This window comes from Pseudomonas sp. GW823-FHT02F05, assembly GCF_058797315.1.
This window is the reverse complement of the sequence record NZ_JBXAJM010000011.1, coordinates 57672-114683: the sequence shown is the minus strand read 5'-3', so window position 1 is coordinate 114683 and position 57012 is coordinate 57672. Positions and strand designations below refer to the sequence as shown.

The 57012-nt window shown below is 55.5% G+C and carries 53 protein-coding genes, 1 other RNA gene and 3 pseudogenes (2 of these 57 running past the window's edge); 23 read left to right on the top strand and 34 right to left on the bottom strand.

Features of this window, described 5'->3' with window-relative positions; translation table 11 throughout:
• From AC1RAC_RS14930 to AC1RAC_RS14890, 9 genes and pseudogenes are all read right to left on the bottom strand, one after another.
• On the bottom strand, window positions 1–368 hold the 5' portion of the coding sequence (locus AC1RAC_RS14930; RefSeq protein WP_492616718.1) for a DNA cytosine methyltransferase. 1312 nt of this gene lie to the left of the window's left edge; only the first 368 of its 1680 coding nucleotides appear in the window; the start codon lies at window positions 366–368; its stop codon lies off the left edge, out of view.
• An 805-nt stretch (window positions 369–1173) separates the two neighbouring features.
• Window positions 1174–2795: pseudogene (locus AC1RAC_RS14925) on the bottom strand (type I restriction-modification system subunit M).
• A complete protein-coding gene (locus tag AC1RAC_RS14920) occupies window positions 2792–3985 on the bottom strand; it encodes an AAA family ATPase (protein WP_492616717.1) in 1194 nt (397 codons plus the stop codon). The pseudogene AC1RAC_RS14925 and the gene AC1RAC_RS14920 overlap by 4 nt, the downstream one beginning before the upstream one ends.
• A gap of 37 nt (window positions 3986–4022) precedes the next feature.
• On the bottom strand, window positions 4023–4241 hold the full coding sequence (locus AC1RAC_RS14915; RefSeq protein ID WP_492616716.1) for a hypothetical protein: 219 nt from the start codon (window positions 4239–4241) through the stop codon (window positions 4023–4025).
• A 108-nt stretch (window positions 4242–4349) separates the two neighbouring features.
• Window positions 4350–5174, bottom strand: coding sequence for an IS3 family transposase (locus AC1RAC_RS14910; protein ID WP_032901718.1), 825 nt, complete (start codon window positions 5172–5174; stop codon window positions 4350–4352).
• An 8-nt stretch (window positions 5175–5182) separates the two neighbouring features.
• A complete protein-coding gene (locus AC1RAC_RS14905; protein ID WP_014717988.1) occupies window positions 5183–5485 on the bottom strand; it encodes a transposase in 303 nt (100 codons plus the stop codon).
• A gap of 68 nt (window positions 5486–5553) precedes the next feature.
• On the bottom strand, window positions 5554–6498 hold the full coding sequence (locus AC1RAC_RS14900) for a restriction endonuclease subunit S (RefSeq protein WP_492616715.1): 945 nt from the start codon (window positions 6496–6498) through the stop codon (window positions 5554–5556).
• A pseudogene (locus AC1RAC_RS14895) lies at window positions 6488–9497 on the bottom strand (type I restriction endonuclease subunit R). Before AC1RAC_RS14895 ends, AC1RAC_RS14900 begins: the two are co-directional and overlap by 11 nt.
• 324 nt (window positions 9498–9821) lie before the next feature.
• Complete coding sequence (locus tag AC1RAC_RS14890; protein WP_492616714.1) at window positions 9822–10151, bottom strand: hypothetical protein; 330 nt, start codon at window positions 10149–10151, stop codon at window positions 9822–9824.
• A 536-nt stretch (window positions 10152–10687) separates the two neighbouring features.
• Here AC1RAC_RS14890 and AC1RAC_RS14885 point away from each other — a divergent pair.
• From AC1RAC_RS14885 to AC1RAC_RS14865, 5 genes are all read left to right on the top strand, one after another.
• A complete protein-coding gene (locus AC1RAC_RS14885) occupies window positions 10688–11224 on the top strand; it encodes a LasR-specific antiactivator QslA (protein ID WP_492616713.1) in 537 nt (178 codons plus the stop codon).
• A gap of 1072 nt (window positions 11225–12296) precedes the next feature.
• Entirely contained in the window at window positions 12297–13697 is a 1401-nt protein-coding gene (locus tag AC1RAC_RS14880) for a YfjI family protein (RefSeq protein WP_492616712.1), read from the top strand.
• On the top strand, window positions 13690–14043 hold the full coding sequence (locus AC1RAC_RS14875) for a hypothetical protein (protein ID WP_492616711.1): 354 nt from the start codon (window positions 13690–13692) through the stop codon (window positions 14041–14043). Before AC1RAC_RS14880 ends, AC1RAC_RS14875 begins: the two co-directional genes overlap by 8 nt.
• The gene (locus tag AC1RAC_RS14870) at window positions 14027–15007 is read left to right on the top strand and encodes an integrase domain-containing protein (protein ID WP_492616710.1); all 981 of its coding nucleotides are present in this window, start codon (window positions 14027–14029) and stop codon (window positions 15005–15007) included. The genes AC1RAC_RS14875 and AC1RAC_RS14870 overlap by 17 nt, the downstream gene beginning before the upstream one ends.
• Window positions 15004–15273, top strand: coding sequence for a hypothetical protein (locus tag AC1RAC_RS14865; RefSeq protein ID WP_492616709.1), 270 nt, complete (start codon window positions 15004–15006; stop codon window positions 15271–15273). Before AC1RAC_RS14870 ends, AC1RAC_RS14865 begins: the two co-directional genes overlap by 4 nt.
• Before the next feature lie 271 nt (window positions 15274–15544).
• Here AC1RAC_RS14865 and AC1RAC_RS14860 read toward each other — a convergent pair whose 3' ends face one another.
• The 9 genes and pseudogenes from AC1RAC_RS14860 to AC1RAC_RS14820 form a co-directional block, all read right to left on the bottom strand.
• Window positions 15545–16159 carry a LysE family translocator gene (locus tag AC1RAC_RS14860; RefSeq protein ID WP_492616708.1) on the bottom strand — a complete coding sequence of 205 codons (615 nt, stop codon included), beginning with the start codon at window positions 16157–16159 and terminating at the stop codon, window positions 15545–15547.
• Between the two features lie 21 nt (window positions 16160–16180).
• Window positions 16181–17311 (bottom strand): acyl-CoA dehydrogenase family protein, encoded by a 1131-nt coding sequence (locus AC1RAC_RS14855; RefSeq protein WP_492616707.1) that lies wholly within the window; start codon window positions 17309–17311, stop codon window positions 16181–16183.
• Window positions 17312–17324: 13 nt separating this feature from the next.
• Window positions 17325–17795 (bottom strand): YbaK/EbsC family protein, encoded by a 471-nt coding sequence (locus AC1RAC_RS14850; RefSeq protein WP_492616706.1) that lies wholly within the window; start codon window positions 17793–17795, stop codon window positions 17325–17327.
• Window positions 17782–19377 carry an amino acid adenylation domain-containing protein gene (locus AC1RAC_RS14845; protein ID WP_492616705.1) on the bottom strand — a complete coding sequence of 532 codons (1596 nt, stop codon included), beginning with the start codon at window positions 19375–19377 and terminating at the stop codon, window positions 17782–17784. The genes AC1RAC_RS14850 and AC1RAC_RS14845 overlap by 14 nt, the downstream gene beginning before the upstream one ends.
• Window positions 19364–20131, bottom strand: a complete 768-nt coding sequence (locus tag AC1RAC_RS14840; protein ID WP_492616704.1) for a thioesterase II family protein — start codon at window positions 20129–20131, stop codon at window positions 19364–19366. The genes AC1RAC_RS14845 and AC1RAC_RS14840 overlap by 14 nt, the downstream gene beginning before the upstream one ends.
• A 4-nt stretch (window positions 20132–20135) precedes the next feature.
• Window positions 20136–20405, bottom strand: coding sequence for a phosphopantetheine-binding protein (locus AC1RAC_RS14835; protein WP_179029042.1), 270 nt, complete (start codon window positions 20403–20405; stop codon window positions 20136–20138).
• A gap of 25 nt (window positions 20406–20430) precedes the next feature.
• Window positions 20431–21390 (bottom strand): chlorinating enzyme, encoded by a 960-nt coding sequence (locus tag AC1RAC_RS14830; RefSeq protein ID WP_492616703.1) that lies wholly within the window; start codon window positions 21388–21390, stop codon window positions 20431–20433.
• 30 nt (window positions 21391–21420) lie between these two features.
• Window positions 21421–22110 carry a GntR family transcriptional regulator gene (locus AC1RAC_RS14825; RefSeq protein WP_330208588.1) on the bottom strand — a complete coding sequence of 230 codons (690 nt, stop codon included), beginning with the start codon at window positions 22108–22110 and terminating at the stop codon, window positions 21421–21423.
• A 493-nt stretch (window positions 22111–22603) separates the two neighbouring features.
• A pseudogene (locus AC1RAC_RS14820) lies at window positions 22604–22786 on the bottom strand (integrase); the annotation flags it as partial.
• A gap of 605 nt (window positions 22787–23391) precedes the next feature.
• On the opposite strand from AC1RAC_RS14820, the gene AC1RAC_RS14815 reads away from it, so the two are divergent.
• From AC1RAC_RS14815 to AC1RAC_RS14785, 7 genes are all read left to right on the top strand, one after another.
• Window positions 23392–23874: a MaoC family dehydratase gene (locus AC1RAC_RS14815; protein ID WP_229999557.1), complete on the top strand. Its 483-nt coding sequence runs from the start codon at window positions 23392–23394 to the stop codon at window positions 23872–23874.
• A gap of 114 nt (window positions 23875–23988) precedes the next feature.
• Window positions 23989–24300 carry a hypothetical protein gene (locus AC1RAC_RS14810; RefSeq protein ID WP_229999556.1) on the top strand — a complete coding sequence of 104 codons (312 nt, stop codon included), beginning with the start codon at window positions 23989–23991 and terminating at the stop codon, window positions 24298–24300.
• Between the two features lie 10 nt (window positions 24301–24310).
• On the top strand, window positions 24311–25009 hold the full coding sequence (locus AC1RAC_RS14805) for an SDR family NAD(P)-dependent oxidoreductase (protein WP_290369867.1): 699 nt from the start codon (window positions 24311–24313) through the stop codon (window positions 25007–25009).
• Window positions 25006–26361 (top strand): class I adenylate-forming enzyme family protein, encoded by a 1356-nt coding sequence (locus AC1RAC_RS14800; protein ID WP_492616702.1) that lies wholly within the window; start codon window positions 25006–25008, stop codon window positions 26359–26361. Before AC1RAC_RS14805 ends, AC1RAC_RS14800 begins: the two co-directional genes overlap by 4 nt.
• A 23-nt stretch (window positions 26362–26384) precedes the next feature.
• Window positions 26385–28100 carry a chloramphenicol-biosynthetic FADH2-dependent halogenase CmlS gene (gene cmlS, locus AC1RAC_RS14795; RefSeq protein WP_492616701.1) on the top strand — a complete coding sequence of 572 codons (1716 nt, stop codon included), beginning with the start codon at window positions 26385–26387 and terminating at the stop codon, window positions 28098–28100.
• 98 nt (window positions 28101–28198) lie between these two features.
• Window positions 28199–29029: a class I SAM-dependent methyltransferase gene (locus tag AC1RAC_RS14790; protein WP_492616700.1), complete on the top strand. Its 831-nt coding sequence runs from the start codon at window positions 28199–28201 to the stop codon at window positions 29027–29029.
• Window positions 29030–29037: 8 nt separating this feature from the next.
• Window positions 29038–29496 carry a MaoC/PaaZ C-terminal domain-containing protein gene (locus AC1RAC_RS14785; RefSeq protein ID WP_492616699.1) on the top strand — a complete coding sequence of 153 codons (459 nt, stop codon included), beginning with the start codon at window positions 29038–29040 and terminating at the stop codon, window positions 29494–29496.
• Window positions 29497–30067: 571 nt separating this feature from the next.
• Here AC1RAC_RS14785 and AC1RAC_RS14780 read toward each other — a convergent pair.
• The 8 genes from AC1RAC_RS14780 to AC1RAC_RS14745 form a co-directional block, all read right to left on the bottom strand.
• Window positions 30068–30373, bottom strand: a complete 306-nt coding sequence (locus AC1RAC_RS14780) for a hypothetical protein (protein WP_492616698.1) — start codon at window positions 30371–30373, stop codon at window positions 30068–30070.
• A gap of 202 nt (window positions 30374–30575) precedes the next feature.
• Window positions 30576–31661 (bottom strand): LLM class flavin-dependent oxidoreductase, encoded by a 1086-nt coding sequence (locus tag AC1RAC_RS14775; RefSeq protein WP_492616697.1) that lies wholly within the window; start codon window positions 31659–31661, stop codon window positions 30576–30578.
• Complete coding sequence (locus AC1RAC_RS14770; protein WP_492616696.1) at window positions 31634–32161, bottom strand: LLM class flavin-dependent oxidoreductase; 528 nt, start codon at window positions 32159–32161, stop codon at window positions 31634–31636. The genes AC1RAC_RS14775 and AC1RAC_RS14770 overlap by 28 nt, the downstream gene beginning before the upstream one ends.
• 28 nt (window positions 32162–32189) lie before the next feature.
• Window positions 32190–32531, bottom strand: coding sequence for a TonB-dependent receptor (locus AC1RAC_RS14765; protein ID WP_253074163.1), 342 nt, complete (start codon window positions 32529–32531; stop codon window positions 32190–32192).
• A 34-nt stretch (window positions 32532–32565) separates the two neighbouring features.
• Window positions 32566–34710 (bottom strand): TonB-dependent receptor, encoded by a 2145-nt coding sequence (locus tag AC1RAC_RS14760; RefSeq protein WP_492616695.1) that lies wholly within the window; start codon window positions 34708–34710, stop codon window positions 32566–32568.
• 84 nt (window positions 34711–34794) lie between these two features.
• Entirely contained in the window at window positions 34795–35217 is a 423-nt protein-coding gene (locus tag AC1RAC_RS14755) for a FecR family protein (protein ID WP_229999822.1), read from the bottom strand.
• A 14-nt stretch (window positions 35218–35231) separates the two neighbouring features.
• Window positions 35232–35738, bottom strand: a complete 507-nt coding sequence (locus tag AC1RAC_RS14750) for a DUF4880 domain-containing protein (RefSeq protein WP_492616694.1) — start codon at window positions 35736–35738, stop codon at window positions 35232–35234.
• Window positions 35735–36232: a sigma-70 family RNA polymerase sigma factor gene (locus tag AC1RAC_RS14745; protein ID WP_492616693.1), complete on the bottom strand. Its 498-nt coding sequence runs from the start codon at window positions 36230–36232 to the stop codon at window positions 35735–35737. Before AC1RAC_RS14745 ends, AC1RAC_RS14750 begins: the two co-directional genes overlap by 4 nt.
• Window positions 36233–36248: 16 nt before the next feature.
• Here AC1RAC_RS14745 and AC1RAC_RS14740 point away from each other — a divergent pair, with 16 nt between their 5' ends.
• On the top strand, window positions 36249–37265 hold the full coding sequence (locus tag AC1RAC_RS14740; protein WP_492616692.1) for an MFS transporter: 1017 nt from the start codon (window positions 36249–36251) through the stop codon (window positions 37263–37265).
• A gap of 209 nt (window positions 37266–37474) precedes the next feature.
• Here the strand turns inward: AC1RAC_RS14740 and AC1RAC_RS14735 are convergent, their stop codons facing one another.
• The 5 genes from AC1RAC_RS14735 to AC1RAC_RS14715 all read right to left on the bottom strand — a co-directional run bounded on the left by AC1RAC_RS14735 (window position 37475) and on the right by AC1RAC_RS14715 (window position 44401).
• Entirely contained in the window at window positions 37475–38731 is a 1257-nt protein-coding gene (locus tag AC1RAC_RS14735) for an integrase domain-containing protein (protein ID WP_229999830.1), read from the bottom strand.
• A 188-nt stretch (window positions 38732–38919) separates the two neighbouring features.
• Window positions 38920–39316: a transfer-messenger RNA gene (gene ssrA / locus AC1RAC_RS14730) on the bottom strand.
• 94 nt (window positions 39317–39410) lie between these two features.
• Window positions 39411–39689: a PA2433 domain-containing protein gene (locus AC1RAC_RS14725; protein ID WP_020301768.1), complete on the bottom strand. Its 279-nt coding sequence runs from the start codon at window positions 39687–39689 to the stop codon at window positions 39411–39413.
• A gap of 136 nt (window positions 39690–39825) precedes the next feature.
• Window positions 39826–42636 carry an FAD-binding and (Fe-S)-binding domain-containing protein gene (locus AC1RAC_RS14720; RefSeq protein WP_492616691.1) on the bottom strand — a complete coding sequence of 937 codons (2811 nt, stop codon included), beginning with the start codon at window positions 42634–42636 and terminating at the stop codon, window positions 39826–39828.
• Window positions 42637–42706: 70 nt separating this feature from the next.
• Complete coding sequence (locus AC1RAC_RS14715; protein WP_492616690.1) at window positions 42707–44401, bottom strand: lactate permease LctP family transporter; 1695 nt, start codon at window positions 44399–44401, stop codon at window positions 42707–42709.
• Window positions 44402–44652: 251 nt separating this feature from the next.
• On the opposite strand from AC1RAC_RS14715, the gene AC1RAC_RS14710 reads away from it, so the two are divergent.
• Entirely contained in the window at window positions 44653–45420 is a 768-nt protein-coding gene (locus AC1RAC_RS14710) for an FCD domain-containing protein (protein ID WP_014719963.1), read from the top strand.
• Window positions 45421–45447: 27 nt separating this feature from the next.
• On the opposite strand, the gene smpB is transcribed toward AC1RAC_RS14710, so the two are convergent.
• On the bottom strand, window positions 45448–45930 hold the full coding sequence (smpB, locus tag AC1RAC_RS14705) for an SsrA-binding protein SmpB (RefSeq protein WP_003176160.1): 483 nt from the start codon (window positions 45928–45930) through the stop codon (window positions 45448–45450).
• Between the two features lie 167 nt (window positions 45931–46097).
• Between smpB and AC1RAC_RS14700 the strand changes: the two genes are divergently transcribed.
• Entirely contained in the window at window positions 46098–46532 is a 435-nt protein-coding gene (locus AC1RAC_RS14700; protein WP_003194226.1) for a type II toxin-antitoxin system RatA family toxin, read from the top strand.
• Complete coding sequence (locus tag AC1RAC_RS14695) at window positions 46525–46827, top strand: RnfH family protein (protein WP_486083545.1); 303 nt, start codon at window positions 46525–46527, stop codon at window positions 46825–46827. Before AC1RAC_RS14700 ends, AC1RAC_RS14695 begins: the two co-directional genes overlap by 8 nt.
• A gap of 305 nt (window positions 46828–47132) precedes the next feature.
• Here AC1RAC_RS14695 and AC1RAC_RS14690 read toward each other — a convergent pair whose 3' ends face one another.
• The gene (locus AC1RAC_RS14690) at window positions 47133–47660 is read right to left on the bottom strand and encodes an outer membrane protein assembly factor BamE (protein WP_492616689.1); all 528 of its coding nucleotides are present in this window, start codon (window positions 47658–47660) and stop codon (window positions 47133–47135) included.
• Between the two features lie 98 nt (window positions 47661–47758).
• On the opposite strand from AC1RAC_RS14690, the gene fur reads away from it, so the two are divergent.
• Complete coding sequence (gene fur, locus AC1RAC_RS14685; RefSeq protein WP_003194220.1) at window positions 47759–48163, top strand: ferric iron uptake transcriptional regulator; 405 nt, start codon at window positions 47759–47761, stop codon at window positions 48161–48163.
• Between the two features lie 85 nt (window positions 48164–48248).
• Here the strand turns inward: fur and recN are convergent, their stop codons facing one another.
• Entirely contained in the window at window positions 48249–49922 is a 1674-nt protein-coding gene (gene recN / locus AC1RAC_RS14680; RefSeq protein ID WP_003194217.1) for a DNA repair protein RecN, read from the bottom strand.
• A gap of 254 nt (window positions 49923–50176) precedes the next feature.
• Here recN and grpE point away from each other — a divergent pair, with 254 nt between their 5' ends.
• The 6 genes from grpE to carB all read left to right on the top strand — a co-directional run.
• Window positions 50177–50737 (top strand): nucleotide exchange factor GrpE, encoded by a 561-nt coding sequence (gene grpE / locus AC1RAC_RS14675; RefSeq protein WP_034126999.1) that lies wholly within the window; start codon window positions 50177–50179, stop codon window positions 50735–50737.
• 102 nt (window positions 50738–50839) lie between these two features.
• Window positions 50840–52756, top strand: a complete 1917-nt coding sequence (dnaK, locus tag AC1RAC_RS14670) for a molecular chaperone DnaK (protein ID WP_014719959.1) — start codon at window positions 50840–50842, stop codon at window positions 52754–52756.
• A gap of 316 nt (window positions 52757–53072) precedes the next feature.
• Complete coding sequence (gene dnaJ / locus AC1RAC_RS14665) at window positions 53073–54197, top strand: molecular chaperone DnaJ (protein ID WP_054896114.1); 1125 nt, start codon at window positions 53073–53075, stop codon at window positions 54195–54197.
• A 10-nt stretch (window positions 54198–54207) separates the two neighbouring features.
• Window positions 54208–55014 carry a 4-hydroxy-tetrahydrodipicolinate reductase gene (dapB, locus tag AC1RAC_RS14660; protein ID WP_014719957.1) on the top strand — a complete coding sequence of 269 codons (807 nt, stop codon included), beginning with the start codon at window positions 54208–54210 and terminating at the stop codon, window positions 55012–55014.
• Between the two features lie 259 nt (window positions 55015–55273).
• Window positions 55274–56410 carry a glutamine-hydrolyzing carbamoyl-phosphate synthase small subunit gene (carA, locus tag AC1RAC_RS14655; protein ID WP_003194208.1) on the top strand — a complete coding sequence of 379 codons (1137 nt, stop codon included), beginning with the start codon at window positions 55274–55276 and terminating at the stop codon, window positions 56408–56410.
• A gap of 105 nt (window positions 56411–56515) precedes the next feature.
• Window positions 56516–57012, top strand: the start of a protein-coding gene (carB, locus tag AC1RAC_RS14650; protein ID WP_054898018.1) for a carbamoyl-phosphate synthase large subunit. Its footprint extends 2725 nt past the window's final position; 497 of the gene's 3222 nt are visible here — the first part of the coding sequence; it begins with the start codon at window positions 56516–56518; its stop codon lies off the right edge, out of view.

Here is a 57012-nt window from a genome sequence, read left to right as displayed (position 1 = left end):
GCGAACATCAAAGGTTGCGCGTGGGCGGGTAGTGAGGAGAGGGTTTCGAAATTTTTCATGGGCTCCTGCCCGGATACGGTCGTTGTCAGGGTAGGGAGCGTCTCGCGAAGCCCTATGCTTGCGCGTATATAGGCAGCATGAAGGTGATCTTTTTGGGGCACCACTGCTTGATGCTTACTCGGCATGCAGCCTAGAGGCAGCTCGGTAGGCGCCGAGGGGGCAATAGTGATGGAAAATGGGTTGCCCCGCAAGCAATCACAATGGGTTGGGCCTCCTGACGGCTGGATTGGTTTGAGATTACAGGTGTCAGATGTGTCGTTGAGCTCATCTAGAAATATTGCATCGGATTCGCTAGGTGGTACCCACATGGTTGAGCTCCTTCAGCCGCGTTGAAACCCGGGGGATCTCTCTTAAGCACAGCCCTATGCTGTTCTCTTCAGACGCTACCGAGCGATAGTATTGAAGAGTGAGGAGGCAGATCCAGGTGTTTCGGATATATGATTTTATCCTGTGATTATATACAGTATTTGCCCGCTGTTTCAGCCTAAGGTACTGATCAATCTGAATGAAAGACCACGCTGCTACTTTGAGTTAAAGAGGCGAACCGTATGTGCGTACATTGGCATTCCAGAGTGGGTTGGCATTCCGAAAAATCGCCCTATTGGGCTTGGAATGCCATTTGGAACGCCATAGAGCGTCGCTGTTCTTGGATGCCCGCGGACACCGCAGGCGCTGAAATCCCTGTATTTGCTGGATTTGAGGCACAAAAAAAGACGCTCGCAGGCGTCTTTAGTTGATCAAGTGGTGGGCCGGGGTAATCTGAAACGGAGTCTTATCTTGTTGATTAATTTCGTTAATATTGGTTGTGTGTTTTGGTGGGAATACCAAATGGAATACCTTGCGAGATAGCACTCCATTGATCCCAGCCTATATTCGATCTGAAAACCTTGCTTTGCATCCATGATAAGCAGTGATCTTCTTAAAGCACTCGAGGCAACGGGTAGCAATCGATCCTAGTCGGGAGGTGGCGACAGGCAGAAACCTTTCAACAGCGGCCGATCTACCCTACAAATGAATCGCCAACTTTTTCTTTTAGTAATTCATAGACGCATAACAAGGTATTGCTGTCCGTGCAGTGCCTCGTTATACGGTCTCATTAAATCGCTTTGCGGTTCACACTAAGGGTGGCAGTCCCAGCTCTTTCAGGGAGGCATTGTGTTTGTCCCGTGCCGCCTGAATGTTTTTTTCCAGTGTGACCAGTTCGGTATTCACGGTTTGTAAATCAATCTCTGCCTCTGCGCTTGCCGTGCTGATGTAGCGAGAAATATTCAGGTTGTAGCCGTTCTTCTCGATCTCCTTCATCTCTACCCGGCGGGCATAACGAGGCTCCTCTTTGCGGAACTGGTAAGTGTCGATGATCTTGGCGATGTTCTCATCGGTCAGTTGGTTCTGGCGTTTACCTTTGATGAAGTGTTCAGTCGCATTGATGAACAACACGTCGTCCGGTTGCTTGCACTTTTTGAGCACGAGAATGCACACCGGAATACCTGTTGAATAAAACAGGTTGGAGGGCAAGCCGATCACCGTGTCGATGTGGCCGTCCTTTAGCAGCTTAGTGCGGATGCGCTCCTCTGCACCGCCTCGAAACAGCACGCCGTGGGGCAGGATGATGGCCATCACGCCCTCTTCTTTCAAAAAGTGAAAGCCGTGCAGCAGAAAGGCAAAGTCGGCAGCCGATTTCGGGGCCAAACCGTGGTTTTTGAAACGCACGTCATCGGCTATGGCCTCTGCCGGGTCCCAGCGGTAGCTGAAGGGCGGGTTGGCGACGATGGCATCGAACGTGGGTTTTTTAGCGGGGTTCAGCTCGCGCAGAATGTCCCAGTCGTTGCTCAAGGTGTCGCCGTGGTAAATCTCGAACTCGGTGTCCTTCACCCCGTGCAGCAGCATGTTCATGCGGGCCAAGTTGTAGGTGGTGATGTTCTTTTCCTGGCCAAAAATCTTGCCAATACCATGTGGCCCCATGCGCTTGCGCACGTTAAGAAGCAGCGAGCCAGAGCCGCAGGCGAAGTCCAGCACACGTTCTAAACGCTTTTTGGGGCCGGTCTTTGGGTCTTGGCTGTCGAGGGTGACGATGGCAGAAAGGATGTCGGAAATTTGTTGTGGCGTGTAGAACTCACCCGCCTTCTTGCCTGAACCGGCGGCAAACTGGCCGATCAGGTATTCGTAAGCATCGCCTAGTGCATCGATATCTGCGGAGAAGTCTGATAGGCCCTCAGCGATCTTCTGGATGATGGTGCAGAGCTTTGCGTTGCGGGCGGGATAGGTTCTGCCCAGCTTGGGGGAACTCAGATCGATTTCAGAGAAAAGGCCTTGGAAGGTGCTCTCAAAAGACTCGGTTTCGATGTATTTAAAGCCCGCTTGCAGCGTAGCGAGCAGTTCACCGTTCTGGGTGCGTGCCATATTGGCGATGCTGTTCCACAGGTGCGCCGGCTGAATGACGTAATGCACCTTGCGACGCATTTGCTTCTCGAAGGCTGGGATGTCCGCTTTGTTCTCCTCATACCAGACCTGCAGAGGAGTCGATGCCCCGTTTTTAGCAAAACGTCGATGGGCAACTCTGGATAGTCTTTTCCAAGTTCCTTCTTGGCCGCTGTCTCATAGTTGCCCGAGAGGTAGCGCAGGAAAAGGAAGGACAGCATGTAGTCGCGGAAATCATCTGCATCCATAGCTCCGCGCAGTTGGTCGGCAATTGCCCAAAGGGTTTGGCCAAGTTGTTTTCTATTGGTGTCATTCATGTGGTGGTTTCGCTTGTGGGCCTGGGGGCGACAGCCGCTGCGGCTGCTTTCGCACCCGATATGTTAGGCAGGGCAAATTTAAATGCGCTGATGAAGTCTTTGAGAATGCGGCGGAACAAGTCTTTATTGTCCTCGCCCATTTCGGTCGGCTCATGGATGGCGTATTTGCCATGGCTCAGCAGGTTGAGGGCACGATTGTAGAGCGCTGTATCCTCCTCACTCGCGAGCGCTTTAAGGCAGAAGGAAATATCGGCATGACCAAAGAACGAGGCCGTTTTTTCCATGATGCTGCGCAGTGCATTGAAGTGAAAGGTGTAGAGCTTGCCGGAGTTATGATCGGCCGCCGCCTGCAGTTCGGCGAGGGCGGCGACGTGGTGGAAAAACGGCGTGTCATCGGTGGCCCGCAGGCTAAAAGCCCCCTCACCATTCGGCCGGTGTAAAAAGTAGCGTTTGTGAGTCACCTTCGGCTCCCCTTCCTTCGTCCGCCCAATCTCATTGCACATCACATTGAAAAAGAGGGCGTGGTGGGAGGAGAAAATCACTTTGATGGGCGCTGGATCACCATTCTGGTGTCTTCGACTGGCGGCCTGGCGCAGGAGTTTGGCGAGGTCACAGGCAACAGAAATGGCGTTGTTATCATCGAGCGAGGAGATTGGGTCGTCGATGTAGAGGTATTGATTCGACTGATAGGAAACGTGCCCATCGAGCATACGCTCGCAGATGGCCATGAAGAGGCACCAAATAAAGATGTTCTGCTCGCCTCGAGAGATCTTGATGTTCTCCGCTTCGCCTTTGCGAAAAGTGACCTTCCAAGTTCCGTAATCAATATCGAAGTCAAAGTCGGCATAACGGCTGAGGTAGCTCGCAATGGTTTCATCGAGCGCTAGGTCTTTTAATCCGTTGAAAAAAATCGAATCAGAATTGAGCTGCAGGTAGCGGGCTGTATCACCAGCGAGGTCATTCTCCCAAATGAATAGATCCTCTGTGTAGGCATTGAAGTAGAGGGTATCTGCAATGCCTTTATTCTTGCGCTTGCCCGCGTCCTTGAACTCCATGGAGAGCCGCGTTTTGCCGGTTCGGTTGTAGGCGTAAAGAAGTACCAACTCTATAGGCTTAGTCGGGTTATTTAAGTCGTCGCGCAGCCGGGTCACCAGCGAGCGCAAGCTTTGGTAAGTGCGAATACCGCTCATGTCTCAACCTCATCCGGAGACGGAAAAAGCTGCTGCATCAGTGCTTTCTTGTGGCTGTTGAGTGCGTCATGTTTTTGGGTTTCGCGGCGATCAGATCGTCTAGGGTGGTGAGGCAGTCGGCGATGCGTTGTTGTTCGGGCTGTTTCGGGAAATATGCCTCTAATTCAAGTATGACAACTCGCGATAAACCCGGAATCAGATTGCCGGAACCTAAGTCCTCGAAGCGGGACCTTTTAGTCAACAGGAGCTGGAACATAAAGCGACTTGATCCACTCTTTGAGCGAACGGCCATAAGTTGCCGCCCCATCGCTACTTCTGGGAGCGTTGATGAACTGGTCAAGTAATCTTGGACACCGATTAAGGTTCACGCCACCAACCTTTCCTTCGCGACCGGCGACCGGTAGTCGTTGTAGCTGTGAGGCCTGCTGATGTTGTAGCGCGAGACATAGCGCTGCACGTCTGCCCGGGCCTCATGTTCCAGTTTGTAGCCCGTTTCAGGAACCCACTCTGATTTCAAACTACCAAAGAAACGCTCCATGGGGGCGTTGTCCCAGCACTCGCCTTTACGGCTCATACTTTGTCTAAATCCGTGTTTCACAAGCTCGTTTCGGAATTTATGACTGGTGTACTGACAACCTTGGTCTGAATGAAACAACACATCCTGGGGGCGGCCGCGTAGCTCAACCGCCATGCGTAGCGCTTCGCAGGTCAGATTGGCATCAGAAATCATCGAGAACGACCAACCCACGATCCTCCGAGCGTACAAATCCAGAACGGCGGCGAAGTACATCCATCGCTTGCCGACCTTGATGTAAGTTACGTCGCCACACCACACCTGGTTAACCGCCGTTACATCAAATTTTCGCTTGAGCACGTGCGGCGCAACCAATGCCTCAACGCCCGGCGACTTGTACTTATGGCGCCTGCGCTGACGACTAGCGATGCCAGCTTCGCGCATCAAACTGCGAGCCATATAACGTCCGATACGATGCCCTTTGGCTTTTAGCTCCTTGGACAAAGTACGTGCGCCGGCCGACTCTCTGGACGCCCTGTGGTGCTTGACCAGCGCGGCTTTGAGCTTGTCCCGTTCAGGATTTGCTCTGCCCTGGCGCTGGCGCCAGGCGTAGAAACTACTACGGTTGATCCCAAACGCCCGGCAACACCTTTTAACGCCGTATTGCTCGTCCAGCTCATCGATCAGCGTGAATGATCTTTGGCGTCCAAAAGCAGGAGAGCACTGGCCTTTTTTAGGATTTCAATGTCCAGGTCTTTCTCCCTGAGTAGGGCTTTGAGCCTCTGGATTTCTCGCTGATCAGCGGTAATCGCCTTGGCCCCTACCGGGGTCGAACCCAGGCGTTCTTTCTGCACTTGATCGACCCAGCGGCGTAGAGCAGTGGGGCCGATATCTAGGCTGGCACAGACCTCAGTAACCGGCTGGCCTTCATCCAGCACCATGCTGGCAGCCTTGAGCTTGAACTCACTCGAATAAGATTTACGCATATCCAAACACCTCAGATTTGGGCGCTATCATAACGCCCGATTGAAGTGTCCAAAATCATTAGGCCAGTTCATGAATACCATATCTCACCAACGCCACTCCCTTTGACCGTGATCAACGTGTCTTCGATCTGTGAAACGCTCGCAGTCCGTTTCGTCCACTTAGTGACATTGGCAAGATCGTTTGTGAAATCAGACGGTCCTGTGAAGTAGGGGACTTCACCTTCTAAGCTGTAGTCGTCAGGTGACAGATGCATGCCAGAAATCAGATCGATCACTTCAGATAGGCGTTTGATCTCCCACTCCCCGGCGTCTTGGAATTCGGGGAAGCGGAGGCGGGGTTGGGTTTCGCCTTCGCGGGGGAAAAGCTGCTGCATCAGCCCTTTTTTATAAGACTTGAGCGCAGTCACTTTGCGGGCTTGCGCTGCGATCAGATCGTCCACCGAACTTAGGCACTCAGCGATTTTTTTCTGTTCGGGGAGTGTAGGGAGGTGAATCGGAAGTGGCTCCAATTCGGTAAAGTAGAGGTTTTTGACGTTTTGCCCCTCAACAACCTTTGCGAACTCCTTATGCAAGTTCCGGAAGTAATATGTATAGAACAATGCGTGTTGTTTGGTTTCCAGAACGCTAATCATTTCTCCAATAGCAATGCCTTTCAGAGGTAGGTAGGCACAGCTCTTCCCAAAATCATCGGGCTTCTCGCCGACGCGCGGAATCAGTATTTCTCCACCCTTACTGAATCGTAGCGTTTGTGGGTCGGTATTGGTCCGGGAGTAGGTCTCAGAAATAACCGGGCCAAACTTGGTATAAAGCTCCCCGTATCTGACGCATGGCGTGGGAGCATCCTCTGTCAAGGACCATTTTGGAGCACTCTTGCCGTAGTAAAAACGTCCCAGTGCTCCGATTGTTGTCGGCTCCCACGCGTCACTCCCTCGAAATTCAGGAAACCGCAGTTTCGGCACCAGCGCGGGCGTACTGTCATCCATCGCGCCGGTTGTTTTTGTCTTACTGCTCATACGCGCTGAGTCCTGATATGTCACGGCCTTGGGCACGTTTAATAAGTAGTTCGTGCAGTTCTTTCATCAACGCCTGTTCGGCTTGAGCGCGGGCCTTCCAGCCAAGGTCAAGCGGCGCCATCAGGTCACTGAGCTGTTCACCGTCGAAGATCATGCGTTGCAGAATGCCATCCACAAAGTCATGCAAGGCTGCTGGAGCTAGCTGGTGTTTGTTAGCAATCTCCGCGAGCTCTATTGCGTCTTTTTTTTGTTTAAAGCGGCTATAGCCCTCGCGGATAGCCGTTTCGCTCAGCCCCTCGCCGGCTTTGAGCGTGGAGATGTAGGAGGCAATGTTCTCGCGCTCGTTCATAAACTTGGCATCGGCCTGGATGAGACCAATAAGCTGATCGCGACTCATCTTTTGTTTGCTGGGCTCTTGTTGCGAGAAGCGTGACATCAGACCCACAATGTAGTCGTAGTCTATGACGGTCGAGGCGAAGAGCACGAACTCGAAGTCGAGCTGATCAACTGCTTCGGCCTTGCCATCTGTACCTTTACCGTTCTTATCTTGCTGGACCTTGAGGCGCTGGGCCGTTTCCAGGTAAGCGCCGCGAAAACCGAGTAGGTTTTCCTTGGGCAGGATGTGCTCGATGGCGGCGGCGTTGTCTTCCGTGAGGTCAGTGTATTGGTCGAGCTGGGTTTTGAGGCGCTGCACTTCCTTGAAGCGACTGATAAAAGTAGCGCGAGCATCGTCGCCTTTTAGATTATGCACGGCCTCCGGTGCACAGGCCAGGCCTTGAGATTGCATGAAGTCATCCAGCTCTTGTACGGCAGCCTGTAGTTTTTCAATAACCACCGGGGCCTTGTCCACCAGCCAGATTTCGCGGGCGGGTTTGCCAGACTGATCGCCGGAGAACCGGGAAATGGCGATATCCACTGCTTCTTGCTGTTGGCGGAAGTCAAGAATGTTACCGTAGGGCTTGGTGCTGTTAAGTATACGGTTGGTGCGCGAGAAGGCTTGGATCAAACCGTGGTACTTGAGCTTTTTATCTACGTAAAGGGTGTTCAGATACTTAGAGTCGAAGCCTGTCAGCAGCATATCGACTACGATAGTGATATCGATTTTCTGCGTATGTGGGTGGTCAGCATTGGGCCATTGTTGATCTTTGATGCGCTTTTGCACGTCTTGGTAGTAGAGGTCGAATTCGCTGATGCTGTGGTTGCTGCTATAGCGTGCGTTGTAGTTGTCTAGGATGGCTTTGAGCGCTGCTTTTTTGCCTTCTGGGTCTTCTTCGTTGTCGTGCTTCTCTTGCGGCAGGTCTTCCTGAATCTGCTTTACGTCCGCATTGCCTTCGGCGGGCGGCGAGAATACGCAGGCGATATTCAGCGGCTGGTAGTCAGGGTCTGCCAGTTGTTTGGCATGTTGCAGCTCGGCAAACAAACTGTGGTATTCAATGGCGTCGTTGATGCTGGTCGTCGCCAAAATGGCATTGAAACGGCGTTGGGCGGTGGCCATGTCGTGCTTGGCGAGGATGGCTTCGATCACCGCTCGCTTAGCCAAGCCCTCCCCAGGCTTGGGTATTTTTTTGCCTTCTGGTTTGAAGTAGTCGATATGGAATCGCAGCACGTTAGCGTCTTCAATCGCATGGGTAATGGTGTAAGCATGTAACTGCTTCTGAAATAGCTCATCAGTGGTTTGATTAGACGCTTGCTGATCTTCTACTTTTATCCGTGAGGCATTCTCGTCAAAGATGGGGGTGCCGGTAAAACCAAAGAGCTGCGCTTTGGGAAAGAACTCTTTGATGGCTTTGTGGTTCTCGCCAAACTGGGAGCGGTGGCATTCATCGAAGATGAACACAATGCGTTTGCCGCGCAGCGGGGCCAACTGCTCTTTATAGGTGAGTTGGTCATTCCGCTTGCGCTGCTTATTACGTTTGCTGCTTTCATCCAAGGCGAGGCCGAGCTTTTGGATGGTGGTGACGATCACCTTGTCGGCGTAGTCCTCGGACAACAGACGGCGCACCAGCGCCGCGGTGTTGGTGTTTTCTTCGACGCACCCTTCCTGGAACTTGTTGAATTCCTCACGGGTCTGGCGGTCGAGATCTTTGCGGTCGACCACAAAGAGGCATTTCTCAATCTCTGGGTTGTCCTTGAGCAGAGTGGAGGCTTTGAATGACGTAAGTGTTTTGCCGCTGCCGGTGGTGTGCCAGATATAGCCATTGCCGCAGTTTTGTTCGATGCAGTCAACAATGGCTTTGACCGCATAGACCTGATACGGGCGCATCATCATGATCTTCTGCTCAGTAGCGACAAGCACCATATAGCGGCTGAGTGTTTGGCCAAGCGTGCATTTGATGAGGAAGGTCTCGGCGAACCTGTCCAGGTAGGTAATTTTTTTGTTTGTCTCGTCAGCAAACTGATAGATGGGCAGGAAGCGCTCATCGGCGTTGAAAGAGAAGTGACGAGCGTTATTGTTGGCAAAGTAATAGGTGTTGTCGCGATTGCTGACGATGAACAGCTGCAGGGAAACACAGCAGAGTTTTAGTGTAGCCGTTACCAGGGACGTTTTTGTATTCGACGATTTGCTCCATCGCGCGCCGTGGGTTGACGCCCAGCGTTTTCAGCTCTATTTGGACGCACGGCACACCATTAATGAGGATGAGCACATCGAAGCGATGGTGGCTGTTGTCGGTATTGATGCGCAGCTGGTTGACCACCTCGAAGCTGTTTTTGCACCAGTCTTTGATGTTGACCAGCGTGTAGTTCAGCGGAGTTCCGTCTTCGCGGGTGAAGGCATTACGCTCGCGCAAGGTGCGCGCCGCAGCAAACACGTCAGGGGTGACGATCTCGTCTAGAAGGCGAGCGAATTCGCCATCAGTGAGGCGAACGCGGTTGAGGGCCTCGAATTTCTCGCGAAAATTGTGCTCTAACGAGGTGCGGTCAGTGATGTCGGAGCGGTAGGTGTATTTGAGCTCAATTAGCTTGTCGATAAAGCCCTGTTCGATTTTTTGCTCACTCATTGAGGGTGCTCTGCGCTCTTCGTATGCCTGATAGTAGAACATGACTAATGTGAGTCTTCACGGGTCAACTGGAAAAGGACCTGCAGTTGCTGCCCGGGGACGTGGAAAAGAAGGCGGATTTATTCATAGGCTGCCGTCCGCTTTTGGCCGGTTTCTGCCCGTGGCTACCCTCGGCTGGGGGACTGGTGGCCAGTCAAATTGGATGGAGCGCTAGTGTCAAATCCAGCCTACGATACGAATAGCGTAACTGAGGTTTGAGGCCTTAATCGACACGAACTGGTCGGTCGGATGACCTGCGGCTACAGAAAGCGAGTTAATGTCCGCTTACATTGACTTGACCGAAATCACCTCCACAAACCTAAATCTTTTTCTGGCCTTCTTGGTAGCTTCCTGCTCCGCAGCTAGTGAGCTAAGTGTATCGGCCTCATGTTCTATCTCGTGCATATTGCCCTCGAACTCATTACCTACCCGCAGTGTGACTCTCAACCTGGGCGTAAAAGCTTTTGAGAATTTATTCTTTGCTACCTTTGCCGGTTGCACGATTACGACATCCGACACGGTGTCTTGCGCTTGTGAGTTAATTGCTGGGGTAGGGGGCTCAGACTCACCGAATAGCGCGCGGCGCATTTCTTCTTCCGTCAACTCTGTATTCATACCATTTCTCGAGAGGGAGCCATGTAGCGTGATGGATTCTACCAGCATGTCCGGATTTTGTAGTCGCTGGGTCAGAGGTGAAGCGGTAGATCCACCAGGCGCCGGCAAGCATCAACGTCTGGTCGTAGCTTTCATTCGGATAAGAGCTGATTTCTACTGCAAGCTTGTGTTGTCGCGGCTTCACATTTACGCTTTGCCCCGTCGCGGTCAATCCCGTGACCGGGTGTCGCAACCTGTAAACACACACGAAGGCGCGGTTCAGCGCCATAGCGAAAGCAAAGTAGTTGGCGCCTTTTTAGGTCTAGCTACTGCATTTCTATGGTAGGCCGTGCGGGGCAGGCTAACGCCTGGCCGGTTTTCCTTCGTGTGCCGGTTTGCGACCCCCGTACGGTCTGCCACCCAATCGTGTCGCAACGACGGTTGGCAGCTCCTTAATTACACGAAGGAGATAAGGAAAATGGCATGCCCACCTTTTAAGCTCGTGCGCCACCCCGGCCCAATGGTTCAAGCTGCAAACTATCTCGGAGGATTCCGCGATGTTTGATCTTTCGCTTCTCATCGGTCTCCCCAAGCCCAACAGCATCGATACTTCATCGCTTACCTCTGAAGATGCAGCGATTAAACTGCGGCAGGCTGCCACTCTACGGCTTAACGGAGCCCAGAGTATTCTGCTTCATTTTCCGCAAGACGTTGAGTTGGCAGTAGAGCTGTTGGATGACGCCGCCGTGTTGTACGACAAGGCATTCCGAAATTTAACTGGTATTCCAGCTCAAAGCGTTCATCAACAGATCCATGAGTATGTCTCTGTCCCATCTGCTGAAGGCTCTCCTGCCATCCAAACCCCGTGGGGCGATGAGTTCGCTCCGATAATTAAGGACGGTGTTCATTGCGCGGAGACTTGGCTTGAAGGCTCATCATTACCGTTATGGTGGGCGCTGTCTCAGAACAGAAAACGCCATCGTCCAGGTGATCCCCAAGAGGCATTTGAAGCAGGTTTTTTGCTGCGGCTGCAGCAGACGCTGATCATGCGGCGTGAGGCCCTCGCTTCCCAATCAACCCGCTTTGATGCCTGAGTCTGTAATTGACGTTTAAGATTTGCTTTTCCCGCCAAACCCTTCGATCAAGCGATCTTTGATCGCGCTGATCGGAGGGTTCACTCGCTTTTTTTTTCGAAGCCTCCGCGTTCCACTCTCCCATTTTCAAATTTGATTAATGCCACGCTTGCTTTCACCCGTCAGTAATTCCCCGCGATCCTGTCGGGCGCAACGCTATTCAGTGTATGTGCGAATCTTTTTTTTCGTTGGGCATGGGTGTAGGTGTGGCGACAGCGGCGACGCCGGCGACACCCCACGTAGAGTGTGGGCTGGGGAATGGCGACAGAAGTGGCGACAGTCGCCACTTTCTGAGCATTTTGGCCGTGACGCTTGACCGTCTTTTCGAGTGGGTATAAGAATTGGGGCACGGATCGTTGTCGTTGACAGCACCAGCCCAGGTAGCCAGAACCTTCAAGGCTACGCCACTTGTTGGTGGTTCTCCCTAAGTGCGATTAGCGTCCGGTGGCTCGCGCGGTCACTCCCAAGAGTGATGGATGCCTACTCGACTGATCTGCCCACTGCGGCAGACGATGGACCTTCCTCGCTGCACTGCAGACACCTCACCTCTCGGCACACTTCGCTGCGCCAATCCGCGCCCGTCTCTTTCTCCCGGAAAGAGACGGGCGCTCGTAGCACTGCTGCAAGCCACGTCGTACAGGGCATTGCCTCAATTCTCCTCGTGACAATCGGCCTGACAAATCCGATTCGTCGCCATCCGCAACGACACAGGCACCGGTGCCGCAGCCTATGGAAAAGCTGCACCTGACTGACAGTCAGGCATGCCCCAGGCGTCGATGTTGTTGCCTTCTCCCACCCAGGATCTCCAGGTGCCGAACTCGTCAGTCGGCGCAGCCTCCACCCGCCCCGCATCTTCGGATGCGTCTAAGGAGGTCAGATTCATGGGTTTATGCCCTCGCTCCCGGTCGTAAGGAGCCGTGCGTTCCGCGTCAGTGAACACCTCACAGGCCGCAGGGGCCTTGATCCCTGATAACACTCAACAGCCGTGGCGGGAGTACGTGAGGACAGCCAGCAATCACCGAGGAGAGGGCCCATGCAGCAGTTAGATCCGAAGCTTGAACTACCACTACCACCTCGACCGCTGATTGAGTCGAATGCCATAGTTGAGCCTTATCCAGTCCAGGCACTGGGTGGGATTCTTGGGTCTGCGGTTGAGCGAATGGCCGAGGTAATCGGCGTGCCCCAGGCACTGGCCGCGCAATCGGTGTTGGCCGCCTCGGCGCTGGCGACCCAAGGTCATGCGGGCTTACAGCTCGACGGGAGAAATTATCCCCTGTCGCTGTACCTGATCACGGTGGCCGCGTCAGGTGATCGCAAAACGGCGGCAGATCGATGTGCCTTGCTGCCAGCACGGCTATGGGAGCGTGAACAGTGGCAGCGCTACCGCGAACAACTTGCCCGCTACCGTGCCGCACAGCGACAAGCGCAGCGTATCAACCCTGCCGATCCCGCCCCCACAGGCAGCGTACCGCTCGAAGCGGAGCCTTCGGCCCCTCGGTTGATCACCACAGACCCGACGATCGAGGCCCTGGTCAAGGGGCTCTGCCATGACTTGCCGAGCATGGGGCTGTTCTGTGACGAAGGAGGACAGTTTCTCGGCAGCAGCACCATGAGTAGGGATAACCGTTTGAAAGCGGTCACGACCTTGTCGTCACTCTGGGACGGTAGCCCGATTGATCGTGCTCGCTCCATGGTCGGTGAAAGCTTGCGAGCTTATGACCGACGCCTGAGCCTGCACCTAATGCTGCAACCGTATTTAGCCATGCAGTTACTCAGTGATCCGTTGCTTCAGGGGCAAGGCATTCTCGGTCGCTGCCTTATGACCTGGCCCACGAGTCTTGCTGGACAACGTAGCTACCAGGCTGTCGACTTATCCAAAGACGCTGCCCTAAAGCGCTATCACTACCGCCTTTCGGCGCTGTTTCATCAGCCTTGGTCATTGTCTCCTGATGGTGCTCTGCAGCTATCACTGCTGACGCTCAGTCCATTGGCCCGTCGTCGCTGGATTGATCTGCATGATGCTATCGAAGCCCAATTGGGTGAGTTTGGGGAACTGGCTGGCGTGCGGCCCAGCGGATCAAAGGCCGCCGACAACCTGCTGCGCATCGCGGGCATCCTGGCAATGGTGGAGGAGAGCAGTGTCGTGGAAGTCGGCCATATCCAACGGGCCTCGGCCTTAATCGGCTACTACCTCACCGAGATCCAGCGCCTGACCGAGCAGGAGCCGGTGTGCCGAGTAAAGGAAGAGGCTGATCGGCTGCTGCGCTGGCTGCAGGTCAAGGATTGGAAGCGCTTCAGTATTCGAGACCTGAACCGCAACGGTCCCCGTTTTGCCCGTAAGAGCAGTCGTCATACCGCCAAGCTGTTGGTCGAGTTGATTGATCATCAGTGGCTCATCACCGACGGCCACACCTTCGAGGTGCGCCATGTTTAATCTCGATGAAGCGCTGCGCAACCATCTGGCTCAGCGTCAAAAGGAGCCCAAAGCGCGATTTGTCGCCGCTACTGTCGCCACTTTGTCGCCACGCTCAAAACCAGGCAGGACAAGGGGTGTCGCCGCTGTCGCCAGTGTCGCCATCACCCATAAAGCTATCGCCTCGACGACAGCCATTATTCAATGGTTGAAAGAGGAGGGTGCGCATCTTTACGTCACCAACAACACGCTGTGTTTTCGCCCGACTGATTGGGCTCAGCTCGCCATCGTAAGTGCGCACTGGCAAGCCCTGTTGCATGATCTCGTTGCTGTTGATCAGGAGCAGAAAAATGGCTCGCGTCGGTAAGCGAGCGGGGCGCAATTTTGGCTTTGGTCGCCAGCTCAGCTATGCCGGACCGCAAGCCCTGAAAGATCTGTTTGGCGACGGCCATTTCGCTACCGTCAAAGCCCATAGTGATCGCTGGCAGGCGTTCGTGATTTGGTGTCGATCCGAGGATGGGCCGAGGCTGAATGACGCGCGACACATTGATCGCGAGATTCTCATGCGGTACGCCGTCCACGTGCGGGAGCAGGTTGATCAGGGCAACGTCGGCATTGCCACCGCGCAGAACCGACTGTCCAGCGTGAACCGAACGATGGCTGCGCTGCGCGGTGATCAATACGTCAAAATCCCGAGTCTGAGTAAAGCGCTTGGCTTGCAGCGCTCAAGCGTGCGTAGTGAGGCTCCGCAAGGCCAAGACCGTGCGCGGGTCGAGTTGATCGCGCGGGCGCTGTCAGAGCGAGGTCAGCAACGAGTGGCCGCAATTGTGCATCTGGCCCGGGAGACTGGTATGCGCTTGCGTGAAGCGATCTTGGCGGACCTGCCGCGACTGCAACGTGAGGCCGGGCAACTGGGCAAGATCAACATTCAGGACGGCACCAAAGGCGGTCGATCAGGGGCCTCTGCACCGCGCTGGATTACGGTAACGGATCAAGTTCGCGATGCCCTAGATTGGGCCAGCGCGACCTCGCCTAATGGCAGTCGGAATTTGTTGGCGCCCGATGAAAGCTACAAAGACTTCATACAAAAAGTCGTGCGGCCGGCACGGGACCTCCTGCATGAGCAAGGTTTGAAAGGCTTTCATGAACTGCGGGCGGCTTACGCCTGTGAGCGCTATGAGCAACTGACCGGCTTTTCTGCACCCGTTAATGGTGGCCGTGTTCATCAAGATGATCGAGCGCTCGATAAGCATGCACGCCAGCAGATCAGCCACGAGTTGGGACATAACCGCATCGATGTGGTGAGTGCCTACATCGGAGGTCGGCGATGACGTCCGAGTTCAACATAGCGTTGTTTCTGAGCCCTGTGCTCAAAGGTGCGCATGCCACGCGGCAGCGGCACATTAGGCAAGCAGAAAGGATGCACGAGGTGATTCGTGAGCGCTGGGGGCGCGCGACTCCCTGGTCCTGGAGGGAAAAGCACGTGAGATGGTTTCTGGAGCACTATTTACGATGCTCAGCTCCAGCTACCATCTACTACTACGAGTTAACAGCAGGGTTGATCCGCCGTAGAAAGGCAAAAGTCGTGGTTGTCTGATAGACCTTAAGCGTGAGCCCGTGAGGATGGAGTGCGCAGTATTCACTGGGTGTCGGGATTCGCTGTAATTAGCCCGGTATGGCACTTCGGACATCATCTCTATCAACATGCGCCCGCGCGACGTCGATTAGCTCCGGACGCTACCCACGCTCGTTCAGGATGGTGTTAGCCATGGAGCGGATGCCGTGACTGACCAAGAGGGGGCATATTTTTAAATAGGGACATCGTCCTTATCATCAGAATAGGGTAGGTGATTTCTAACGGCAGTTATTCACCACAGGCTGATCGATATTTTCACCAGAAAGATTGAGCTTGCAGCGATCAATATGGCACCAAGAGTCCCATTGGCTCGGCGTAAGTGTGGGCGCAACCAGTTTTTAGCGAGCAGGAAAACTCCAGAGGCAACCACTAAAACCAGTCCTTTGAGCAAGCTATAGCTTAGTGAGTATAGTAATGCGATCGTCAAATGGGACCTGTTTTCCCCGAGTAGCAAGGGAAACAGAAGGGAGAAAAATACCAAGGTCTTGGGATTGAGCAATCCCGCAAAAAAAGCCTCTAGCCAAGCGCCGTGGAAACGGTGTGCTGTGTCAAGGCTATAGGGGCTTGGCCAATATGCATGCCTCAAAATCCTTATGCCGATGATGAGAACGTAGCAGGCACCTGCTAACTGGATGCCTACGACGAGCAGGTTTGAAGCCGCAATCACTGCGCCCAGGCCATAAAGCAGAAGAGCGGCGGTGATCAATGTACCGCCGAGGTCGGCAAGCAGGCGTCGTACGGCAAACATCCAGCTGTAACGCAGACTGTTACGTACCACGAGGATTGTCGAGGGACCAGGCGACAAAATTGGCAGCAGTGAAAGTCCGAGAAAATTGACCATGTCCATGGTGAATGCCTTTTTGGAGATTCAACTTGCTGGCGTACTGTCGAAGATCATGTCGCGCATCAGTTCACTCGCGCCGGCGGCTATCGTGCCGGCCATGGCGTCTCGATACACGCGTGCTACCTCGGAGTTAGCCTGATAGCCCTGCGCACCATGCAGTTGCGCGCAAGCCTGCGCGGCGCTGAGAGCGAGTTCGGTGGCGCGCAGTTTGAGAATGCAGGCGGAGCGGGTGTCAAGTTGACCTTGGCTGTGCTGCCATGCCACCTGATAGGCATAGTGCTGCAGGACTTGTTGTTCGCCGACGAGGTCGGCCAGGCGGTGCCGGACACTCTGTTTGTCGCTGAGTGGGCTGCCCTGGAGTTGATGTCTACGAACGAAGCCGTCGAGTAGACGGATGCTGTGGCGGGCCCCCCCGAGGGCTAGAAGACCTGCGACCAGGCGTTCAAAATCCAAGCCCTGCATCAGATAAAGTAGCGCCTTGCCGGATTTGCCGAGCACATTGCAGGCCGGCACCGCCACGTGGGTGAAGTCGAGATCGCAGACGTCGGCGCTGCACCAGCCGAGCATTGGGCGCGACGTGCGCACCAGCCCCGGGCTGTCGCCATCGATCAGCAACAGGCTGCTACTGCCCAGGGCATGTTGGCCTTCGCCGCTACGCACCAGGGTTACAATCACCGAGGCGCGGGAGCCATTAGCGATATAGCGTTTGCTGCCCTCAACGATAAAGCCGTTAGCCGAGGGCTGCGCCCTGCATTGCATCTGGCTGAGATCGCTGCCGGCGTGTTCTTCGCTGACAGCCAAAGCGGTGATGGTCCGTCCCTGGCGAATGCCAGGAAGGTAGCGCTGGACTTGTTCTTCGCTACCGAACAACTCCAGATAGGCGCTGGCCATGTAGGCATGGACCCCAACTGAAGCACGGATACCGGCGTACCCCAGCGCACCTAGCTCTTCAAGGAACACAGCGCTTTGCAGGAAGCCTTCGCCACGCTTCGGCAAGCCGAGCAGACCGTGCTCGGCCAGGCTCTGCCAGGCGTTTTCGCAGAGATGTCCATGCTCTTCGGCAGCCTCTGCCACGGGCAAAAGCTGACTCTGCAGGATCTGGCGCACCTGCAGGGCGAATTGGCGATGGCTGTCGCTCAGGTAGGGGCTGGGCATGGTCGGTTCGCTTTTATTTCACCGAGATCACTTGGTGTGCCGAGATGAAGTCGGTCAGACAGCCGGGAATTCTGAATACGGCATTAGGGGTACCGGCCGCGGCCCAAATTTCGTCGAACGCCAGTAGATCTTCATCGACGAACAGCTTCAGCTCTTGCTTATGTCCGAGAGGCGGAACGCCACCGATGGTGAAGCCGGTCACCTCTTTGACGAAGTCAGCATCTGCCTTGAAAATCTTGTCGCCGACCAGGCGCGAAATGGTCTTTTCGTTCACTCGGTTCGGCCCGCTTGCCAGTACCAGCACCGGAATATTGTCGCGGGTGCGAAAAATCAGCGACTTTACGATTTGGGCCTTTTCGCATCCCAGCGCTTGGGCGGCATCGTCGGCAGTGCGGGTCGAGTTCGGCAATTCCTGAACGGTCAGGTCGAGGCCGCGCTCGTGAAGGGTGTCCTGGAATTGCTGAGCGCGTTTACTGATTGTCATAAGCGGGTTCTCCCGATGGATGAAGCGTAGATATCAGTCGCCGATGATCGATCTTGCCGGTGGCGGACAGCGGCAGGATTTCGCAGAGTTGGATGTGGCGTGGAACCATGTAGGCCGGCAGCTGCGTGGCCAGGCTAAGACGCAGTTGCTCCGGGCAACACGAGGGGTCGACGGCGATCACGAAAGCGACCAGCGCCTTCTCGCCCTGCGGTGATTCAGTAACGGTAATGACGCTTTGCCGCACCTGCGGGTGGCGGTTGAGATGGTAGGCAATTTCCCCCAGTTCGATTCGAAAGCCGTTGATCTTCACCTGGTCATCAATACGTCCTTGAAACACTATCGCACCGTCTCCGCGGAAGTAGCCTCGGTCCCCGGTGCGATAGAGCCGTTCCTGGCGTTCGCCGATCAGGCATTCAAAGAAGCGCTCGCGGTTGACGTCTGGCAGCCCGAGGTAGCCTGGGGAAAGGCCGGGTCCGGCGAGACAAACCTCGCCGCTTTGACCCTGTTCGCAGAGGCGATCCTGGTCAATCAGGTAGACGCGGGTGTTCTGGATCGGGAAGCCGATTGGGAGGGCGGTATCCTCGTCGCGCAGCTCGCAGAGCGGATAGTACGTCGCGAATGTTGTGCTCTCTGTCGGGCCATAGACGCTGACGATCCGTGCCGGCCCGTATCGCTCCAGGGCTTTGGCCATATGCCGCAGAGAGTGTGCTTCTCCGCCGGTGAGGACGGTACCGACACTGTCCAACGCCTGTGGCATTTCGTCGATCAGGGTATTGAATAGGGCTGTGGTCAGAAACAGCACGCTGATCTTTTGCGTCTGCAGGACGTGCTGTAGCCGCGAAGCGCGAATGTACACGTCCGGGTAAAGCACACAGGTGCCGCCGAGCAGCAGGGCACCCCAGATTTCGAAGGTGGCCGCATCGAAGGTCGCAGGCGCCATTTGCAGCAACCTGCTGTTCTCGTCCAGGCAGGCGTAGCGGGCGTTGTATACCAGGCGGGTAATGCCCCGGTGTGGGATAGGCACGCCTTTGGGCTTGCCTGTGGAGCCGGAGGTAAAGTTGATGTAGGCGATGGCGTCGGCTTCGATTGTGAGCGGCGGGTCGCCTCGATCCTCAGTCGCTTCTGCAACAGCACTGGGTGCCAACACGTGGTAGCGGGAAAAGCGGGTGTCGTGTCTGGTGTTTTCGCTTCCCATCAGGTAGTCGCAGCATGCTTGGCCTAGCACTTCATGAATACGTTGCGCCGGCCAACCCGCATCGATGGGCAGGTAGCTCGCTCCAGCCTTCAGGATCGCCAGGAGCGCCACGATCAGTTCGGTGCTGCGCGGTAGGCTGACGGCTATTACATCGCCAGGTTGTACGCCCTTGGCGAGCAGGTACCACGCCAAGTGGTTGGCGTGGGTGTTCAACTGTTGATAGCTACACTCATGATCCTGATGCCATATGGCAATGGCGTTCGGGTGGCGCGCTGCGGTGCGGGAGAACAACTCGCCGACCGAAAGGTGGTCCGGATAAGGTACGTGGGTTTGGTTGACTTGTTTGTGCAGCGCCAAGGCTGAAGGGGTTAGCTCAAGCGTTTGCATGCTGATTCCTCATTCGAGTGGTCAAGCTGTGCAGCAGTTGATGGCGATGGCTGTCGAGGAAAAAGTGATCGCCATCGATCTCGATCAGCTCAAATTCTTTCGAGGTATGGATGGACCAACCTGCCATGCTGGCTTGTCGGTCGATCGGGTCGTGGCGGCCGAAATAGGCGTGTATGGGAATCTCTAACGGTTGCTCATGCCAGTCCTCCCAAATTTCCGAGAGCCGCATGTCGCTGCGCAGTGCTGGGAGCATAATGCGCATCAGAATCTCGCTCTGTAGTACCGCCAGCGGCGTCCCGCCCATGGTGTGTAGGGCTTGATGGAAATCCTCGGCGCAGAGTTGATGCAGATAAGGCTGCGCTTGTCGGCTGGCCGGGCTGCGGCAGCCGCTGACGAACAAACGGTGGGTCTGGCCGGGATGGCGATAGCGGATTTTCTGAGCCAGTTCGTAGGCCAGGCGTCCGCCGAAGCTGTGCCCATAGAGCGCATGGGGTGCATTAAGATAGGGCGCCAGCACCTCGAGGCAGTCCTCGATCAGTGGCGACCATTCCTCATACGGCGTTTCCTTGATTCTGGAACCTCGGCCGGGCAGGCGTACGGCGAGCAGTTCCACGTCTGCGTCCAAACCATTCACCCAACTGCGAAATAGATCGGGGTTACCTCCCGCATAAGGGAAGCAGATCAGACGCAAGCGCGGACGAGTCCGGGGGCGGGGCACCAGAAGCCAGCGCTCATCGTATGCTTGCCCGGACATATCCTCAGATCTCCGTCAGGGCGTTAAAGTGTTTTGCGTTACGTTGAATGCAGGTAGCAATGTCACTTACAAGGCTCTGTGCGAAGAGATCCTCAGGGGGCAAACTGTCCTCGCCAAAATGCTCCTCTGCCTTCGCAATCAGGCGGATGGCGCTGAGTGACGTGCCTCCTGCGGCGAAGAAGTCGCTGCTGGCATTTTCCACACGTAGCCCCAATTCGCGGCAGGTATTAATCAGCCAGAACTCGATTTTGCCGATTTCTCCTACGTTACTCATGCTCTGTTCTCCTTCTTTATCTGGCTCAGCGCCGAGGGAATTGGAAGCCGTTGCAGGTGCGATCGACAAAACGGTTGTGAGGGAAACGATTATCCCCGGACACCAATACGCAACCGAACTTGTCCAGGCTGGCCTGGCCGCCGAATTCCTCGAGAGTGTTCGAGTACGGATAGACTTGCACTGAGGTCGGCAGATAACGGGCGGCGAAGCCCAGGCGCATCTGGTCGGTCAGGCCGTTGTGCGGGTGCGAGGCATGCATAAGGGTCGACCAGAAAATGATGAACTGGCCTTGGCGCATGACCATGGATTTGGCCTGGGACTCGTCGGGCTTCCAGTTCGGGTCTTTCTGCAGTTGTCGATAGTCATAACCGAAGAAGCCCCGACGGACGCCGTCCTTTTCCATCTTATTGATGGCGTCGGATTGGTAATCCATGGTCTTCGATTCGTCGTAGTTCATGGTCCGGTGAGTACCGGGAATGAACTGCAGACAACCATTTTCAATGGTGGCATCGGTGAATGCGGCCCAGACGGTGATGGTGCCGCCGAACTGGGCGTCTTCCGGCCAGACTATTTGAGGATGCTTGGAGCCGGCAACGTTAGAAAAATTGTCGGCTTGGTGCCAGTCGGTGCCTTCGTCGCCGGGGTACTTGGGAAAGAACTCGGTGCGCCAGCAAAGTGTGTCACGCCCAAGGATGCTCGACACCCGATCGACGATTTCTGGACGGGTAATGTGCTCTGCGAGGAAGTCGACGTCCAGGTGACGGTCATAGTTGGACAGGTTCGTTATCCCTGACACTGCCTTGTCCTGGCTATAGATCGCTTTCTTGGTGTTGAGCAGTTTGGGCCGTAGAGCTTGTAAGCTGCGCTCCATTTCGTCCTTGTGATAAAGGTCGAAAGGCCCTATGTAACCGTCACGGTGGAACTTCTCCAATTCATTCTGGCTGAGACTAAAATCTAGGTCAGGGGAACGTACCTGTTCTTCCATTTGACACCTCACGGGTTTGTGGATCGTGCTTTAACTGGTCATCTGTTTTTCCAGATAGTTTTTGAATGTGTCGCAAGCCCGCTGTAGGTGCTGGCGCAACACAGAGGCCGCCTCTTCGGGGGCTCTGGCTTCAGCAAGCGACACTAATGCCTTGTGGTCGTCCTGTGCCATTTCTCCCAGCCCCATAGCCGAGAGGTGAAGTCGCAAGAAGCGCTCCTCTTCCTGCAATTCAATGTCGATCAGACGCAGCAGCTTCTTGTTGGGCGTGCGTCGATATAGAGACATGTGAAATAGCCTGTTGAGGCGTCCAAGGCTCTCCAAATCTGTTTCACTTTCCATAGCAACAATGTGTTCCCTAGCTTGTTTGAAATCCTCCTTGCACAGATTGGGAATTGATTGGCGTAACGCCTCCGGCTCAAGCAACAGGCGTATGGCATATGTTTCGACGGCATCGTCAACATTCATCTGAAGTACGATGGCGCCTTTGTTGGGTACATTTCGTACCAGCCCTTGAGCCTCGAGTTTCAACAGCGCCTCGCGGACAGGCATACGGCTAACGCCGAACATGCGGGCTAGCTCCTCCTGCCGTAAGGCTGTACCGCCCGCCAGGCGACCGTTCAAAATCCCATCCCTTAACGTTTCCTCCACAAGATTTCTTGATAGCGGGACCTGAGCATTTATTTCAGGGAAAGCATTTTTAAGGTCTGCTGTTGATTTCAATGTATTCTCATTTTTCTCATTGGATCCTGGAGCCAATTTATAATGCAGCTCTCCGATTGCGTCAATATCTTAGGACGTTCGTGCTTACGAGAGATCAGGGGAGGTCCTAGCTGCACAATTTCTTGCTATCCAAGCGTGTCTCATACTATGGCCCTTGTGAAACAGAGGATTAGCAGGTCTGACGCGGTGGCCAGTCGCCTTTCGGGTGAAGCGTGAGCCATTGGGTGGTGCGATGATATGGTTCATGGACGCAAGGCAATTTCCAGCAGCCATTGAGGAGTAGTTATTAAGAACAGATCGAATTTTCAGTGCTGTTCGGGTGGTAAAGACGAGCAGTGAGTCAATTAGAACTAGACCGGTCCGCATCCTTCAGCAATGAGCCCCTAAACATGGGAATGCGGAGCCTTCCCATGTTTAGGGGCTTGGCATGAGCAGCACAGGCAAACAAAGGATTCGGCGACAGCCGCCAGCTCCATTACCGTCACGTGAACCTTCAGCGTATCGGGACAACATTGCGGTGCCGGGTTTGGTTAATGGCACACACCGAAAGGCTGCCCATGGCCGCCTTCTGGATATGTTCACTCCACCAGGCCATCATCGGACGTCGGCGTTCTATGTAATCCGCCCGTTGCGTGGGATTGAGGTCGACTGATGAAAGGCGCAATGGCTTGTCCCAAAAAAGCAATGGTGACGCGCGGTAATGATGCTATGGGTGCATGAGCGAATTGCCCCCATTTCTCTGACCTGATCGAATCTCAGGACAATAGGCGTGAGTATTTCTCACTGTCAATCATCGTTCCAGCGCGCGAGATCATCGAAACAGACTGCTATCGTCTGTTGAAAGGGCTACTACTGGACTGCCGTGAGCATTGACGGAATGCTTTGGTTGCCCGACTCGGAAAAGCATACCGTTTATCTGATAAGTTTGAAGAGACATGCTGAGAGTCCGGTTGGTATCTGTTGGCGTGATCTCAATAAGAATAGGAAGTTAGCGATCTTTCCTCGAAATGCACTGAAAAATTGCCTTTCCTCTGTGAAGGATTTTTTTCTTGACACCTCCCCAAATCCGAGAGAAGTGTAAAAAAACATCAAATCCAATCTATATCTTCGGTTAAGAACAAAGGTTCGTAACAGTCATAAGGCCATAAGGCTTAGGCGAATGAACGGACTACTGAATTAAGGGATTAAAGGCGATGTCGCTGATGGATCATTCATAGATTAAACGGATCGAACCTAACCTAATCAAGGCTTTGGCTATCTATATATAAAGGAAATAATAAAATGACACTATCAAAATTTTCTGCCCCTATTAATGACCGATATTTTGAAGATTATATAGAGGGTTCAATATTCGAATATGGACCAATTGACGTAAGTGAATCTGAAATTATTGAGTTTGCCAAGCAGTTTGATCCTCAGGTAATGCATTTAGATCCACGTGCTGCTGCGAGTGGTCCCTTCCAGGGTCTAATTGCTAGTGGGTGGCATACGCTGGGGTTGATGATGCGACTATTTGTTGATAATTATCTGTCGTCTGTCGCTAGCCGAGCCTCACCGGGGGTTGATGAAATACGTTGGTATAAACCTGTTCGTCCAGGTGATCAACTACGGTTACGCATCTCAATTCTGGAAACCAAACTTTCTCGCTCTAAGCCTGATCGAGGCATGGTCATTTCGTTGCTCGAAGGTATCAACCAAGATGAGGAAGTTGTAGCAAGTGTTAAACCGATGAATTTGTTGGCGCTGCGTAATCCCGCGGTTTAATAGTGTTCAAGATTTTAGGGTTTTTAGATGTAATGAACGATGTAATGTACGTCGGAATATTCTAAAAATTTGACTTTTCCATAAACAATGCGCTATTGCGCTGTAGGTAACAACATGCCAGCCAGAGCAGATATTGATATCGTTGTGAGAAAAGCATTGACTGAGAGCGTTGCCAGCCAAAGCAATGGATTAGCGGTCGAGGACATAAACAATATTACTATATATGGGATGGATGGTTTGTTTGATTCGTTGCAGCTGGTAACGCTAATGATGCGAATCGAAGAGTTGATTGCTGATAAGTTTGACTTGTCTTTATCTTTGACATCTGATCGTGCTATTTCCCGAAAAGTAAGCCCATTTCAAAGCCCATCGATATTAGTGGACTTTGTCATGGAAGAAATACTTGCTTTAGAAACAGCTAAATAGGCTGCCTTTCGTGTTAATCCTTATCACAGGAACCAGGACTGGATTAGGTAAAATGCTGGTAAAGTATTTAATTGAGCGGGGGCATACGGTCATCGGTTGCAGCCGTAGAGAGGGAATGAGAATGCCTTCTGGCTACATACACTTTAACGTAGATCTGACTCATTCAGAGTCTGTAACGGCAATGTTCCATAAAATAAGAAAATCATATGGATATATAGACGCGCTTGTAAATAATGCAGGGGTATCAATTATGGAGCCTTTTTTATTAAGTGACTTAGATAGCACCAAGCGACTTTACAATCTTAATGTTTTTTCCGTGATGCAGTGCTGCCGTGAAGCAGTAAAATTGTTGAAGAATAGCCGCTCCGGATCCCCATCAATATTAAATATTTCTTCCGTCGCCAGATTTTTTTCCCTGGAAGGGCATCTTGCTTACGCCACTAGTAAGGCGGCGGTCGAGCAATTGACGCGCTCTCTTAGTCGGGAAGTTGCACCGTTGAATATTCGTGTAAACACTTTAGGGCTGCCGCCACTACGAACAGCACTTACAAGAACTTTAAAAAAAGAAAAGATTGAAGCGCTTATAGCGCGCCAGGCAATAAAGCGCCCTTGTGAATTTCTAGATATCGTGGGTCCGGTAGAGTTTCTTCTTTCCGATGCGTCAAGTTTTGTATCAGGTGAAACTCTCTATTTAGGAGGGGTCAGATGATGGATATACACTGGCTGAACAGTATGGAGAGCAGAGGTGGGCGCGTTGCATTGATCGATGGAGACATCGTGCTTTCATATGTGCAGACTGCTCACAGAGTCAGGGATTTGGTTGACTGCTTCATGCAATCTGGCATCGCGCCGGGCCACGTAGTGATACTGCACGGAAATTATTCCATTGATGGTATTCTGGCTTTTATCGCGTTGGCTGCGATTAAAGCGATAGTTGCTCCTGTTACAAATTTTACACCCGCTACTGAAGAGACGCTGAAAGTGTCTTGCGACGCAAGCTTCATTGTTAATGCTTTTAACGGGATAACAATCGAGCCTTGTCTTGGTCAATCGCGCCATCCTCTATACTATTCTCTCAAGTTGCGTGATGCCTCGGGATTAATATTGCTTTCCAGTGGAAGTACTGGAAGACCGAAAGCGATTTTGCACAATTTGGATCAGTTGATCTCACGAAAAGACAAGGTGTCTAAGGGGCGCCAGCTAATAGTTGTTCTGTTTCTTATGTTTGATCATGTTGGCGGGGTAAATACATTAATTAACATACTATTCTCTGGTAACTGTGCGGTGGTTGTAAGGGAAAGAACGCCGGAGCGAGTATGCAAAGAGTTGGAACTGCATAAGGTACAAGTCCTGCCGGCAAATCCAACATTCCTGAATCTAATACGTCTCGGGGACTTTCACGAGCGATATGATTTGTCGGCATTGAGACTTATTACCTATGGTACAGAGGCAATGCCACCACAACTCTTACTTTATTTACGAGATATATTCCCCCGGGTACGACTACTGCAAACATTTGGCACATCTGAAACAGGGATAGCTGGAACGCAAAGTGCGTCTTCTCAAAGTACTCGATTTAAGATCGTTGATGAGGGTTTTGAACATCGTATTGTTGATGGTGAGCTTCAGTTGAAATCACCCAGCCAGTTTCTTGGATATCTTAATGTCCCAAATACCTCGTTAACGGATGATGGGTGGTTTCGTACCGGGGATTTGGCAGAGTTGGGGAGCGATGGAGATATACGAATATTAGGTCGAATAAAGGAAGTGATAAATGTGGGTGGCGAGAAGGTCTTGCCACTTGAAGTTGAGTCCTTGCTTCTTTCATGTCCATTAGTTTCGGATTGTGTAGCCTATGGGCTAAAAAACGCTATTACGGGACAAGCAGTCGGCGTGAGTATAAAGCCAGCATACCCAATTAATGGTGATGACTTAAGAAAGGAAGTCATGAATTTTCTCGCTGGGAAGCTAGAAAGATTTAAAATGCCCGTGAAGATCACGGTTGTTGATGAAATTGTTGTTTCAGAGAGATCGAAAAAAAAACGTAATATTGAGTTTTAACTGCGACTCGAAGGAGAACAGGTATGTTGCCAAGCAATGTTATCATCATGGGTGGTGGGCCGGCTGGATCTGTGGCTGCTCTGACGCTACTCAGATTGGGGCACAAGGTTACTCTGTATGAAAAAGAGATATTTCCTAGATATAGGGTTGGAGAGTCGTTTCTTCCAGGAACTATGTCGATATTCAATAGATTAGGGTTGCAAACACTGATTGACGATGCTCAGTTTGTTAAAAAGCCTTCCGCGACTTTCCTTTGGGGGCAAAATCAACCCCCATGGACCTTTTCATTCTCAACTCCAAAGAGCGCGACTGAATGGATCTTTGATCATGCGATCCAAGTCAAAAGAGACGTGTTTGATCATCTACTATTGAAGGAGGTTATTGCCCGAGGTGGTAATGTTCACGAAGGAGTAATGGTAACTAAGGTTGATTTGAGTGATCCCGAAAAAGTAACTTTGGAAGTGCGGCAGGATTCTTCATTGTCGATGGTCTCCGGAGACTATTTAATTGATGCGTCGGGAGCAAATAGCATTCTTGCTCGGCAATTGAAAATTCGTCGATATGATGAGTTTTATCGTAACCTCGCCGTATGGTCCTATTTTTCCTGCCCTGACCCATTCCGGGGAGACTTGCGCGGAACAACCTTCTCAATAACATTTGAGGATGGATGGGTATGGATGATTCCGCTTGAAGGCGATGTTTACAGCGTTGGAGTGATCGTTGATATCAGTAAGGTTGAAGAGGTAAAGAAATTCGGTCCCGATGAGTTTTATAAACTGACATTGGCCAAGTGTTTCCGTGCAAAAGAAATTTTGGGAAATGCGAAGCAAATTGATCAGGTCAGGGTTGTTCGTGATTGGTCATACGACACAAGTACATTCTCCAGTGGGCGTTTTTTCCTTTGTGGTGACTCCGCTTGTTTTACAGATCCCTTATTTTCACAGGGTGTGCATCTTGCTTCACAGTCTGCTGTCTGCGCCGCCTCGGCGATCGATTATCTCTCACAGTACCCTAATGAAAATTCAAAAATCCATGAATGGTACAAAAGCACTTATAGTGAAACATATGAGCAATACCACGAATTTCTAGCATCTTTTTATACTTATGCTTCATTCACTGAACCTGATTCTGAGTTTTGGAATAAACGAAGAATAGTGGAGAGTGAAGATGATCGCTTCAATCGACGTCAATGGTTCGATCAGCTCTCGGATAAGGCAGCCCAAGGACACGAATGGGTAATTTCGGATTTCAAGGATCGGGCATCTACAATGATTGCACTTGGCCGTCATAGTCGAAATGAATTATCAGATGCTTTTTCTGACGCAGAGTTGACGCCGATGAGGGTCGGCTGGATTGGCAAGCTTTTAAAACAATTATCTAGCATATCAGAGTTTAGTTGGAATGGAAGAGAGGTGATCTTGCAGGACTACTATAAGGTCAATCCACTCAGTTTCAAGCTTGAACCGAAAAAGGTATTGTCTGACGGCCAAAAGCGCATGACTAAATATGCCGCAACCTCTAAGGTTAGAGATATATTTTCCGATTTATCAATAGAGAAATTTGATTACAAAACGTTGATTAATCGATTGAACTCAGCCGGATGCTCCGAGCATGCTTTGCAGATGGTGATTCGCCTTTTTGAGGCAGGTTTGTTGTCGGGTAAAAATTCGACGGGTGAGAAAGTTCATATACAAGATCGTTTGCGATTTGATGGGGTCGGTATCGAGTATGAGGTTTAGCTCAAGGTTACAATATTTGTGTTTTTCATCGAACTGTTTCTTTTATGGCGCGATGATAAATGATTTATTTTGGCATTCTCACAACCTTGGAGATCCAAATGGAAATCGATGAAGAGTTTAAAGCGCATTATGCCCGACCTGACTTGGAGCAGAAAATTTTCGCTGCGCTGCATGCGAGTGGGAAAGATACGGAAAACCTGATCTTCGAGGACCTAGCGCCGGTGGATGAGATTCATATAGGCGGACGTCAAGCAACTGTTGATCTGGCCGAGAGGTTAGGGTTGTACGAAACTATGATTGTACTGGATGTCGGGTGCGGATTAGGTGGGGCAACTCGCTATTTTGCAAGTACGTTCGGTTGTGACGTTTACGGTATAGATTTGGCGCCTGATTATATTAGTGCGGCGTCAGCTTTGGCCGCCCGAGTAGATGGAGGATTTAGGGTTAGTTATCAACAAGCGAGTGCGCTTGCGCTTCCTTTTTCCGATGACTTTTGTGATGTCGTGACCATGATGCACGTCGGAATGAATATTTCTGATAAGCAGATGTTGTTCAATGAGGTCAGGCGTGTACTGAAGCCTGGGGGGAAATTTGGGATCTACGACGTGATGCGGGTTGGACGCGGTGATGTTTTGTACCCCGTCCCTTGGGCATCAAATCCCAGCACAGATTTCATAGCACCTCTCGATGAATATCTTGTGTGTCTGAAAGGGTCGGGGTTTACGGTAATCAGTGAGATAGACCGTTGGAAGTTTGGTGTGGCGTATTTTGAAAAATTACGAAACGTGACACTTGAGCAGGGGGTATCGCCACTAGGACTGCATATTTCATTAGGCGTTACTGCTATGAGACAGATGGTTAATATCTCAACTCTGATAAAACAGAGGGTACTCAGCCCAATAGAAATTATATGCAAACTTTCAAAATGAGGCCCGAAATGAGTGATCATAGCGACTTATATTTTGAAGACTTTATAAAAGGGCAGGTTTTTGCTCTCGGTAGTGCGTTGGTTACAGAGTCTGGAATTATTGATTTTGGCCTTGAGTTTGATCCCCAGTCGTTCCATATCGACCCTGTCGCGGCGGTCACCTCACCGATGGGAGGGCTGGTTGCCAGTGGTTTTCATACGCTTGCACTTAGTTTTCGGCTATTTATTGACTTAGGGTTGCTACGGGCTTGTAGTGTAGGAGGCGCGAGCTTGAATGATGTGCGATGGATTAAGGCCGTTCGCCCAGAGGATGTAATCAGCGGTTCGGTAACGGTTCGCGACGTTCGCAGTATCCCATTGCCCGGTAATCGAGGGCTTGTTCAATTTAGGTTTGAGATCATTAATCAGGAGCGTAGCCCTGTTTTGTCTTATCTGGCTACGATTGCGCTAAAAGGACGAGATGCCTAAACGAGATCACTTGGTGGCTGTGAAGATTAAATTATTAGGTATTTTATTGATCTCATAGGTATGGCTTCAACCTTGCTTTGGGGTGGCTTCGCTACAGAGCTTGGTACTGCTGGTTACATGGTGGTAGTTTCAGGCATCATTGCTTGTGCGGTGCGACTTTATAGATATCGCAAACTTAACGGTGACCAAGTCAGTGGATCGAGATATCCGTACCGGCGATCGTCAGCGAAGGATTGTTTCAGTCGGTTCAAGAGCGACCGGCCGAAAATCGCAGAGCGCGTCAGCGCCGTCATGGTGCGGTCTATCTACTTCAGGGCTTGACCGTTTGCGGCCATTGTCACTACGCCTATTACGGTAAAAGGTCAGCAAGGCAGCGGCCAAAGGCCAACGTCGGGACTATGCCTATTATCGTTGCATTGGAACCGATGCCTACCGCTTTGGTGGCGAACGCGTCTGTGACAATCAGCAAATACGAACGAACCGCCTCGATGAACTGGGGTGGCAGCAGGTTGTTGAACTGCTCGCCCACCCCGGAAGGCTAAAGAATGAATATGAACGTCGGCTGGGTATCCTAGAAGAAAAAGCACAAACAAACCCTGATACCGCCGCGCTGGAACGACAACGACTGCAACTTGAGAAAGGCAAGTCGCGGCTCATCGATAGCTATGCCGAAGGTATAATTGAGTTTGGTCGTTTTGCTGAGAGAAATCGTAGGAAGCGAGGCTTGGGTAAACCGGAGACGTTTGACTTCCTGGGCTTCACACACTGTTGTAGTGCCAACAGAAGTGGTGGGTTTCAAATACTGCGCCTGACGGTCAAGAAGCGAATGCGTGCGACGCTGCTGGCTATTCGGGATGAGCTGAAACGCCGACGTCATGAGCCTGTTCGAGTCGTGGGCCAGTGGCTTAACCGAGTGGTCAGTGGGTACTTCAATTACCACGCGGTGCCCGGAAATCTGATACGTCTTGGCGGTTTTCGTTTGGTGGTATGCCGTCTATGGCGGCAGGCTCTCAGGCGACGCAGCCAGCATAACCGGCTTCAGTGGTCACGCTACGGACGCCTTGCCGACCTCTACATACCTAGACCCAGAAATGCACATCCTTACCCTGAAGATCGCTTCGCGTCACGTACCCAAGGCAGGAGCCGTATGCAGTAGTTCCGCACGTACGGATCTGTGCGGGAGGCGGCAGGCAACTGCCGTTCCTACCGCGACCGTCGCGCGCAGCCAAAACATTTGCGGGAGTATCGTCTATCAGGAGTAGCTGTTCGGGCCGGAATCCAGACAGTTCGGTGACTTTTTCATAAAGATGGGTGTTTGGCTTCCTGCAAGACAGCGCAGCAGAATAGAAAATACCGTCGCAATACTGAGCTATGCCAATCGATTCCATCAGAAACCTTGCATGAAGGTGCTCCTGGTTGGTCGCAAGATACACCTTGACGCCATGACGCCGTTGTTCGTCGAGATCAGCCAGCAATCTCAGGTCAAGCCGGGCATCATTTTCAAACCAATACTTCAAAAAAATTTGTGGCGAAAGGCCCGGTGCGATGCCCGGCAGCACGGATTTCAGCGTCACCTCTAAGCTTAATTTACCTGTGACTATATCGTCCCAATGCGGCGCGAAGAGCGCCGCATGGAGATCTGAGAATGCTAGCCCAAGATCCTCTTTGAGCAATGGCAGGCCGGACAGGATGAACACCTCCACACCGGCGTCCACATACTCCTTCATCACGGCTTCAACGGTATCGGCGCTGCCGACGATAGCGGTGCTTGGGCCTGGGCGTACCAGGCCGATACCCGCCCACAGGTTGGGATAGATCTCCAGGTCGCGGGCGTTGTCCGGGCGACGTTCGCCATGCAACGCCGACATGCGTGCCTGGCCCACCGAGTCGGAGTTACGCGCCAATGCCTGGCGGCTCGCGATGGCCTGCTCGTCCATGCTCGCGTACAACTCGTCGACTGCCTCCCAGGCCTTTTCCTCGGTGTCGCGCAGGATCACATACAGGCGCACGCCAAAGCGCAGGGTGCGGCCATGGGCAGCGGCGCGGGCGCGCACCTGGGCGATTTTTTCCGCGGCCTGAGGCGGTGTTTCACCCCACGTCAAATAGGTGTCGACGTGCTTGGCGGCGATTTCCTGGGCTACTTCCGAGGAACCGCCAAACCACAACGGCGGCGCGTGCCAGGGCCTCCGGGCAAGGCCAGGCGCGCATTGCGGATATCGAAATGTTCGCCTTTGAAGTTGACCGTTTCGCCATTGAGCAGCGGTTTGAGCACGCTGAGAAACTCGTCGCCCAAGTCGTAACGCTCGTCGTGGCTGAGGTTAAGGCCGTAGGCGCCTAAGGTGTTGGCGTCGCCGCTGACGACGTTCAGCAGTAAGCGGCCCTTGGACAGATGGCTGAAGGTCAGCGCTATTTTGGCCAGCAGTGTGGGAGAAATCAGCCCTGGCTGGATTGCCACCAGAAAGCGGAAATCTTCGGTAAAGGGGATCAGCGAAGCGCCGAGAATCCATGGGTCATGAGCCCCGGTGGCGAGTAGGGCGCCGGTGAAGCCAAGATGGTCGACGGCGCGGGCCACTTGCTGCAGATAGGGGTAGGTCATCGACCGTGAGCCGCTGGCGGTCCAGGGTTGCGGGCCGTCGGGGGCGGTGAGATACCAATAGACTTCCATACATAGGTCTCCAGAAACTGAAAAAGTATTACCAGCGGGTGGTCATGGACACACCGAAGGTGCGCGGATCGCCGAAGAAGATCGCATTGCCGCCGTAGGTGGTGGGCAGGGAGTGGTTGACATACTTGCGATCAGTGACGTTTTGCGAGTAGAGCGATACCCGCAGTTTTTCATCCTGGGATTCCCAGGCCATGCTGGCGTTGCCCAAGGTATAGGCGCCTTCGCCCAGGACCGGATCGGTCTGGTTGTTGGCGAAGTAAAACTGCCGGCTGCGGTAGCTCCAATCGGTCTGCGGAATCAGGTAGCCGCCGGTACTCAGCGGGTAGCGGTACTCGAGGCCGAAGGCGGCGCTGACACTTGGCGCGCGCACGAAACGGTTGCCAGAGTAATCGTCGCTGCCCGACTTATAGTCGGTGAATTCCGTGTGGAGCAGGCCGACCCCGGATTGCAGATGCAGGCCCCTCGAGGGGCGCCGCTTCGACTTCCAGTTCAGCGCCGCGAACCTTGCCACTGGCACCGTTGGTGAGGGTAGACAGCGAGCCCGTGCTGGTTCCAATGACGGCATTGAGTTGGATGTCTTTGTAGTCGTAATAGAACACGCTGCCGTTGACGTTCAGCCGGTTGTCCAGCCACTCGGACTTGAAGCCCAGTTCATAAGCGGACAGGTATTCTGGCGATACAGTGGCGACCGATCCCTGAGTGGTGGCGCCAGTGTTGAACCCGCCGGAGCGAAAGCCCCGTGCATAGCGGAAATACACGCGGGCATGGTCGTTGATCTGATACTCGGGGGTGACGTCCCAGGTGAAGTCGTTCCAGGTTTTGCTCTCGTCCTGTACAGCGGTTACGGCGAGGGGGCCGCTGATGCTGCTGCGCGACCACCAGCGGTCCGGGTTGCTGAAGGCGGCGGCGCCGGTGGCGGCAACGCGGTCGAGGTCGATGTCCTTTTGTTCGTGTGTCCAGCGCAGTCCGGTGGTCAGGCTCAGGGGCTCGCTGACCTGCCACGTCGTGCTGCCGAAGATGGCGAAGCTGGTGTTGCCCTGGTCGGTTTCGGTGCTATTGAAGTAGGGCGTCAGCGAGGTGTTGTCCACCGACGCACGGGACTCGTTATAGTCGAGTTTTTCGTGGAAGTAATGCGCGCCCGCAACCCAGCTCAGGGTACGCTCCTTGGGGGAGGCGATGCGCAGTTCTTGAGACCACTGGCGGCTGTGTAAATCGCGATAGCCGCGCGATAGGTCGAGCGGTGTGTAATCGCTGTCGCCACGGATGGTGCGGGTGACATCCTCGAAGGCGCTGATGGACGTCAGGGTCAAATCGTCCAACTTCCAATTGAAGGTTGCGGACGCGCCTTTGTGTTCGAGGTCGTCGCGGCCACTGACGTTGTAATTGACGTGGGTGCGCGACAGTCTCGGTGTGAAGCCATAGGCATTGGTGCCATTGGTGCTCCGGGCGAAAACACCACCGGTGCTGCCGTCCAGGCCGTTGCCGTTGCTGTGGAACTTGCGATAGTGCAGATTGAATACGCCGTCGAAGGTATCGCTGAAGTTGACCGCCAGTTGCAGGCGCAGGGCGTCATCCTCGGTATCGCCGCTGCGCCCGCCGAGGGTCTTGTCGTCGGCCAGACCGTCGCGTTCGTTGTGTCGGAACGAAACGCGTGCGGCGATCTTGTCAGACACCAACACAGCACCCCCGGCACCTTCGACGGTGCGGTTGTTCTGGCTGCCGCCATCAAGTGTGAGGTAGCCGGGATTGTCCTTGAAGTCCGGTTTGCGCGAGATGAAGTTAATCGCGCCGGCAGTGGTGTTCTTGCCCCACAGCGTTCCCTGCGGCCCCTTGAGCACTTCGACCCGAGCCAGGTCGAACGGGGGGAAACTGGTGGCATCGACGTTGTTCAGATACACGTCATCCAGGTAGATGCCTACCGGGCTGACGGTATTGGCGCGTTGGTCTCCCGTACCAATACCCAGGATCCACCAGCGCGGGCGCTGGTTGTCGATGGTCGCGGAAGAGGTATTGGGGATAAATCGCGTAACCTGGGTGGCGCTGTTGCCAGCATGTGTATTCTCCAAGGTACGGCCGCTGATGACGCTGATCGGCACCGGGACTTTCTGGGCGCTGTCTTCGCGGCGCTCCGCGGTCACCACGACGTTCTCCAGTCGAGGCGCCTCCGGGGTACGGATGGCCTGCGGAGCCGAGGGCTGGGCGGGACGGCTGCCGGCTGTCAATTGGATGCTGATGGCACCGGCACGGTCTCTTTGTACGCGCAGGTTGGAGTTTGCCAGTGCCTTGGCCAATGCCTGCTCGACGCTCATGTCGCCGTTGATGGCGGGGCTGTACGAGCCTTGCATGGCCTGCTGGTCAAAGGCGATCAACTGTCCGCTTTGACGCGAGATGGCCAGCAACGTGCTGTTCAACGGGCCGGCGGCAATCGCGTAATGGATACGCTGTTCTGCCGCGTGGATCGGTGCAGTCAGTAGCATCGCGGCGGGCAAGCCTGCGAGGGCGATGGAAAGGGTAAGTCGGTTGAGCGGTTTACGCAGAGGGTGCGGCATGGCGGGGCATCCTGGGTTGTCTGCTGGGATGACCCGCCAGGGCCACATATTTCCAGTCACTCCTCAGACTGAAAAAGCATTAGCTTATGCCGCGTCGATACTCACCCAAAGCTGGGTGCGCCGCTGCAGTCGGATTGGCACGATGCTGGTGAGCATGGCCAGGGCGTGGTCGGTGTCGTCCAAAGGCAGCATGCCGCTGATGCGCAGGTCCGCCACGGCGGATGATAACTGCAGGATGCCCCGTCGATAAGGACGCAGGGCTTCGACCACTTGGCGCAACGTCATCGAATCTGCTTCCAGCAAACCTCGGAGCCACAGCGTATCGCTGCCGTGGGAAAGGCCGGTCTGCCACTGGCGGCCAGCTCCGAGCCGGGCCCAATGGCCCTTGCGCAATGCTTGCCAACCGCTATCGGTTTGCAGTTGCAGGTCGTTTTCCAGCGCCACGACATAACAACCCTCTTTCTCGTGACGCAACAACAGCCGTTGTTGCTCCGCCTGAATGTGCACGCCATTGACTTCAATCAGGAACGGCTGTGACTGCGCACATCGAGAAGCAATTCACCGGTCTGCAGCACCAGCCCGCGCTGTTGCACCGCAAAGCGTGGGCTCGCTCGTGAGGCAGCGTTCAGGGTAAGGTGACTGCCGTCCTCGAGATCGAAATCATGGCGTTCGGCGATGCCGGTGTAGAGGTCACCGGGCCAGGCAAAACCGCTGCTGCCCACACGGCCCAGCAGGGCCACACCCACAGCGGTGGCGCCGATGGCCAGCGCACCGCGCAGGAATTGGCGACAACTGGAGGGCTTATTCAGGACACGGTGCAGGCGCTGGCGGCTCAGATCCCCCAGCATGGAGCTTTGCAGCAAGCCAAGTTTTTCGCTGAGCTGGGCAATGCATCGGGCATGTTCGGGGCTCAGGGACTGCCACTCGAGAAACTTCGCTTCGCGGCGTGGGTCCACTTCGCCCGAATGCAGGGCGGCGAGCCAGCGCGCCGCCTCGATGCGCATTTGATGCTGTTCGTCGGCGTTCATTCTGCCAGCGCCAGCAGGCAGGCCAGATAAGCCCGCTCCATGTGCTGATGCACACGGCTTTTGGAAATGCTCAACTGATGGCCGATCTGCTCGTAGGTCCAGCCGTCGAAAAGACTGTGGATGAACACTTCCTTGGCCTGAAGCGCCAGCCCGCTGAGTAGACGGTCCAACAGCAGGAGAGTGTCGATCAGCATCGCGTGCTCTTCGGGAGATGACACGGTGTTGGCGGGTTCCTCGTCCAGCGTGGCGAGGTAAGCGCGCTCGAGATCCGCGCGGCGCCAATTGTTAATCATCAAGCGCTTGGCGATGGTACTGAGCAACGCCCGGGGTTCGCGGATATCGCTGAGGTTCTGTAGCCCCAGCAGGCGTACGAAAGCGTCTGTGGTTACGTCGTCGGCGCTATGCTCGCAGCCGAGGGTGTTACTCACACGCTGGCGCAACCACAGGTAGTGCTTGGAGAACAGGGCGGTGAACAGTTGATGGTGAGTAGACATAGGCAGGGGGAACGTAATGATCGGGGTGATTGTCAGTGCCTCGTGGTTGGCGATCCTGTTGCTCTACAAATGGGTTCCGCGCTTGCTGGCCCATTTGGGGCTCGTCAAGATGAATATCCTCAGCGCAGCGCTGACCATTGCCGCGCTGATCGGTATGACCTTGACTACCCATTTGGTACTGATTTTTTCGCTGAATTTCGTGCTCGGCATCGGCTTGATCCTGCGCTGGATCGCCTGCGATACATGGATTGTCGCGGTTGCCTCGAAAGACGAGCGCGGTCGGGCGATCGGCGTACATGAGACCTTGATGAGCCTGGGTATTGCTGTCGGCCCGCTGCTGTTGATTGTATTTGGCGTCGGCAGCGCCGTGCCTTACTACGCCTGTGCCGGGATCGTGTTGTTGTCCGGCGCGCTGGCCTTAACCCTCACGGACTACGATACGCGACCGCAAACCCCAGCAGAAAAACGCCATGGCACGTTGTTCAGCATCATTCCAACGGCACTGTGTGGTGCGTTTATCGCGGGCTTTTCGGAAACCTCATCCATATCGTTCCTTGCAGGCTACAGCCTCTCGGCGGGTTATCTGCTGACCGCCGCCACCCTGCTGATATCGGCGTTCGGAATGGGGGGCACCCTCCTGCAACTGCCAATCGGCTGGATGGCCGACCGCAGTTCGTACAAAGTCGGCCAATTGGTCTGCGGCTTGATACTGTTGCTGGGCACCCTGGCTATTCCGTTCAGCCAGCCGCTTCCTTGGCTGGCGACGATTGTCGTATTCCTCTGGGGCGGCGCCATTGGTGGCATGAACACCCTGGCTGTGATCGAGGCGGGAGACCGGGTTGGAGAACAACAAGTGTCCACCGCCATGACGGCCATTGCGATGTTCTACACCTTGGGCAGCGTATTGGGTCCCATTGCCACGGGTGCCACAGTTTCCTACATCAGCGAGCATGGATTGATGATTTCGGTAGGCACAGTCGGTGCGCTTTTCATTGCAATGTTGATTTTGCGCAGAGCCCCTGCACAAGAGTAATTTGCGCCAGTGACCTTGTTTAGCGTCGCACCCTCTTGCACCCAACTGAAGATAAATTTGGCGGAATGCGTTTAGGACGCCATCACTCACAAGTGAGCCCCTGCACACGGGAGTGCGGAGCCTTCCCGTGTGCAGGGGCTTTGCTGGAAGAGCATAGGCGGGCAGGGCTTAGGCGGTGCTCATAGATTCTGACACCATTCAAACGCCCTTCAACGTATCGGGATGATGTTGCGTCCTCTGGTTTGATTAATACCCGATGCCGACAAGCTTCCAGTGGCTGCCTTCTGTATATGCTCACTCCACCAAGCCATCATCGGACGCCGGCGTTCGATGTAATCCGCCCGGTTGTAGGCGCTCCGAACTTCGTCCTTGTCGACATGCGCCAGCGCGACTTCGATTAGCTCCGGATCCCATCCATGCTCGTTGAGGATTGTGCTGGCCATGGAGCGCATGCCGTGGCTGACCAAGCGGTCCTGAAAGCCCATTCTTTTCAACGCCATATTGGCTGTCTGGCTATTCGCGTGCGTGCGCGGGTTTCTATCTGACGGGAACACATATTCCCTGTGGCCGCTATGGGGCTTAAGCGTATCCAATAACGAAAGTGCATGTTCGGTAAGCGGGATTATGTGCGGACGACGCTTTTTCATTCGCTCTGCAGGGATTGTCCAGATGCGTTTGTCGAGGTCGATATCTGCCCATCGGGTGGTCGCCGCTTCGGAGGGGCGGGTCATGGTATGAAGCTGCCATTCGATCAGGCAGCGGGTCGTCCGCTTGATGCTAGCGTTCGCGATTTCCATCATGAGCTCCGGAAGCTCGTCAGGCGGTAGCGCGGCCATATTTTCTTTCTTGGGTTTCTTGAACACCGCTCGAATGCCGGTGAGAGGGTTGGCAAAGATCATTCCGGAGTTGACCCCGTAGGTCATGATCTCGTTAAGGCGCTGGCTCACTCGCTTAACTGTCTCGAGGCTGCCTTTAGCTTCAATCGGACGAAGCAGCTTGATGACCATCGGCGCGTTCACTTCCGATAACGGCGTTGATTTCATGCTTGGAAAAACATGCAGTGTTAGCGAGCGCCAGATGTCTTCGGCATACGCCGGGGTGACGGAGTCTTTCTTCAATTCGAACCATGCGGTGGCTACGTTCTCGAACGTATGTTCCGTTTCCGCTCGTTTGGCTTCCTGCAGCTCATTGCGCTGAGCTTTTGGGTCGATGCCCTGTGCAAGCAGCTCTCTGGACTCAACAGTTTTCTTCCTTGCTTGTGCAAGAGAAACCTCGGGATAAGAGCCCAGTGCCATGTTGATTCGATTCTTGGTGACGGGATGCCGGTAGTTGAAATTCCACTGCATCGAGCGATTGACCCTGACTCGCAGCTGGAGCCCGTCGCCATCGGTGAGGACGTAATCTTTGTCTTTCGGTTTGACCGCCTTGAGCTGACGGTCGGAGAGGCGAGTGGTTTGAGCGCACATGAGAAGTACTCCATGACACCTTTTGGTATTCCCAAGATTAGCGCCGGGTAGCCGGGAATACCATTGGGAATACCAAAATGCCTGGAACTCTAAAACCCTCGAAAGCTCGCAATAGCCCTGAAAACCCCCGTATTTACTGGATTACAGGCACAAAAAAAGACGTCCGTGGACGTCTTTAGATGATGAAATGGTGGAGCCGGGGGGATTTGAACCCCCGTCCGCCAGTACTCCGCTGTCGGTACTACATGCTTAGCCGTTTCTATTAAGTTAACCCTCAGCGACCCGAAGGGCAGGGTGCTTTGGGCGAGTTGTGTAAGTTTTAGCCGCTTCGTCCACAACGTACTGCACGGCGATTCTGTTCTATATGACAATCACTTTGGGTTTACAGACATCCCCTGGTGATTGCTGGACCCGAAGGTACCAGAAGCTCAGGGCTAAGGCTGCTTACGCAGCGAGAGCGAATTCCTGGCCGTAGTTTTCGTCATTGGCAACTATAAGAAGTTGCAACAGTGGATTTACGAGTTCTGTTACCAACTCGGCATGCACCTAAAGTTTCGCGACCGGCGTCGAATCCTAAACGGCCCCGTGCTTGTAACTCGTTGTTTCTTAGTGAGTGACAAGCCTGTGCAGTGTACGCCAAAACGTCAGCGAAGGCCAACCCGAAGGTTGGCCCTCTCGCTTACTGGCCGCCTTTCTCGCTGTTCTGCAAGTCTTGCAGAGCCTTGGAGGTGATTTCGATGCACTTCTTCTCATCACCGGCGGCGTGGGCGGCCTTGGCCTGGGAGACGGCGGTGTCTATTTCGCCACTTTTACCGCTGGTGTCGGTGGCGAGCAGGGCTTTGCCGTTGTTGATTTTGTCCAGGTTGATCTGGCACAGGTCTTTGTCACCGGCGGCGAAAGCGGGGGAGGCGAGCATCGCAGCGGTCATGAACAAGCCAGCAAGAGCGGAACGCTTCATAGGGTGTCTCCTTGCGCAAAAGGGCTCGACGCTGCTGGCGTGCAACCGCTGCCAGCGACATCACTGATGGGCCTCGTTTGTCGAGGCCTATGCAGATGACTGCGCCGGTGCGCCAGGGTTCGGTTTTTTTGCCGGGTCAGTGGGCGCGGGCGCGGGTGACGCGGTCTACCAGGTAGACCAGGCCGTGGTAGTCGATGCCGCCGTGCTGGCTCAGGCCGATCTCGCAGGTGCGGCTGGTGGAGATGCCTTCGCTGCAATATTGCACGGCCTCCTTGAGTGAGCGCAGGGAGTGGGCGTTGAGCTCTGGTGTGGTGAAGCCTTTGTCGCCGGCAAAGCCGCAGCAATGAATGCCTTCGGGGATCACCACGGTTTTTGCGCAGCGTCTCGCCAGTTCGATCAGTGCCTGGCTCTCGCCCAGATGCTGGGTGCTGCAGGTGACGTGCACGGCGATGGGCGCTTCCTGGGGTGTGAAGTCGAGGCGGTCCATCAGGTGGGTGCGGATAAAGCGCACGGGGTCGTAGAGGTCCAGGCGCGTTTCTCCCAATTCTTGCACCAGGCGCAGGGTGCAGGGGCTGGTGTCGCAGTAGATCGGGTCGAGGCCGCCGCGGCTGGCGTGGAGCAGGGCGCCGATCAGTTCCTGGCGCTTGTGTTCGGCCTGCTCGGCGTAGCCTTTGGAGGCGAAGGGTTGGCCGCAGCAGAGGCTGTCCTGGTTGTCGGGGAAGACTACCTGGTAGCCGGCTTTTTCCAGCAACTGGCGGGTTTTGTCGTACAGCGACATTTGCTCTTTATCGCCGACTGCCGGGCCCATGGCGCGGGAGACGCAGGCGGCCAGGTAAACCACGCGTGGGCGCGCGTCCGTCACTGCAGGGCTGAAGCGGATGGCTTTTTCGGGCTGCGGCATGGCGTTGGTCCACTGCGGAATTTGCCCTTTGGACAGCTTGGTCAGTGTGCTCGAGAGCTTGGCCAGCCGTGGGGCGCCCAGCAGCATGCGTGCGCCATTGGCGACGTGCAGGGTAAAGCGCGCACCTTGCAGCGCGGTGGCGAAATGGCTGGCGAGCCAGTCTGCGGTTTTCGTACGGTTGGCCTCGCGGCTGCGCAGCTTTTTCACCAGGTCGCCGGTATTGATGCCTACAGGGCAACGTTGCGCGCATAAGCCAGTAGCGGCGCAGGTATCGATGCCCTGGTAGTGGTAGGCCGCTTCCAGTTCGGTGGTGCCCACGCCTGCGCGTTTTTTCGCCTGGATGTCGCGCCAGATCACGATGCGCTGGCGCGGGCTCAGGGTCAGGCCTTTTGACGGGCACACCGGCTCGCAGAACCCGCACTCGATGCACTTATCCACAAGCTCATCGGCGGCGGGCAATGGCTTGAGGTGCTTGAGGTGGATCTGCGGGTCTTCGCTGAGCACCACATCCGGGTTGAGGATGCAGTTAGGGTCGAGCAGGCGCTTGAGTTGCCACATCAATTGATAGGCGTCGCTGCCCCATTCCAGTTCAACGAACGGCGCCATATTGCGGCCGGTGCCGTGTTCGGCCTTCAGCGAGCCACCGAACTCCACGGCCACCAGTTGCGCGACGTCGTCCATGAACGCTTGATAGCGTGCGACTTCTTCGCTGCTGTTGAAGCCTTGGGTGAACACAAAGTGCAGATTGCCTTCCAGGGCATGTCCGAAAAGGATGGCTTCGTCGTAGTGATGTTTGTCGAACAGTGCGATCAAGCGATTCACGCCAATCGCCAGTTGTTCGACCGGGAAGGTCACGTCTTCGATGATCACGGTGGTGCCGGTTTTGCGCACGGCACCTACGGCCGGGAAGGTGTCTTTGCGGATGGCCCACAGGCGCGCGTTTTCCAGTGGGTCTTCGGTGAAGTCGACTTGTTTCTCCACGGGAAACGCCGCCAGGGACGCCATGATGCGCGTCAGTTGTTCGTGCAGCAGCGATGGCGAAGCGGCGCGGGATTCGATCAGCAGTGCGCAGGCGTTTTCCGATAGGTGCTGTACGAAAGCAGGCATGCCCGGTTTGTCCTGCACCGAGCGCATGCTGCGTCGGTCCAGCAGTTCAACGGCGGAGACTGGCTGAGTTTTCAGCACGGTGACGGCGTTGCAGCAGGTTTCGACATCCGGGAAGACGATCAGCGCTGAGGCTTTGTTGGGGTGATCGATCACGGTGTCGTAGGTGACCGCACTGATAAATCCCAGGGTGCCCTCGGAGCCGACCAGCAGGTGGCTGAGGATGTCCAGCGGGTCATCGAAATCCACCAAGGCATTGAGTGACAGGCCGGTGGTATTTTTCAGGCGGTATTTGTGGCGGATCTTCGCCGCCAGCTCAGTATTTGCCCGTGTTTCACGACCTAACAGGGCCAGGCGTTCAAGCAGTGTGCTATGTGACTGGCGGAAGGCTTGCACGCTGGCGGCATCTTCGGTGTCCAGGCGGCTGCCATCGGCCAGCACCAGGCGGATGCCCGCCAGGGTGTGGTAGGTGTTTTGTGCCGTGCCGCAGCACATGCCACTGGCGTTGTTGGCGACGATACCTCCGATCTTGCAAGCATTGATGGACGCAGGGTCCGGGCCGATCTTGCGCCCGAACGGTGCGAGCCAGGCGTTGGCCTGGGCGCCGATCACACCCGGTTGCAGGCGGATCTGGGTGCCTTGCCCGCGAATTTCGCGGTGGTTCCAGTTATCACCCAGCACGATCAATACCGAGTCGCTGATGGCTTGGCCCGAGAGGCTGGTGCCTGCGGCACGGAAGGTCACCGGTACGCGGTCGCGCTGGGCCAGTTGCAGCAGTGTTACCACTTCGTCTTCTGACTCCACGCGGATCACCAGCTGTGGGATCAGTCGGTAGAAGCTGGCGTCGGTGCCGAAGGCGAGGGTGGAAAGTGGATCGTCGAAGCGGCGATCTTGCGGGATCAGTTGTGCGACGTCGCTCAGGAAAGCAGCAGGCAGGCTCATCGGTCCTCCAGAAATAGCAGACGCCGGAAGGGTGCCCCGGCGTCGATTCTTACCCTATTACGTGCAGGTCTCAGTGCACCAGCATACCGGTGAACCAGTACGCCTGCGCCAAGGTGATCAGCCCGACGATGGTGGCAAAAAACAGGCTGTGCTTGAGGGTAAAGCGGAACAGGTCGGATTCCTTGCCCACCAGGCCGGTGGCGGCGCAGGCCACGGCGATCGATTGCGGCGAGATCATTTTGCCGGTCACGCCACCGCTGGTGTTCGCGGCTACCAGCAGGGTGTCGTTGACGCCGATCTGGTGCGCGGTAGTGGCTTGCAGTGAGCTGAACAGGGCGTTGGATGAGGTATCGGAGCCTGTCAGGAAAACCCCCAGCCAGCCAAGGAATGGCGAGAAGAACGGGAAGGCAGCACCCGTGCCGGCCAGAACCAAGGCCATGGTCGAGGACATGCCGGAGTAGTTGGTGACGAAGGCGAATGCCAGCACCATGCCGATGGACAGGATCGGCCAGCGCAGCTCAAAGAAGGTTTCTTTTAAAGTGGTAAGACCAGTTTTGAAGTCGATTTTCAACACCAACATGGAGACCAGTGCCGAGAAGAAGATCGCAGTGCCGGTGGCAGATATCGGGTCCAGCTTGAATACGGCCGGGATCGCGCTGGGGTTGGTCACGATGGGCGCGACTTTAACCACCAGTTGATCCAGGTGCGGGATCGCGAAATTGAACACCCAGCCGTACATCGAACCGCCCGCGGCGAACAGGGCTTTGAAGGGTTTGAGGGTCCAGATAGTCACCAGTACGGTGAGGATCAGGAACGGCGACCACGCCTTGAAAATTTGCCCCAGGCTGTAGGGCGAAACCACGGTGTTGCGCGGCAAGCCGAAGCCGCCGGCGCTGGAAGTGACCGCTACGCTGGAGGTGGCGCCGGCAATTTGTGCGCCTGCGGTGCGCTTGGGTTGCCAGACTTTCAGGAACAGCGTCAGGGCAATCAGGCTGGCGAGGGCCGAGGTGATGTCCGGCAGCTCCGGGCCAATGAAGTTCGAGGTGAAATATTGGGTGACGGCAAAGCTCAAGCCCGCCACCAGGGCTGCCGGCCAGGTTTCGCGAACGCCGCGCAGGCCGTCCATCATGAATACCAGCCAGAACGGCACGAACAGCGACAGCAACGGCAGTTGGCGGCCGGTCATGGCGCCAATCTTGAACGCATCAATGCCGGTGACCTGGCCTGCGACGATGATCGGAATGCCCAATGCGCCGAAGGCCACAGGCGCGGTATTGGCGATCAGGCACAGGCCGGCGGCGTACAGCGGGTTGAAACCCAGGCCTACCAGCAGCGCGGCGGTGATTGCCACGGGCGCGCCGAAACCGGCCGCGCCTTCGAGGAAGGCGCCAAAGCAAAAACCGATCAACAACACCTGCAAGCGCTGGTCGTCAGTGATCGACAGAACGGAGCTGCGGATGATCTCGAACTGGCCGCTCTTGACCGTCAATTTGTACAGGAATACCGCCGCGACGATGATCCAGGCGATGGGCCACAGGCCGTAGGCAAAGCCATAACCGGCTGCAGCCAGCGCCATATCTACCGGCATCTGGAAGGCGAAAATGGCGACCAGGATCGACAGGGCCAGGGTGATGCTGCCGGCCACATGGCCTTTGAGGCGGAACACGGCCAGCGCCAGGAAGAAGAATACGATAGGAATGACGGCGGCCAGTGCGGACAGGCCGAGGCTGCCGAGTGGGCTGTAAAGCTGTTGCCAGGTTTGCATATGGGGTGGCCCCTGATTGTTGTTGTTTGGTGAGCTTGGGTAATTGGTAATACCAATTTACAACCGCTGTGGGCTAGATTAAGAGCCAGGGCAGGGGTGTGTCAATTTGCCGCCTGCGAAACTTTGGTCGTAGGTCGGGAGGCGGAGTGTTCTGATCGGCGAAATTGAAGGCGTTCTGATAGGTGCTGCCGGCACGTCGATAGGCCAGAATAGGGGCCCCGGCGAGTGGTCGGGATGGTGGAGAGTGAGTTATGGGGTTTGATCAGGTGCGTCAGCGCCGTTTGTCTGACGATATTGTCGAGCAGCTTGAGGGGATGATTCTCGAGGGCACGCTGAAGTCGGGCGAGCGCTTGCCGGCCGAGCGCGCGTTGGCTGAGCGCTTTGGTGTATCGCGCCCGTCGTTGCGTGAGGCGATTCAGAAACTGGCGGCCAAGGGGTTGCTGGTCAGTCGCCAGGGCGGTGGCAACTATGTGGTGGACTCCCTGGGTTCGACCTTCAGCGATCCGCTGCTGCACTTGTTGGAAAGCAATCCCGAAGCGCAGCGCGATCTGCTGGAGTTTCGCCAGACCCTTGAGGCTTCGTGTGCCTACTACGCGGCGTTACGCGCCACCGAGGTTGACCGTGAACGGCTGACTGCAGCGTTTGAGGCGTTGCAGGATTGCTATGCGCGCGCCGACGAGGTGAGCCGAGTGGAGGAGGGGGCTGCGGATGCAAGGTTTCACTTGGCGATTGCCGAAGCCAGTCATAACGCCGTGTTGCTGCACACCATTCGCGGGCTGTTCGACCTGCTCAAGCGTAACGTGGTGACGAATATTGGTGGCATGTACCAGCAGCGTACCGAGACCCGCGACATGCTGATCAATCAGCATCGGGACTTGTACCTGGCCATCATCGAGGGTCGGGCCGAGCAGGCGCGTGAGGTCTCGACACGGCATCTGCTGTATGTGCAGGAGGTGTTGGAGGAGGTGCGTCAGGAGGTTCAGCGTGTGGCTCGGGCGGAGCGACGCAAAGGGATGTAGCCCGCGTGGGCTACACCGTCACAAGGATTACTCTTCCTTGCCTTTGTTGCGCACGGCGCGATGCAGCTCGCGATTGGAGTCGCGCTCGCGCTCGGTGTCGCGCTTGTCGTATTCCTTCTTGCCCTTGCCCAATGCGATTTCGCATTTGACCAGGTGCTTGCTCCAGTACCAGGACAAGCAGATGCACGCGTAGCCTTTTTGCTGCACGGCTGCGGCGAGCTTTTCGAGTTCGCGGGCATTGAGCAACAACTTGCGCGTACGCACCGGGTCGGCAATCACGTGGGTGCTCGCGGTGGTCAACGGGGTGATATGACTGCCAAGCAGCCATGCCTCGCCATCCTTGAGCAGCACATAACTGTCGACCAGCTGCAGTTTGCTGGCACGCAGACTTTTTACTTCCCAGCCGGCCAGGACCAGACCAGCCTCGAACCGATGTTCGATGAAGTAATCGTGTCGCGCTTTTTTATTTTGCGCGATGGTCCCTGTGGGGTGTTTCTTTTGTTTAGCCATAGGGGCGGCATTATAGGGAGTTGCGAGCGTGTCGGCTACGGTCAACCTGTGTGCTTGAGCGAGTTGGACGAATCCCGGACAATGCGGGCAGTTCTTTGGTTTTTTTCTCTCGCGGATTGGGCTGTTCTTTCGCGATGTTTGCCTTAAGCAGTGGAAGTAACGCTCACATGACGACGCATATTCAACGTTCGGCCCTGTTGCCCTACCCGGCGCAGGCGCTCTATGACCTGGTCAACGACGTGGCGCGTTACCCGGAGTTTCTGCCTTGGTGCTCGACAGCCGAGGTTCTGGAGAGCAGTGACGAGCACATGGTTGCCAGTGTGGGGGTGGCCAAGGGCGGCCTCAGCCAGCATTTTGTGACGCGCAATGTGCTGGTGCCGGGCCAATCCATCGAAATGAACCTGCAGGAAGGGCCGTTCACCCAACTGCACGGTGTGTGGGTGTTCAAGGCGCTGACGGACAAGGCCTGCAAGATCAGCCTGGATCTTTCGTTTGATTATGCCGGGCCGATTGTTCGTGCGACGTTAGGGCCTTTGTTCAATCAGGCAGCCAATACCCTGGTGGACGCGTTCTGTCAGCGCGCCAAGCAACTGCATGGTTGAGATTGAGGTGGTGTTCGCCGCCGAGGATCGCCAGGTGTTGCTGGGGGTAAAGGTGGCTGAAGGCACTAGTTTGCGCGAGGCGGTGCGAGCGTCGGGAATGGCGGCCCATTTTCCTGATGTTGATCTGGCTGATTGCCCGGTGGGTATATTTGGCAAGGTTGTCATGGATGCGCAGGTGCGTAGCGTACAGGCGGGCGACCGTATTGAGATCTACCGGCCTTTGCTGGCCGACCCTAAAGAGGTGCGCAGGCTACGCGCGGCCAAGGCGGCATTGGCCAGGCAGGCGAATTCTTGAGCTTGCCAAATGACAGCCTAGCTATATGGAGCGCCGCGATCCAACTGTGGGAGCTGGCTTGCCTGCGATGACGTCCTGATAGCCGGCGCATATCTACCTGATGCCCGCGATCCAAATGTGGAAGGGGGCGGTCCCGATAACGGATATGTACTCGATCTGATCCAGGATCCTGGTCGACTGTCAGATCGCTTTCGCAGGCAAGCCAGCTCCCACAGGTTCAGCGTCGCACCAAGGTTATGTAGATGCCTATGCAAATGGCAGGCAACAAAAAGCCCGGCATGCCGGGCTTTTTATCGAGCGCAAAATTATTGCGGGCTGGTGTCCAGAGGCTGAGGCGTCGGGACGGGCACGGTTTCCACGTTGTCGATGTCTTTCTGGATGGTGTCCAGCAACGAACCTGGCTTGGCCGGTACCTCGGATTTCGGTTTTTCGGCTTCTTGCGCAGGTGCGGTCACGTTGTTGCCGCTGTCCTTGCCCAGCAAGGCTTCATCGCGGCTTACGCCGGGCATGAAGTCACCGGACAGGCTCACGAGCTGGTCATTGCCATTGAAGATGACACTGACGCGCTCCTGCTGGCGTTCACCGCCACCCGGCTGCAGGCTGTAGAGATAATCCCAGCGATCGGCATGGAAAGTGTCGGTCAGCAGGGGATTACCCATGATAAACCGTACTTGCCGTCGGGTCATTCCCGGGCGTAACTGGTCTATCATGTCCTGCGTGACGACATTGCCCTGCTGGATGTCGATTTTGTAAACCCCGGGGAATGAACAACCGGCGAGTGCGAGCAGTCCCACAAAGGTGAAACTGGTTAGCAAGAGCTTGGTGTTTTGCATCGGTGGGCGACTTCCACTATCTTGGCTGGGACAACGTAAACGCCGATCATACCCGTATTAAGAGAAGCTGCGAAGCAGCATCCGCGAGAAAGCTAACCATGGTTGAAAATAGCGAACTACGCAAAGCCGGTCTCAAAGTGACTCTGCCACGAGTCAAGATTCTACAAATGCTCGATTCTGCTGAGCAGCGCCACATGAGTGCCGAAGATGTTTACAAGGCGCTGATGGAGTCTAACGAGGACGTCGGCCTGGCCACGGTCTACCGTGTACTGACCCAGTTTGAAGCCGCAGGGCTGGTGGTTCGTCATAATTTCGACGGCGGTCATGCGGTGTTTGAATTGGCTGACGGTGGTCACCATGACCACATGGTTGACCTGGATACCAATGAGGTTATCGAGTTCACCAGCCCTGAAATCGAAGCGCTGCAGCACAAGATTGCTGAGGAGCACGGGTTCGATTTGGTCGATCACAATCTCGTGTTGTACATCCGTAAGAAAAAGTAAAAATCGACGCAGTTTTGCTTTGCGAAACGATTGAAGGCGACCCTCGGGTCGCCTTCGTGCTTTCTATAGAGTGGAAAATGTCGCTTCAAGCCTTCGCGGCCACCACCATTTTTTTCGCGTGAGCCAAGGACTCCTTGGTCAAGTCGATACCGCCGAGCATCCGCGCCACTTCTTCCACCCGTTCCGACTTGTTCAGCTTGGAGACGGCGGTGTGTGTCGCGTCGCTACCGCGCACCTTATGCACAAACAGGTGCTGATGCCCTTGGGCTGCCACTTGCGGCAAGTGGGTCACCGTAAGCACCTGGCCGCGATCCCCCAGGCGACGCAGCAATTGGCCAACAATTTCTGCGGTCGGCCCGCCAATGCCCACATCCACTTCATCGAATACCAATGTGGGTACCCGTGAGGTCTGGGCGGTAATCACTTGGATCGCCAGGCTGATGCGCGAGAGTTCGCCGCCGGAGGCCACTTTGGCCAGGGCCTTGAGCGGTTGCCCGGGGTTGGCACTCACCAGCAGTTCGACGTGCTCCAGCCCATGGGGCTGCAATTCTTGACTGGCGTTGGGATGCAGCTCGATGGTGAAGCGCCCGCCTGGCATGCCCAGGCGTTGGATTTCCAGCTCAACGGCGCTTGCCAGGCTAGTCGCTGCCTGCTGGCGCAGAGCGCTCAGCTCCCGGGCCTTTTCCTGATAATGACGGGCAAACGAAGCGAGCTCCTCGCCCAGTCGTTCGATGGATTCGTCGTTCGCGTTGAGTGTTTCGATTTCATCCAGCAGTTTCTGCTGCATGGTTGCGACTTCAGTCGGCTGGATTCGATGCTTGCGAGCCAGGGTATAAATAGTATCCAGGCGTTCTTCTATTTCCTGCAGGCGAGCTGGGTCAGCGTCGAAGTGGTCCAGGAAGCGATTGAGTTCGCCCACGGCTTCCTCGACCTGGATCTGTGCGCTGGTCAGCAGGGTGGTCGCTTCGCTCAGTGAGCCGGAAGCATTGTTCACACTGGACAGGCGGTTGAGGCTGGCGGTCAGTGCGTTGAGCACATTGCCGGAGTCGCTCTCGCTGCATTGCTCGACCACTTGGCGGCAGATGCCCAGCAAGGTTTCGGCGTTGGTCAGGTTCTTGTGTTCCTGCTCAAGTTGCTCCAGCTCTGTCTCACCCAGGCCAAGGCTTTCGAGCTCTTCCAATTGGTAGCTGAGCAACTGGTGGCGGGCGCGTTGTTCGTCGCCGGAGTTGGAGAGGCGTTCCAGTTCCTGGCGTGTCTGGCGCCAGCGTTGGGCGGCCAGTTGAACTTGCCGGGAAAGATCGGTGGCGCCGGCGTACTCATCGAGCAGGCGACGGTGGGTATCGGTTTTCAGCAGGGATTGGTGTTCGTGCTGGCTGTGGATATCGATCAGCAATTCGCCCAGGGCTTTCAGGTCGCCCAGTGGGCAAGGCGTGCCGTTGATATAGCCGCGCGAGCGCCCCTCGGCGGTGATCACCCGGCGCAGAATGCAGGGGCCTTCATTATTAAGGTCGCGCTCGGCCAGCCATGCTTCGGCTTCGGGGATGTCCGCCAGGTCGAAGGTGGCCAGGATGTCGGCCTTGTCGGAGCCAGGGCGTACCACGCCACTGTCAGCGCGGTCGCCAAGCGTCAGGCCGAGGGCGTCGAGCATGATCGACTTGCCGGCGCCGGTTTCGCCTGTGATTACGCTCATCCCGCGATCCAGTTCAAGATCCAGATGTTCAACGATGGCGTAGTTATGTACAGACAGGTGCACGAGCATGACGGCCGCTCCCAGGCTTTAGGTCTGGTTATTTATACAGTGTTTTGTTCAGGCCTGACAATCCTGACGCTTAGCTCGATTTGCTTGAGTCTCGAATTTTTTTAGCGCGATGTGGAATGAGCGAGAAGGAAATGATCCAGGTCAATCGAAAGACTTTTGGTAACGCCTGCGCCCTTGAACCTGAAAATTGTGGCCCCATATACCGGAGCAGAAGCGCGAGTTGAGTTCGCGCATGATTTTGAAAGGAGAAATCTATGGCTGACGAACAGACGCAGGATACGCAAACTCCAGACGCCAATTCGGCTGCCGGTGATGAACTGGCGACTCGTGTGCAAGTGCTCGAAGAGCAATTGGCCGCTGCGCAGGATCAATCGTTGCGTGTTGCCGCCGATCTGCAGAACGTCCGCCGCCGTGCCGAGCAGGATGTAGAGAAGGCTCACAAGTTCGCGCTGGAAAAATTCGCCGGTGACCTGCTGCCTATCATCGACAGCCTGGAGCGTGGTCTTGAGTTGTCCAACCCGGACGATGAAAACATCCGCCCAATGCGCGAAGGCATCGAGCTGACCCTGAAAATGTTCCAGGACACCCTGAAACGTTATCAGTTGGAAGCTATCGATCCGCAAGCCGGCGAGCCGTTCAATGCTGAACATCACCAAGCCATGGCCATGCAGGAAAGCCATGACCTGGAACCCAATAGCGTCATCAAGGTGTTCCAGAAGGGCTACCAGCTCAACGGTCGCCTGATGCGTCCGGCAATGGTGGTGGTGAGCAAGGCTCCTTCACCCGTTGCACCTTCTATTGATGAGCAGGCTTGAAATTCGCCGCAAGGCCCCCATCTATAAGTCAAGCGTTTAAGTGCTACCGCAGTTAGCCAAAACTGCTGCGGCAACCAAATTCAAGTTTCGGGAGAGTAAATCATGGGCAAAATTATCGGTATCGACCTGGGGACCACCAACTCCTGCGTCTCCGTGCTGGAAAACGGCGTTGCAAAAGTTATTGAAAACGCCGAAGGCGCACGTACCACTCCGTCGATCATCGCTTACGCCAACGACGGTGAAATCCTCGTCGGTCAATCGGCCAAGCGTCAGGCGGTGACCAACCCGCATAACACCCTGTACGCGGTAAAGCGTCTGATCGGTCGTAAGTTCGACGAAGAAGTCGTACAAAAAGACATCAAGATGGTGCCTTACAAAATCGCCAAGGCCGACAACGGTGACGCCTGGGTTGAAGTGAACGGCCAGAAAATGTCGCCGCCGCAAATCTCGGCTGAAATCTTGAAAAAGATGAAGAAGACCGCCGAAGATTACCTCGGTGAAGCAGTGACTGAAGCGGTGATCACCGTTCCTGCCTACTTCAACGACAGCCAGCGTCAGGCCACCAAAGACGCCGGCCGCATCGCGGGCCTGGATGTAAAACGTATCATCAACGAACCAACCGCAGCCGCGCTGGCTTACGGTATGGACAAGGCCAAGGGCGACCACACCGTGATCGTTTACGACCTGGGTGGCGGTACGTTCGACGTCTCCGTGATCGAGATTGCAGAAGTTGACGGCGAGCACCAGTTCGAAGTGTTGGCCACCAACGGTGACACCTTCCTGGGTGGTGAAGACTTTGACATTCGTCTGATCGACTACCTCGTTGACGAATTCAAGAAAGAAAGCGGCATGAACCTCAAGGGTGACCCGCTGGCCATGCAGCGCCTGAAGGAAGCCGCTGAAAAAGCCAAGATCGAGCTGTCTTCCGCTCAGTCGACTGACGTGAACCTGCCGTACATCACTGCAGACGCTACCGGTCCTAAGCACTTGAACGTGAAGATCTCGCGCTCCAAGCTCGAAGCATTGGTTGAAGATCTGGTTCAGCGCACCATCGAACCTTGCCGCATCGCGCTGAAAGACTCCGGTATCGACGTTGGCTCGATCAACGACGTGATCCTGGTGGGCGGTCAGACCCGTATGCCACTGGTTCAGAAGCTGGTTACCGAGTTCTTCGGCAAAGAAGCCCGTAAAGACGTGAACCCGGACGAAGCCGTTGCCATGGGTGCTGCCATCCAGGGTGCCGTACTGGCCGGTGATGTGAAAGACGTGCTGCTGCTGGACGTAAGCCCGCTGACCCTGGGTATCGAAACCATGGGTGGCGTGATGACTGCGCTGATCGAGAAAAACACCACGATTCCTACCAAGAAATCCCAGGTGTTCTCGACTGCCGATGACAACCAGGGCGCCGTGACTATCCACGTGCTGCAGGGCGAGCGTAAGCAAGCCGCACAGAACAAGTCCCTGGGCAAGTTCGACCTGGCTGAGATTCCACCAGCACCACGTGGCGTGCCACAAATCGAAGTGACCTTCGACATCGACGCCAACGGCATCCTGCACGTCGGCGCGAAAGACAAGGCCACCGGCAAAGAGCAGAAGATCACCATCAAGGCCAACTCCGGCCTGTCTGATGAAGAAATTCAACAGATGATCCGTGATGCTGAAACCAATGCTGAAGCCGACAAGAAGTTCGAAGAGTTGGCAGGCGCCCGTAACCAGGGTGACGCGCTGGTTCACTCGACGCGCAAAATGATCGCTGATGCTGGCGACAAAGTGACCGACGAAGAGAAAACCGCAATCGAAGCGGCAGTGGTTGCCCTGGAAGCCGCCATTAAAGGCGACGACAAGGCTGCCATCGAAGCCAAGGTTGAGGAGCTGTCGAAAGTCTCCGCGCCAGTTGCTCAGAAAATGTACGCCGAGCAAGGCCAGCCGGCTGACGGCGCTGCGCAACAAGCCGAGCCTGAAGCCAAGCACGACGATGTTGTCGATGCTGAGTTCGAAGAAGTTAAAGACAACAAGTAAGTTGTCGCCCGGTTGACCGCGCACAAGCGGTGACTGGTAGGATGTCGCCGCGCGGGAGCTTGCTCCCGCGTTGGCGTGTCTGGGGTATGCGAATTTTTACAGCATGCGACAACGCTCGGATGCTGGCGGTGTGAACGGGAATGCTCCTGCTTTCCGAATGACAGTCACCGCGTTTTTGGCCGGCTCCCTGGCTGAAAGCAGTAATGACCAGGATCGTTGAATTGACGTGAGTTGGGTCCGGGCCTGTATTGGGGCTCAACGAGTTTGGCAGGGTTCAGGAGGGCCAGGTCGAACGTCCTTAAGAGTGCAAAGACTTATGGCAAAGCGTGACTATTACGAAGTATTGGGTGTGGAGCGTGGCGCCAGCGAGGCGGACCTGAAGAAGGCCTACCGTCGCCTGGCGATGAAACACCACCCGGACCGTAATCCGGATAACAAAGAATCCGAAGAGATGTTCAAAGAGGCCAACGAGGCCTACGAATGCCTGTGTGATCCCAATAAGCGTGCGGCTTACGACCAATATGGCCATGCTGGCGTCGACCCGAGCATGGGCGGCGGCGGTGCCGGTTTTGGTGGCCAGAACTTCTCCGATATTTTCGGCGACGTATTCAGCGACTTCTTCGGCGGCGGCCGGGGCGGCCAGCGTGGCGGCCCTCAGCGCGGCAGTGACTTGCGTTACACCCTGGAGCTGAACCTGGAAGAAGCCGTGCGCGGCACCAGCGTCAATATCCGTGTGCCGACGCTGGTCAACTGCAAGCCGTGCGACGGCTCGGGTGCGAAGAAAGGCTCCTCGCCGATCACTTGCCCGACCTGCGGCGGTATCGGGCAGGTGCGCATGCAGCAGGGCTTCTTCTCGGTGCAGCAAACCTGCCCGCGTTGCCATGGCCAGGGCAAGATCATTTCCGATCCGTGCGATTCCTGCCACGGCGAAGGCCGCGTCGAAGAGTACAAGACGCTGTCGGTGAAGGTACCGGCGGGTGTGGATACCGGTGATCGTATTCGCCTGTCGGGCGAAGGCGAGGCGGGTGCCCAGGGCGGCCCTACGGGCGACCTGTACGTGGTGATCAATGTGCGCGAGCACTCGATCTTCCAGCGTGACGGCAAGCACTTGTTCTGCGAAGTGCCGATCAGCTTTGTTGATGCGGCCCTGGGTGGCGAGCTGGAGATTCCGACGCTGGATGGTCGGGTCAAGCTCAAGATTCCCGAGGGGACTCAGACCGGCAAGCAGTTCCGCATTCGTGGCAAGGGCGTTGCGCCCGTGCGCGGTGGCGGTGCTGGCGACCTGATGTGCCGTGTGGCGGTTGAAACCCCGGTGAACCTGAATCGTCGTCAGCGTGAACTGCTGGAAGAGTTCCGCAGCTCGCTGGAAGGCGATGACTCGCACTCGCCGAAGACTACGGGCTTCTTCGACGGTGTAAAACGCTTCTTCGGCGACCTGTAAGGATCTGAATATGCGACGTATAGCCGTAATGGGCGCTGCCGGGCGCATGGGCAAGACGCTGGTCGAGGCGGTGCAGCAACGCTCGCCGGCCTCCGGGCTGACGGCGGCGATTGTTCGCCCAGGCAGTACGTTGATCGGCGCGGACGCAGGTGAGTTGGCCTCGTTGGGTCGCATCGGTGTTTCGTTGTCTGGCAACCTCGAGCAGGTGGCGGACGAATTCGACGTGCTGATCGACTTCACCTTGCCGGAAGTGATGCTGAAAAATCTGGCCTTCTGCCGTAAGGCGGGCAAGGCCATGGTGATTGGTACCACCGGTTTGAGTGCCGAGCAGAAACAGTTGCTAGTGGAGGCGGGCAAGGATATTCCGATCGTCTTCGCCGCCAACTTCAGTGTGGGCGTGAACCTGTCGCTGAAGTTGTTGGACCTGGCGGCGCGCGTGCTAGGTGACGAGGCTGATATCGAGATTATCGAGACTCATCACCGTCACAAGATCGACGCTCCGTCGGGCACTGCGTTGCGCATGGGTGAAGCTATTGCCGATGCGCTGGGCCGCGATTTGTCGAAAGTGGCGGTATACGGGCGTGAAGGCCACACCGGTGAGCGCGCACGCGACACCATCGGTTTTGCAACCGTGCGCGGTGGTGATGTGGTTGGCGATCACACCGTGCTGTTCGCCACCGAAGGCGAGCGCCTGGAGATCACGCACAAAGCCTCCAGCCGCATGACTTTCGCCAAGGGCGCGGTGCGTGCTGCGCTTTGGTTGGACGGCCGCGAGCCGGGCCTGTACGACATGCGTGACGTGCTGGACCTGCACTAAGCAGTAGCTAAAACGGGGGCTCAGGATTATCCTGTGCCCCCGTTTTTACCCGCTAGGCGACGTCCTGTCGCATTCCCCTGCCTTTAAGGCTCATTAGCGGTGGACCAAAAAAGCCTTTTTCTGTAAGCTACAGCTTTAGTGTGTCCACTAAAAGCGCGCAGAATAATTCAGTGAAGAAGCGGGGTGACGTGTCCATACGTCACTCCGCTTTTTTACAACCTGCGATCGCCCTTTCAGGCTTTATTTACGGGAGGTCTTCTTGACTAAGCCAGCCATACTCGCCCTTGCTGATGGCAGCATTTTTCGCGGCGAAGCCATTGGAGCCGACGGTCAGACCGTTGGAGAGGTGGTGTTTAACACTGCCATGACCGGCTATCAGGAAATCCTTACCGATCCTTCCTACGCCCAACAGATCGTTACCCTGACCTATCCGCACATCGGCAACACCGGCACTACGCCGGAAGATGTCGAGTCTGATCGTGTCTGGTCGGCGGGCCTGGTGATTCGTGACCTGCCACTGGTTGCGAGCAACTGGCGTAACACGATGTCGCTGTCCGATTACCTGAAAGCCAACAACGTTGTGGCGATCGCCGGTATCGATACGCGCCGCCTCACGCGCATCCTGCGTGAAAAAGGCTCGCAGAACGGCTGCATCATGGTCGGTGACAATATCTCCGAAGAGGCGGCGATTGCCGCGGCGCAAGGTTTCCCTGGCCTGAAGGGCATGGACCTGGCGAAAGTCGTCAGCGTCAAAGAGAAGTACGAGTGGCGTTCCACTGTGTGGGATCTGAAGACCGACAGCCACGCGACTATCGAGGCTGCCGATCTGCCTTACCACGTGGTCGCCTATGACTACGGCGTCAAGTACAACATCCTGCGCATGCTGGTCGAGCGCGGTTGCCGTGTGACCGTGGTGCCCGCGCAAACCCCTGCCAGCGATGTGCTCGCGATGCAGCCGGACGGTGTGTTCCTGTCCAACGGCCCGGGTGACCCTGAGCCATGCGACTACGCTATCCAGGCCATCAAGGACGTGCTGGAGACCGAGATTCCGGTGTTCGGCATCTGCCTTGGCCACCAGTTGCTGGCTTTGGCCTCCGGCGCCAAGACCCTGAAAATGGGCCACGGCCACCACGGCGCCAACCACCCGGTACAAGACCTGGACACCGGCGTTGTGATGATCACCAGCCAGAACCACGGTTTTGCGGTGGATGAAGCCTCCCTGCCGAGCAATGTGCGCGCCATTCACAAGTCGCTGTTCGACGGTTCCCTGCAAGGCATCGAGCGCACCGACAAGAGCGCGTTCAGCTTCCAGGGCCACCCTGAAGCCAGCCCGGGCCCGAACGACGTAGCGCCGCTGTTCGACCGTTTCATCAATGAGATGGCCAAGCGACGCTGACTGAGTGGCCTGCGGGCGGCCCCGGATTGCGGTGGCCCCCGCAGGCTCTTCAAAGATTGTTCAAGACGGCTTGCCGACTGACCTGCGGATTTGAGTGACAAACCCATGCCAAAACGTACAGACATAAAAAGCATCCTGATTCTCGGCGCTGGCCCGATCGTGATCGGCCAGGCCTGCGAATTCGACTACTCCGGCGCCCAGGCCTGTAAAGCCCTGCGCGAGGAGGGCTACCGCGTCATCCTGGTGAACTCCAACCCGGCCACCATCATGACCGACCCGGCCATGGCCGACGCCACCTACATCGAGCCGATCAAGTGGCAGACCGTTGCCAAGATCATCGAAAAAGAGCGTCCGGACGCGCTGCTGCCAACCATGGGTGGCCAGACCGCTCTGAACTGTGCCCTGGACCTGGAGCGCGAAGGCGTCCTGGAAAAGTTCGGCGTAGAGATGATCGGTGCCAATGCCGACACCATCGACAAGGCTGAAGACCGTTCGCGTTTCGACAAGGCCATGAAGTCCATCGGCCTGGCGTGCCCACGTTCCGGTATCGCCCACAGCATGGAAGAGGCCAATGCGGTCCTCGAGACCCTGGGCTTCCCGTG

Excerpts from the sequence above, each read along its gene's own strand:
- AC1RAC_RS14725 (WP_020301768.1), bottom strand. The coding sequence starts at position 39,689 with ATGAAGCGTTCCGCTCTTGCTGGCTTGTTCATGACCGCTGCGATGCTC.
- AC1RAC_RS14835 (WP_179029042.1), bottom strand. The coding sequence starts at position 20,405 with ATGAGTAACGTAGGAGAAATCGGCAAAATCGAGTTCTGGCTGATTAAT.
- AC1RAC_RS14840 (WP_492616704.1), bottom strand. The coding sequence starts at position 20,131 with ATGTCCGGGCAAGCATACGATGAGCGCTGGCTTCTGGTGCCCCGCCCC.
- AC1RAC_RS14900 (WP_492616715.1), bottom strand. The coding sequence starts at position 6,498 with ATGAGCAGTAAGACAAAAACAACCGGCGCGATGGATGACAGTACGCCC.
- AC1RAC_RS14880 (WP_492616712.1), top strand. The coding sequence starts at position 12,297 with ATGCAGCAGTTAGATCCGAAGCTTGAACTACCACTACCACCTCGACCG.
- dnaK (WP_014719959.1), top strand. The coding sequence starts at position 50,840 with ATGGGCAAAATTATCGGTATCGACCTGGGGACCACCAACTCCTGCGTC.
- AC1RAC_RS14770 (WP_492616696.1), bottom strand. The coding sequence starts at position 32,161 with ATGGAAGTCTATTGGTATCTCACCGCCCCCGACGGCCCGCAACCCTGG.
- AC1RAC_RS14865 (WP_492616709.1), top strand. The coding sequence starts at position 15,004 with ATGACGTCCGAGTTCAACATAGCGTTGTTTCTGAGCCCTGTGCTCAAA.
- AC1RAC_RS14740 (WP_492616692.1), top strand. The coding sequence starts at position 36,249 with ATGATCGGGGTGATTGTCAGTGCCTCGTGGTTGGCGATCCTGTTGCTC.
- AC1RAC_RS14860 (WP_492616708.1), bottom strand. The coding sequence starts at position 16,159 with ATGGACATGGTCAATTTTCTCGGACTTTCACTGCTGCCAATTTTGTCG.
- AC1RAC_RS14695 (WP_486083545.1), top strand. The coding sequence starts at position 46,525 with ATGGTTGAGATTGAGGTGGTGTTCGCCGCCGAGGATCGCCAGGTGTTG.
- AC1RAC_RS14830 (WP_492616703.1), bottom strand. The coding sequence starts at position 21,390 with ATGGAAGAACAGGTACGTTCCCCTGACCTAGATTTTAGTCTCAGCCAG.
- cmlS (WP_492616701.1), top strand. The coding sequence starts at position 26,385 with ATGTTGCCAAGCAATGTTATCATCATGGGTGGTGGGCCGGCTGGATCT.
- AC1RAC_RS14915 (WP_492616716.1), bottom strand. The coding sequence starts at position 4,241 with ATGTTCCAGCTCCTGTTGACTAAAAGGTCCCGCTTCGAGGACTTAGGT.
- AC1RAC_RS14785 (WP_492616699.1), top strand. The coding sequence starts at position 29,038 with ATGAGTGATCATAGCGACTTATATTTTGAAGACTTTATAAAAGGGCAG.
- AC1RAC_RS14870 (WP_492616710.1), top strand. The coding sequence starts at position 14,027 with ATGGCTCGCGTCGGTAAGCGAGCGGGGCGCAATTTTGGCTTTGGTCGC.
- AC1RAC_RS14715 (WP_492616690.1), bottom strand. The coding sequence starts at position 44,401 with ATGCAAACCTGGCAACAGCTTTACAGCCCACTCGGCAGCCTCGGCCTG.
- AC1RAC_RS14845 (WP_492616705.1), bottom strand. The coding sequence starts at position 19,377 with ATGCAAACGCTTGAGCTAACCCCTTCAGCCTTGGCGCTGCACAAACAA.
- smpB (WP_003176160.1), bottom strand. The coding sequence starts at position 45,930 with ATGGCTAAACAAAAGAAACACCCCACAGGGACCATCGCGCAAAATAAA.
- AC1RAC_RS14790 (WP_492616700.1), top strand. The coding sequence starts at position 28,199 with ATGGAAATCGATGAAGAGTTTAAAGCGCATTATGCCCGACCTGACTTG.
- AC1RAC_RS14690 (WP_492616689.1), bottom strand. The coding sequence starts at position 47,660 with ATGCAAAACACCAAGCTCTTGCTAACCAGTTTCACCTTTGTGGGACTG.
- fur (WP_003194220.1), top strand. The coding sequence starts at position 47,759 with ATGGTTGAAAATAGCGAACTACGCAAAGCCGGTCTCAAAGTGACTCTG.
- AC1RAC_RS14810 (WP_229999556.1), top strand. The coding sequence starts at position 23,989 with ATGCCAGCCAGAGCAGATATTGATATCGTTGTGAGAAAAGCATTGACT.
- AC1RAC_RS14890 (WP_492616714.1), bottom strand. The coding sequence starts at position 10,151 with ATGAATACAGAGTTGACGGAAGAAGAAATGCGCCGCGCGCTATTCGGT.
- AC1RAC_RS14700 (WP_003194226.1), top strand. The coding sequence starts at position 46,098 with ATGACGACGCATATTCAACGTTCGGCCCTGTTGCCCTACCCGGCGCAG.
- AC1RAC_RS14885 (WP_492616713.1), top strand. The coding sequence starts at position 10,688 with ATGTTTGATCTTTCGCTTCTCATCGGTCTCCCCAAGCCCAACAGCATC.
- recN (WP_003194217.1), bottom strand. The coding sequence starts at position 49,922 with ATGCTCGTGCACCTGTCTGTACATAACTACGCCATCGTTGAACATCTG.
- AC1RAC_RS14750 (WP_492616694.1), bottom strand. The coding sequence starts at position 35,738 with ATGAACGCCGACGAACAGCATCAAATGCGCATCGAGGCGGCGCGCTGG.
- AC1RAC_RS14920 (WP_492616717.1), bottom strand. The coding sequence starts at position 3,985 with ATGAGCGGTATTCGCACTTACCAAAGCTTGCGCTCGCTGGTGACCCGG.
- AC1RAC_RS14875 (WP_492616711.1), top strand. The coding sequence starts at position 13,690 with ATGTTTAATCTCGATGAAGCGCTGCGCAACCATCTGGCTCAGCGTCAA.
- grpE (WP_034126999.1), top strand. The coding sequence starts at position 50,177 with ATGGCTGACGAACAGACGCAGGATACGCAAACTCCAGACGCCAATTCG.
- AC1RAC_RS14855 (WP_492616707.1), bottom strand. The coding sequence starts at position 17,311 with ATGCCCAGCCCCTACCTGAGCGACAGCCATCGCCAATTCGCCCTGCAG.
- AC1RAC_RS14850 (WP_492616706.1), bottom strand. The coding sequence starts at position 17,795 with ATGACAATCAGTAAACGCGCTCAGCAATTCCAGGACACCCTTCACGAG.
- AC1RAC_RS14760 (WP_492616695.1), bottom strand. The coding sequence starts at position 34,710 with ATGCCGCACCCTCTGCGTAAACCGCTCAACCGACTTACCCTTTCCATC.
- AC1RAC_RS14720 (WP_492616691.1), bottom strand. The coding sequence starts at position 42,636 with ATGAGCCTGCCTGCTGCTTTCCTGAGCGACGTCGCACAACTGATCCCG.
- AC1RAC_RS14905 (WP_014717988.1), bottom strand. The coding sequence starts at position 5,485 with ATGCGTAAATCTTATTCGAGTGAGTTCAAGCTCAAGGCTGCCAGCATG.
- dapB (WP_014719957.1), top strand. The coding sequence starts at position 54,208 with ATGCGACGTATAGCCGTAATGGGCGCTGCCGGGCGCATGGGCAAGACG.
- AC1RAC_RS14745 (WP_492616693.1), bottom strand. The coding sequence starts at position 36,232 with ATGTCTACTCACCATCAACTGTTCACCGCCCTGTTCTCCAAGCACTAC.
- AC1RAC_RS14815 (WP_229999557.1), top strand. The coding sequence starts at position 23,392 with ATGACACTATCAAAATTTTCTGCCCCTATTAATGACCGATATTTTGAA.
- AC1RAC_RS14735 (WP_229999830.1), bottom strand. The coding sequence starts at position 38,731 with ATGTGCGCTCAAACCACTCGCCTCTCCGACCGTCAGCTCAAGGCGGTC.
- AC1RAC_RS14710 (WP_014719963.1), top strand. The coding sequence starts at position 44,653 with ATGGGGTTTGATCAGGTGCGTCAGCGCCGTTTGTCTGACGATATTGTC.
- AC1RAC_RS14780 (WP_492616698.1), bottom strand. The coding sequence starts at position 30,373 with ATGACGTCGGCGTTTCAGCTCATCCCGAATAGCCAGCAGCGTCGCACG.
- dnaJ (WP_054896114.1), top strand. The coding sequence starts at position 53,073 with ATGGCAAAGCGTGACTATTACGAAGTATTGGGTGTGGAGCGTGGCGCC.
- AC1RAC_RS14800 (WP_492616702.1), top strand. The coding sequence starts at position 25,006 with ATGATGGATATACACTGGCTGAACAGTATGGAGAGCAGAGGTGGGCGC.